The 53,791-nt window shown below is 66.6% G+C and carries 66 protein-coding genes (2 of these 66 cut by a window edge); 7 read left to right on the top strand and 59 right to left on the bottom strand.

Features of this window, described 5'->3' with window-relative positions; translation table 11 throughout:
* The 4 genes from ACFVU2_RS19835 to ACFVU2_RS19820 all read left to right on the top strand — a co-directional run.
* Positions 1-1,740 carry the 3' end of a hypothetical protein gene (locus ACFVU2_RS19835; RefSeq protein WP_387878107.1) on the top strand. It extends 3,813 nt beyond the left edge of the window, so 1,740 of the gene's 5,553 nt are visible here — the last part of the coding sequence; its start codon lies off the left edge, out of view; its stop codon occupies positions 1,738-1,740.
* Positions 1,741-1,918: 178 nt separating this feature from the next.
* Positions 1,919-4,057 (top strand): hypothetical protein, encoded by a 2,139-nt coding sequence (locus ACFVU2_RS19830; RefSeq protein ID WP_387878104.1) that lies wholly within the window; start codon positions 1,919-1,921, stop codon positions 4,055-4,057.
* 88 nt (positions 4,058-4,145) lie between these two features.
* Positions 4,146-4,472: a hypothetical protein gene (locus tag ACFVU2_RS19825; RefSeq protein WP_387878101.1), complete on the top strand. Its 327-nt coding sequence runs from the start codon at positions 4,146-4,148 to the stop codon at positions 4,470-4,472.
* 123 nt (positions 4,473-4,595) lie between these two features.
* On the top strand, positions 4,596-4,976 hold the full coding sequence (locus ACFVU2_RS19820; RefSeq protein ID WP_387878099.1) for an HU family DNA-binding protein: 381 nt from the start codon (positions 4,596-4,598) through the stop codon (positions 4,974-4,976).
* Positions 4,977-5,045: 69 nt separating this feature from the next.
* Here the strand turns inward: ACFVU2_RS19820 and ACFVU2_RS19815 are convergent, their stop codons facing one another.
* The 31 genes from ACFVU2_RS19815 to ACFVU2_RS19665 form a co-directional block, all read right to left on the bottom strand.
* The gene (locus tag ACFVU2_RS19815) at positions 5,046-5,360 is read right to left on the bottom strand and encodes a hypothetical protein (RefSeq protein WP_387878096.1); all 315 of its coding nucleotides are present in this window, start codon (positions 5,358-5,360) and stop codon (positions 5,046-5,048) included.
* A gap of 19 nt (positions 5,361-5,379) precedes the next feature.
* On the bottom strand, positions 5,380-5,859 hold the full coding sequence (locus tag ACFVU2_RS19810; protein WP_387878095.1) for a hypothetical protein: 480 nt from the start codon (positions 5,857-5,859) through the stop codon (positions 5,380-5,382).
* A gap of 3 nt (positions 5,860-5,862) precedes the next feature.
* Positions 5,863-6,072, bottom strand: a complete 210-nt coding sequence (locus ACFVU2_RS19805) for a hypothetical protein (RefSeq protein ID WP_387878092.1) — start codon at positions 6,070-6,072, stop codon at positions 5,863-5,865.
* Entirely contained in the window at positions 6,069-6,404 is a 336-nt protein-coding gene (locus ACFVU2_RS19800) for a hypothetical protein (protein WP_387878091.1), read from the bottom strand. The genes ACFVU2_RS19805 and ACFVU2_RS19800 overlap by 4 nt, the downstream gene beginning before the upstream one ends.
* Positions 6,405-6,406: 2 nt before the next feature.
* Positions 6,407-6,712, bottom strand: coding sequence for a hypothetical protein (locus ACFVU2_RS19795; protein ID WP_387878088.1), 306 nt, complete (start codon positions 6,710-6,712; stop codon positions 6,407-6,409).
* A 16-nt stretch (positions 6,713-6,728) separates the two neighbouring features.
* A complete protein-coding gene (locus tag ACFVU2_RS19790; RefSeq protein ID WP_387878086.1) occupies positions 6,729-7,061 on the bottom strand; it encodes a hypothetical protein in 333 nt (110 codons plus the stop codon).
* A complete protein-coding gene (locus ACFVU2_RS19785; protein WP_387878085.1) occupies positions 7,058-7,765 on the bottom strand; it encodes a hypothetical protein in 708 nt (235 codons plus the stop codon). Before ACFVU2_RS19785 ends, ACFVU2_RS19790 begins: the two co-directional genes overlap by 4 nt.
* Before the next feature lie 3 nt (positions 7,766-7,768).
* Positions 7,769-8,203, bottom strand: coding sequence for a hypothetical protein (locus ACFVU2_RS19780; RefSeq protein WP_387878082.1), 435 nt, complete (start codon positions 8,201-8,203; stop codon positions 7,769-7,771).
* A 21-nt stretch (positions 8,204-8,224) separates the two neighbouring features.
* The gene (locus ACFVU2_RS19775) at positions 8,225-8,662 is read right to left on the bottom strand and encodes a hypothetical protein (RefSeq protein WP_387878080.1); all 438 of its coding nucleotides are present in this window, start codon (positions 8,660-8,662) and stop codon (positions 8,225-8,227) included.
* 92 nt (positions 8,663-8,754) lie between these two features.
* Entirely contained in the window at positions 8,755-9,558 is an 804-nt protein-coding gene (locus tag ACFVU2_RS19770; RefSeq protein WP_387878078.1) for a hypothetical protein, read from the bottom strand.
* Complete coding sequence (locus ACFVU2_RS19765; RefSeq protein ID WP_387878076.1) at positions 9,555-10,415, bottom strand: hypothetical protein; 861 nt, start codon at positions 10,413-10,415, stop codon at positions 9,555-9,557. The genes ACFVU2_RS19770 and ACFVU2_RS19765 overlap by 4 nt, the downstream gene beginning before the upstream one ends.
* A gap of 75 nt (positions 10,416-10,490) precedes the next feature.
* A complete protein-coding gene (locus ACFVU2_RS19760) occupies positions 10,491-11,102 on the bottom strand; it encodes a hypothetical protein (protein WP_387878073.1) in 612 nt (203 codons plus the stop codon).
* A 3-nt stretch (positions 11,103-11,105) separates the two neighbouring features.
* On the bottom strand, positions 11,106-12,233 hold the full coding sequence (locus tag ACFVU2_RS19755; RefSeq protein ID WP_387878071.1) for a hypothetical protein: 1,128 nt from the start codon (positions 12,231-12,233) through the stop codon (positions 11,106-11,108).
* 113 nt (positions 12,234-12,346) lie between these two features.
* On the bottom strand, positions 12,347-12,703 hold the full coding sequence (locus ACFVU2_RS19750) for a hypothetical protein (RefSeq protein WP_387878069.1): 357 nt from the start codon (positions 12,701-12,703) through the stop codon (positions 12,347-12,349).
* A gap of 16 nt (positions 12,704-12,719) precedes the next feature.
* Positions 12,720-13,724 carry an AAA family ATPase gene (locus tag ACFVU2_RS19745; protein ID WP_387878067.1) on the bottom strand — a complete coding sequence of 335 codons (1,005 nt, stop codon included), beginning with the start codon at positions 13,722-13,724 and terminating at the stop codon, positions 12,720-12,722.
* 275 nt (positions 13,725-13,999) lie between these two features.
* Entirely contained in the window at positions 14,000-14,164 is a 165-nt protein-coding gene (locus tag ACFVU2_RS19740; RefSeq protein WP_387878065.1) for a hypothetical protein, read from the bottom strand.
* Positions 14,165-14,188: 24 nt separating this feature from the next.
* Complete coding sequence (locus ACFVU2_RS19735; protein WP_387878062.1) at positions 14,189-14,971, bottom strand: N-6 DNA methylase; 783 nt, start codon at positions 14,969-14,971, stop codon at positions 14,189-14,191.
* Positions 14,968-15,564, bottom strand: coding sequence for a hypothetical protein (locus tag ACFVU2_RS19730; RefSeq protein ID WP_387878061.1), 597 nt, complete (start codon positions 15,562-15,564; stop codon positions 14,968-14,970). Before ACFVU2_RS19730 ends, ACFVU2_RS19735 begins: the two co-directional genes overlap by 4 nt.
* Before the next feature lie 55 nt (positions 15,565-15,619).
* Complete coding sequence (locus ACFVU2_RS19725; RefSeq protein WP_387878058.1) at positions 15,620-16,279, bottom strand: type II toxin-antitoxin system PemK/MazF family toxin; 660 nt, start codon at positions 16,277-16,279, stop codon at positions 15,620-15,622.
* Positions 16,276-16,578, bottom strand: coding sequence for a hypothetical protein (locus tag ACFVU2_RS19720; RefSeq protein ID WP_387878056.1), 303 nt, complete (start codon positions 16,576-16,578; stop codon positions 16,276-16,278). Before ACFVU2_RS19720 ends, ACFVU2_RS19725 begins: the two co-directional genes overlap by 4 nt.
* Before the next feature lie 17 nt (positions 16,579-16,595).
* Positions 16,596-17,174 carry a hypothetical protein gene (locus ACFVU2_RS19715; RefSeq protein WP_387878055.1) on the bottom strand — a complete coding sequence of 193 codons (579 nt, stop codon included), beginning with the start codon at positions 17,172-17,174 and terminating at the stop codon, positions 16,596-16,598.
* A gap of 107 nt (positions 17,175-17,281) precedes the next feature.
* Positions 17,282-17,614 (bottom strand): hypothetical protein, encoded by a 333-nt coding sequence (locus tag ACFVU2_RS19710; RefSeq protein WP_387878053.1) that lies wholly within the window; start codon positions 17,612-17,614, stop codon positions 17,282-17,284.
* 136 nt (positions 17,615-17,750) lie between these two features.
* A complete protein-coding gene (locus tag ACFVU2_RS19705; protein WP_387878051.1) occupies positions 17,751-20,744 on the bottom strand; it encodes a UvrD-helicase domain-containing protein in 2,994 nt (997 codons plus the stop codon).
* Positions 20,745-20,898: 154 nt separating this feature from the next.
* The gene (locus ACFVU2_RS19700) at positions 20,899-22,842 is read right to left on the bottom strand and encodes an AAA family ATPase (protein ID WP_387878049.1); all 1,944 of its coding nucleotides are present in this window, start codon (positions 22,840-22,842) and stop codon (positions 20,899-20,901) included.
* A gap of 123 nt (positions 22,843-22,965) precedes the next feature.
* The gene (locus ACFVU2_RS19695; protein ID WP_387878047.1) at positions 22,966-24,654 is read right to left on the bottom strand and encodes a hypothetical protein; all 1,689 of its coding nucleotides are present in this window, start codon (positions 24,652-24,654) and stop codon (positions 22,966-22,968) included.
* A 108-nt stretch (positions 24,655-24,762) separates the two neighbouring features.
* Positions 24,763-26,001 (bottom strand): AAA family ATPase, encoded by a 1,239-nt coding sequence (locus tag ACFVU2_RS19690; RefSeq protein WP_387878046.1) that lies wholly within the window; start codon positions 25,999-26,001, stop codon positions 24,763-24,765.
* A 62-nt stretch (positions 26,002-26,063) separates the two neighbouring features.
* Positions 26,064-26,441: a hypothetical protein gene (locus ACFVU2_RS19685; protein ID WP_387878044.1), complete on the bottom strand. Its 378-nt coding sequence runs from the start codon at positions 26,439-26,441 to the stop codon at positions 26,064-26,066.
* 188 nt (positions 26,442-26,629) lie between these two features.
* Positions 26,630-27,103: a hypothetical protein gene (locus tag ACFVU2_RS19680; protein WP_387878042.1), complete on the bottom strand. Its 474-nt coding sequence runs from the start codon at positions 27,101-27,103 to the stop codon at positions 26,630-26,632.
* Between the two features lie 289 nt (positions 27,104-27,392).
* Positions 27,393-28,355, bottom strand: a complete 963-nt coding sequence (locus ACFVU2_RS19675; protein ID WP_387878039.1) for a hypothetical protein — start codon at positions 28,353-28,355, stop codon at positions 27,393-27,395.
* Positions 28,356-28,381: 26 nt separating this feature from the next.
* Complete coding sequence (locus ACFVU2_RS19670; protein ID WP_387878037.1) at positions 28,382-28,621, bottom strand: hypothetical protein; 240 nt, start codon at positions 28,619-28,621, stop codon at positions 28,382-28,384.
* 84 nt (positions 28,622-28,705) lie between these two features.
* Positions 28,706-29,710, bottom strand: a complete 1,005-nt coding sequence (locus ACFVU2_RS19665) for a hypothetical protein (protein WP_387878035.1) — start codon at positions 29,708-29,710, stop codon at positions 28,706-28,708.
* A 168-nt stretch (positions 29,711-29,878) separates the two neighbouring features.
* Between ACFVU2_RS19665 and ACFVU2_RS19660 the strand changes: the two genes are divergently transcribed.
* Complete coding sequence (locus ACFVU2_RS19660) at positions 29,879-30,355, top strand: LysM peptidoglycan-binding domain-containing protein (RefSeq protein ID WP_387878033.1); 477 nt, start codon at positions 29,879-29,881, stop codon at positions 30,353-30,355.
* Between the two features lie 56 nt (positions 30,356-30,411).
* Here ACFVU2_RS19660 and ACFVU2_RS19655 read toward each other — a convergent pair whose 3' ends face one another.
* The 23 genes from ACFVU2_RS19655 to ACFVU2_RS19545 form a co-directional block, all read right to left on the bottom strand.
* Positions 30,412-30,612: a hypothetical protein gene (locus ACFVU2_RS19655; RefSeq protein WP_387878030.1), complete on the bottom strand. Its 201-nt coding sequence runs from the start codon at positions 30,610-30,612 to the stop codon at positions 30,412-30,414.
* 5 nt (positions 30,613-30,617) lie between these two features.
* Complete coding sequence (locus ACFVU2_RS19650) at positions 30,618-32,108, bottom strand: SNF2-related protein (RefSeq protein WP_387878028.1); 1,491 nt, start codon at positions 32,106-32,108, stop codon at positions 30,618-30,620.
* A gap of 52 nt (positions 32,109-32,160) precedes the next feature.
* On the bottom strand, positions 32,161-32,577 hold the full coding sequence (locus ACFVU2_RS19645) for a hypothetical protein (RefSeq protein ID WP_387878026.1): 417 nt from the start codon (positions 32,575-32,577) through the stop codon (positions 32,161-32,163).
* A gap of 312 nt (positions 32,578-32,889) precedes the next feature.
* Positions 32,890-33,039, bottom strand: coding sequence for a hypothetical protein (locus tag ACFVU2_RS19640; RefSeq protein WP_387878023.1), 150 nt, complete (start codon positions 33,037-33,039; stop codon positions 32,890-32,892).
* Positions 33,039-33,350, bottom strand: coding sequence for a VRR-NUC domain-containing protein (locus tag ACFVU2_RS19635; protein ID WP_387878020.1), 312 nt, complete (start codon positions 33,348-33,350; stop codon positions 33,039-33,041). The genes ACFVU2_RS19640 and ACFVU2_RS19635 overlap by 1 nt, the downstream gene beginning before the upstream one ends.
* Positions 33,351-33,363: 13 nt before the next feature.
* Positions 33,364-33,648: a hypothetical protein gene (locus ACFVU2_RS19630; RefSeq protein WP_387878017.1), complete on the bottom strand. Its 285-nt coding sequence runs from the start codon at positions 33,646-33,648 to the stop codon at positions 33,364-33,366.
* A gap of 13 nt (positions 33,649-33,661) precedes the next feature.
* Positions 33,662-34,042 (bottom strand): hypothetical protein, encoded by a 381-nt coding sequence (locus tag ACFVU2_RS19625; protein WP_387878015.1) that lies wholly within the window; start codon positions 34,040-34,042, stop codon positions 33,662-33,664.
* Positions 34,039-34,509, bottom strand: coding sequence for a hypothetical protein (locus tag ACFVU2_RS19620; RefSeq protein WP_387878013.1), 471 nt, complete (start codon positions 34,507-34,509; stop codon positions 34,039-34,041). The genes ACFVU2_RS19625 and ACFVU2_RS19620 overlap by 4 nt, the downstream gene beginning before the upstream one ends.
* A 78-nt stretch (positions 34,510-34,587) precedes the next feature.
* The gene (locus tag ACFVU2_RS19615; protein WP_387878010.1) at positions 34,588-35,472 is read right to left on the bottom strand and encodes a hypothetical protein; all 885 of its coding nucleotides are present in this window, start codon (positions 35,470-35,472) and stop codon (positions 34,588-34,590) included.
* Positions 35,469-36,113 carry a hypothetical protein gene (locus ACFVU2_RS19610; RefSeq protein WP_387878007.1) on the bottom strand — a complete coding sequence of 215 codons (645 nt, stop codon included), beginning with the start codon at positions 36,111-36,113 and terminating at the stop codon, positions 35,469-35,471. The genes ACFVU2_RS19615 and ACFVU2_RS19610 overlap by 4 nt, the downstream gene beginning before the upstream one ends.
* Positions 36,114-36,208: 95 nt before the next feature.
* A complete protein-coding gene (locus tag ACFVU2_RS19605; RefSeq protein WP_387878005.1) occupies positions 36,209-36,550 on the bottom strand; it encodes a hypothetical protein in 342 nt (113 codons plus the stop codon).
* 3 nt (positions 36,551-36,553) lie between these two features.
* On the bottom strand, positions 36,554-36,862 hold the full coding sequence (locus ACFVU2_RS19600; RefSeq protein ID WP_387878002.1) for a hypothetical protein: 309 nt from the start codon (positions 36,860-36,862) through the stop codon (positions 36,554-36,556).
* Positions 36,863-36,865: 3 nt separating this feature from the next.
* A complete protein-coding gene (locus ACFVU2_RS19595) occupies positions 36,866-37,240 on the bottom strand; it encodes a hypothetical protein (RefSeq protein ID WP_387878000.1) in 375 nt (124 codons plus the stop codon).
* Positions 37,241-37,342: 102 nt separating this feature from the next.
* Positions 37,343-40,573: a hypothetical protein gene (locus ACFVU2_RS19590; RefSeq protein WP_387877998.1), complete on the bottom strand. Its 3,231-nt coding sequence runs from the start codon at positions 40,571-40,573 to the stop codon at positions 37,343-37,345.
* A 62-nt stretch (positions 40,574-40,635) separates the two neighbouring features.
* On the bottom strand, positions 40,636-41,175 hold the full coding sequence (locus ACFVU2_RS19585; protein WP_387877997.1) for a hypothetical protein: 540 nt from the start codon (positions 41,173-41,175) through the stop codon (positions 40,636-40,638).
* A complete protein-coding gene (locus ACFVU2_RS19580; protein WP_387877994.1) occupies positions 41,168-41,701 on the bottom strand; it encodes a hypothetical protein in 534 nt (177 codons plus the stop codon). Before ACFVU2_RS19580 ends, ACFVU2_RS19585 begins: the two co-directional genes overlap by 8 nt.
* 81 nt (positions 41,702-41,782) lie before the next feature.
* Positions 41,783-43,441, bottom strand: coding sequence for a phage/plasmid primase, P4 family (locus tag ACFVU2_RS19575; RefSeq protein ID WP_387877993.1), 1,659 nt, complete (start codon positions 43,439-43,441; stop codon positions 41,783-41,785).
* A gap of 184 nt (positions 43,442-43,625) precedes the next feature.
* On the bottom strand, positions 43,626-44,141 hold the full coding sequence (locus ACFVU2_RS19570; protein WP_387877991.1) for a hypothetical protein: 516 nt from the start codon (positions 44,139-44,141) through the stop codon (positions 43,626-43,628).
* A 120-nt stretch (positions 44,142-44,261) separates the two neighbouring features.
* Positions 44,262-45,020 (bottom strand): hypothetical protein, encoded by a 759-nt coding sequence (locus ACFVU2_RS19565; protein WP_387877988.1) that lies wholly within the window; start codon positions 45,018-45,020, stop codon positions 44,262-44,264.
* Positions 45,021-45,077: 57 nt separating this feature from the next.
* Complete coding sequence (locus tag ACFVU2_RS19560; protein ID WP_387877986.1) at positions 45,078-45,419, bottom strand: hypothetical protein; 342 nt, start codon at positions 45,417-45,419, stop codon at positions 45,078-45,080.
* Between the two features lie 156 nt (positions 45,420-45,575).
* Entirely contained in the window at positions 45,576-46,487 is a 912-nt protein-coding gene (locus ACFVU2_RS19555) for a hypothetical protein (RefSeq protein WP_387877983.1), read from the bottom strand.
* A gap of 5 nt (positions 46,488-46,492) precedes the next feature.
* Positions 46,493-47,662 (bottom strand): site-specific integrase, encoded by a 1,170-nt coding sequence (locus ACFVU2_RS19550; protein WP_387877981.1) that lies wholly within the window; start codon positions 47,660-47,662, stop codon positions 46,493-46,495.
* A gap of 45 nt (positions 47,663-47,707) precedes the next feature.
* Positions 47,708-48,265, bottom strand: coding sequence for a hypothetical protein (locus tag ACFVU2_RS19545; RefSeq protein WP_387877978.1), 558 nt, complete (start codon positions 48,263-48,265; stop codon positions 47,708-47,710).
* Positions 48,266-48,492: 227 nt separating this feature from the next.
* Between ACFVU2_RS19545 and ACFVU2_RS19540 the strand changes: the two genes are divergently transcribed.
* A complete protein-coding gene (locus ACFVU2_RS19540; RefSeq protein WP_387877975.1) occupies positions 48,493-48,801 on the top strand; it encodes a hypothetical protein in 309 nt (102 codons plus the stop codon).
* 82 nt (positions 48,802-48,883) lie between these two features.
* Positions 48,884-49,450 carry a hypothetical protein gene (locus ACFVU2_RS19535; protein ID WP_387877972.1) on the top strand — a complete coding sequence of 189 codons (567 nt, stop codon included), beginning with the start codon at positions 48,884-48,886 and terminating at the stop codon, positions 49,448-49,450.
* 11 nt (positions 49,451-49,461) lie between these two features.
* Here the strand turns inward: ACFVU2_RS19535 and ACFVU2_RS19530 are convergent, their stop codons facing one another.
* From ACFVU2_RS19530 to ACFVU2_RS19510, 5 genes are all read right to left on the bottom strand, one after another.
* On the bottom strand, positions 49,462-49,929 hold the full coding sequence (locus ACFVU2_RS19530) for a DUF6611 family protein (protein ID WP_387878187.1): 468 nt from the start codon (positions 49,927-49,929) through the stop codon (positions 49,462-49,464).
* A 61-nt stretch (positions 49,930-49,990) separates the two neighbouring features.
* Complete coding sequence (locus tag ACFVU2_RS19525; RefSeq protein ID WP_387877969.1) at positions 49,991-51,223, bottom strand: ATP-binding protein; 1,233 nt, start codon at positions 51,221-51,223, stop codon at positions 49,991-49,993.
* Between the two features lie 97 nt (positions 51,224-51,320).
* On the bottom strand, positions 51,321-51,896 hold the full coding sequence (locus tag ACFVU2_RS19520; RefSeq protein ID WP_387877966.1) for an HAD domain-containing protein: 576 nt from the start codon (positions 51,894-51,896) through the stop codon (positions 51,321-51,323).
* Between the two features lie 76 nt (positions 51,897-51,972).
* Entirely contained in the window at positions 51,973-52,587 is a 615-nt protein-coding gene (locus ACFVU2_RS19515; protein ID WP_387877964.1) for a primase-like DNA-binding domain-containing protein, read from the bottom strand.
* A 711-nt stretch (positions 52,588-53,298) separates the two neighbouring features.
* Positions 53,299-53,791 carry the 3' portion of a hypothetical protein gene (locus ACFVU2_RS19510; protein WP_387877961.1) on the bottom strand. 437 nt of this gene lie beyond the right edge of the window, so 493 of the gene's 930 nt are visible here — the last part of the coding sequence; its start codon lies beyond the right edge, outside the window; its stop codon occupies positions 53,299-53,301.

Here is a 53,791-nt window from a genome sequence, read left to right as displayed (position 1 = left end):
AAGCGTCGCAGCGACCTGGAGGACATCAAGGCCGAGGCTCCGCGCCGTGCGCAGGCCGCGTTCGACACGATCACCGAGGACCTCAAGCAGAAGCGGTTCTCGGGCAAGCGGAACATCTTCAAGGAGGGTCTGATGTCCTCGCGGCTGCCGAACTCGGCGACCGCGGTTTGGACCTCTGACCCCCGCCTGGACATCGACCAGATGGCGATGGGTCCGGCGATGGCCGAGGCGCTCGGGGTCCGGGACGACGACTACGTCCTGGTCTGGCGCGACCCGGTGCTCCGGGACGCCGGCGTCCGCTACATGCGGGTGAAGCTGGACGAGCGTCTGACCGGCGTGGCGATCAGCCCGGTGATGGACAAGTCCTTCGACGGCGACTTCGACGGCGACTCGGTCGCCGTCGTGCGCCTGACCAGCGAGGCTGCGAGGCAGCAGGCGCTGGAGAAGCTCACCATCGAGGCGAACCTGCTGGACCTCGGCCAGTTCGGCGAGGACTCGCTGCACCCGCTGGCGATGCAGGACTCGCTGGATGTGAAGGTGTCGCAGTCGGTCGCCCCGGGCCTGGCGGAGAAGTTCTCCGAGCTGAAGATGCGCGCGAACGAGATCCAGAGCGACCTGGAGGAAGGCGCTCTCACCGACTACGACGCCTGGGAGCAGCGCCACGAGCTCGTCGGCAGCCTGTCGGACTACTACCGCGAGGCGATGGAGAGCCAGTACGGCGACGCCGTGCTCCGATTCGGCGACGCCGGCGACCACGTCAAGAGCGTGGTCGAGGCCTGCATCGAGACCGGAGCGAAGGGCTCCATGGCCAAGATCGGCGACTACTGCCGCCACCTCGGCGTGGACCCGGTGACGATGGAGGACCTCGGCGACACCCGGCACACCCGCGTGGAGGACCAGGGCGTCATGATGGCCACTGCCGTCAAGTCGCACGGCACCGGCATCGCTGGTGCGTTCTCCCAGCGCGGCGTGAAGGCCCTCCGCAACGGCGAACTGAAGGCGGTGCTCGAGCTCACCTACCCGGTGACCCAGTCCGTGCTGCAGGCCAAGCACGACCCGGAGGAGGCCCGTCAGAAGTACAACATGCTGATGGGCCCGGCGCGCGCGCTCTGGAAGGGCCGCAAGCTCGAGGCGCTTCCCAGCGAGGACGGCGGCCGCGAGTGGCAGGTCGTGCGCGACTCCAACGGCAAGGAGGTGCAGGCGGACGTCGAGACCTGGAAGTCGCAGTTCATCGATCTCTACACCGCCAAGGACGGGCTGAACGTCTCGGTGAACACCGCGAACGTCGAAAAGGTCGCCGCCGCCCTCACCGGCAGCAACGGCCTGATCGTCGACATCGAGGACCCGGAAGCCGGCGAGCTGCAGGGCACCGGTTCCACCATGGACCGGCTGGCGTACGGCGGATCGTTCGAGGACGTCCTGGCGGCGGCCGCCGCTCGCGAGAACGTCTTCGCCGGTTCCGAGAACGCGCACTTCGCCCCGTACGCAGTGCGCAGCAACCAGCGTCTCATCGCCGAGTGGGAGCGCGAGGTCGAGGCCGGTCTGGAGGTCGAGGCGCCCGAGGTGAAGGTGCTCGCGAACCGCGATGTGCTCGCCGAGCACGACACCCGTTCCCGGGTGCGCGGGGCCGGACGCGTATCGCCGGTGGCGACGACGGTCCGCGCGCCGCGGCCGCGGCCGCGTCCGGAGTTCGTCATCGCGGAAGCCGCCGGCCAGGAGGTCGACGACTACCAGCTGTAGGACACAGCGAAAAGAGAACCCCACCCCGGAAACGGGGTGGGGTTCTTCGCGTTTCATGGTCGTTTTATTCGCTGGTTTACGAGCATTCTGGATAGAATCATCCGTATACGAGGAAACTCGGGCCGACACTGGGGCGCAACGCGTCGGCTCTGTTCCGTGACCGGCAGAGGACCATGACATGGCAGACAAGCAGCGCAACCTCAACATCCCGATCTACAACATCGGGGTGGTCCCGGAGGGAACCGTGCTGGAGGACATGATCGAGGCCGAGGTGATCGAAGACGAGCCGACGCTGGGGGAGCGGGTTCGCGCCCGCGCGCGTCGCAGCGCCGAGTCCGTCGCGGATGCCGCCCGGAACTCCCGGACCCACGGCGCCCGCGACACCTTCTTCACCCGCCCCGCCGACAACGCCAGGGCGGCCGCAGGCGATGCCGATGAGCGTGTTCGCGCACGGCAAGAGGGTCGAGCCCGCCGGGAGGAGCAGACCCGGATGCGCGGAGCCCAGGCCGCCGACGCGAAATCGAGCCGAGCCGCTCGCGCCAACCTGGAACGTGAGGCCCAGCTGGATCCGCTGGCGAAGCTGAAGCTCGACACCGTGCGTGCTGGCGAACAGTACATGGACAGCCTCCGCCGGTCTGGCATCCTCGCCACGGGCCAGACCCAGGCGACGCAGCGCAAGCAGCTCAGCGACATGCATCAGGTCTACGCCTCGATGATGGTCCTCCAGTGCGTCGAACCCCTGCAGCAGGGCCTCAGCGCCCAGAACATCGTGTCCGCGCTCGGCATGGGCGCCTCGATGTGGCTGCTCTCCCCGAACTTCCGTGTTCAGGTGGGCAACTTCGCCGGGCAGGTGGGCGACGTGATCCGGGAGAAGATCCAGGATCGCGAATCGAAGAAGGACGCCAAGGCCCAGTCCCGGTTCGAGAAGCTCGCCAGCCGCGGCAAGGGCGACCAGCTGGCGGGCAAATGGCAGCGCCGTCTCGACCGGATCGAGCACGCCGAACGTGGCCACCGCCTCCCCTTCACCGCACAGAGCGCCGCGATGACCGAGGTCGCGCTTGCCGAGGCGGCCTACGCAGACATGCGCCGGCCCGGCGCCGATCGCGCGGCGATCCAGGAGCGCTACCAGTCCGCCCTCTCCACGCTGTACGGATATGTCGACGACGACGGGATCGCGCGCGAGGACGTCTCTCGCTCGATGCGGGTCATCGTGGGACAGCGCCTCGAGCACGACCCGTCGCTCGCCAGCGTGTTCAGCGAACTCGGCCACGGCCGGTACACCAAGAGCGAGCCGCGCGAGGTCTACATCAACGGCACCACCGACACCGCCACGGTGTGGACCGGGGATTTCGTGGACTCCTACGAAGGGCGCACCATCGTCTCCGGCTCATTCCGGCTGCGACCGGTGATGGGCGTCGATGAGCACCGCGTGCTTTCGTCCGAGACCATCGCCGCCGACTTGGTATCGGCGAAGACCCCGCAGGAGATGAACGACACCCTGTCCCAGTACCTCGTCGCTACGTCCGTGGGTGAGTACCCCGACGTGGTGGACGAGCTGGAGAACCCGGCGGCCCGAGCCCGATTCGGCAAGGTGCGATCGATGTTCGCGACGATGCAGGCTGACGGCTTGACCGCAGACCAGCAGCATTTCGCGTACGGGTCTGCGTATGTCGACGCCGTCGAGATCGCCCACCGGCTCAAGCCTGAGCTCAGCGCCGCCTGGGTCGCCCAGTACGGCGAGAACTGGCGAGAGCGGGTCGCGGAGGACATCGGGCGCTACAAGGACATGGGCGCTGCAGCCGAGCGCGAGAAGCGCGGCCCTGCAAAGCCGACCGCAGGTCAGCGGTTCACCGCCCGCAGCGACGCCCGGTATCAGAAGCCGCAGCATCCGGCCGAGGCACCCTCGAACGCGGAGGACATCGTCGATGCGGAGGTCGTCCACGAGACGCACCTGGTTCCGGAGCCTCGTGAGGAGGCGGCGGGGCACAAGGGCCTGCGCCTGGAGGAGCGCATCCACGAGGGTGAGCTCGTCGACGACACGCTCGGCGCGGTCGACGCGGAGGCGATTGACGGGGAAGTCATAGAGACTCCGGCGATCGGCAGCACGAGTGCTCGGGCCGCGATCCTTGCTGGCGCAACGAGCACCGCGATTGAGGCGGAGGACGAGCAGGACCACACCGGATCCGGCCGCACCTCGGCCAAAGTGCAGCGCGCACGCGTGAACCAGCACTACAACGAGATCGAAACGGGCGAGGTCACCGGCTTCGGGAGCGATAGCGCAACTCCTCTGCAAGACGTGGACTTTGAACTGGGATGAACAGGCTCCGGCACGATAGACTTGCTCGTAAACGAGCGTATTCTTCGAATAATCGACGATCAACGAGAGTAGAGACAAGGGGTTTGAAATGGGCATGATGGGCTTCCCCAACGAGCAAGAGGTGGCGTCGATGTTGGGCTATGTGACCGACGAGGATCGGAAGCGTTGGCAAGAGATGAAGGCCACTTCGGACGCGAACCTCGAGAACGCCCGGAACGGACTCACGGCGCGAGGACTCGCATCTCAGGCGGCATCGCCGGCCATCAGCTTGGCCGAGAAATCGGTCAACGCACAGATGACGTCTGCGGCCATGGAAGAACGTCGGAAAACGCAGGTAAAGCAGACGAAACGTACGGTTACGACCTTCGAGACGGAAGAGCCAGTAAAGTCAGACGGACACGGCCTGGGCTATTGAGTACGCCAGGTCGCTGCACGAAATTTGACTGAAACGCCCCGGTCCGGTGCCCGACTCTTATCGGCCGGGGTACTGCCGGATACGCTCGTTTACGAGCAAGACACACCTTTGGATGGTGAACCAATGAGCAAGATCGAACGCGAACCCCTTCGCGTGAGCAAGCGCGAGTTCACGGCACGCTTCGCCCGCCGGGCTGGAGTGCCTGTTCGCGTGGCGACCCAAGTGTACGACGCGATGATCGATGAACTTCTCGAGATTGTGGGCATGGGCGACACCGTGACCCTGACCGGCTTTGGGAAGTTCTACCCGCAGAAGCACAAGGGCCACGCCGTGCGTTTCGCCGACGATCAGCCCGAGGTCGAGGACTACGCAGTCCTCAAGTTCTCGGCGACTCGGGCGGTGAACCGAAGCGTGAAGGTTCCCCCGGAGCGCAAGCCCGCCCCCAAGACCCGAACCGCGACCGGCACGGCAACCAAGACCAGGACCACGACCGGGTCCAAGTAGCGCGCACCGGCGTCGAAAAAGAGAAGCCCCGAGGGAATGATCCCTCGGGGCTTCTCTGGTTGGCCTCGGTCAGTCGTCGCCGTCGCAGTCGGACGGGATGCGGCGGAGACGCTCGAACTCTTCGTTCGCGCGCTCGGTGTCGTCCCCCTCGTCGTCGACCTGGGGGAGGCCCTCGCTGACGAAGTCGAGCTGCCACTCCTCCTTGGCCTCGACCTCTTCGTCCTTGAGCCGGCCGTTGTCGCACATCCACTGGTCGAAGTCCATTGTGGGCTCACCGTCAGGCGTGAAGTACAGCGGGTTGGCGAGGACCTCGTCGGGGACTTCGGCGGTGAACGTCTGGTGGACGCGGGCGTCGAAGTGACGGGTGTGGGTGATGGCGGTCATGCCTCAGGTCTCCTTGGTGTCATGAGTGGGAGAGTGCCTCCAGCCTGGTGAGGACTCGGCAGCAGTGGTCGATCTGATCGGGTGTTGCGGCCTGCTTGATCTCCCAGATGGTCGAATACGTCGGATACTCGCCCGACTCCGCCGCGAGCCCCAAGGGTCCTAGCCACGTCTCGATGTGGTGCTCGGCAGTCCACCACTCGAGCCTGGTCTCATGGTCTCGGCGGAAAGCCGCCAGGATCGGGTCGTGGTTGTCGTACTCGGGGCGGGGCGCCCAGGTGCATCCTGGAACCGGGAAGCCGGAGCGAACGCGCCGACCGGTCGCGTTGTCGATGTTCGGCGACGGGTCTCGGTGGGTCCTGCCGCTGGTGTAGCCGCGGAACGCGCCGAGGTCCTTACCGCAGTTCGTGCAGTAGGACGCGATCGGCACCTCGAGCTTGCAGGTGGAACACCAGCGTGTGCCGTCATCAGCCGCGAGCGGCAGTTCGTTCTCTTCGGTCATGGGTCAGTCCTCTCCGTTGGCGTCTCGGACGCCTGCGGTGAATCCGCGTGAGTAGGCGGCGCGATCCAGAGCGTCCAGCGTTCCCAGTTCGATCGGGTGGCCCGGATCGATGAGATGCGTCCGCACGGCCTGGAGGGCGGCTGCCCGGGTCCGCGCGGTGCTCAGCGCCGAGCGGGCGTTGATGTTCGCCCGCTCGGCGTCGCTCTTCTTCATTTGGTCGGCGCCGTCGGATCGATCTCGTGCTCGAAATCGCAGGAGATTGGGTCGGAGCCGTTCTCGCTGCCGCCCCGGCGGACGCACAGCACGTGCTTGCCGTCCGGGAGGGCGACCCACTCGCCGATGTAGCCGTGGCCGTAGGGGTCGTTCGTGGCGCCGTAGGGGTTCGCTGGAGACCCGGGCGGAGCCGGCGTGCTCTTGGTTCCCGCGGCCGCCGAGTCCGCCCCTCCTCGCATGACGTCGACGAGCGCGGTGCAGCCGGAGGTGAGTGTGACGGCCGAGGCGGCAATCGCCACTGCGGCGAGAGTGCGAACGATCGTGGTAGGCACCCTCACGCCTCCTCGCTGCCGACAGGCGCGACGCCCTGGACGGCGACGTCGAGCACGAACGGCCCCTCGTAACCGCCCCAGACGGGCCCCTCGGCGTCCCCGGCGTGATACGCCGCGACCTCCTCCAGGGTGGCGCCGTAGTCGCTCAGGAACGGGTGCTCGCGGGTGATGAGGTACTGACGAAACAGCTCGAGCATCTCCTCGGCGGCAGCCGTGGTGCTTTGTCCCTCTTTCGGGGCTACCGTCAGGGTGACGAGGGCCTGGACGGTGCTCGTTGCGACGGGGGCAAGGGTGTCGTTCTTGGTCACGCGGTGACCTCCGTTTCTAAGCTCGGTAGTGCTCGTGGTGGTGGTGGAAGTCGCACTCAGGGCAGGCCTGTCCGGCGCGGGTGCGCGCGGACAGTTGCTCTCCGAGTTCGGCGTGAACGTCGTCCGGGTCGTCGTCTCCGACCGCGTGCTCGTGCAGCACGAACGTGGCGGCCGGCCCGCGACCGGCCAACCTGAGGACGGCGACGATGGACTCGATCTCGCCGCAGTTGAGCTTGCAGTACACGTCGCCCGTGTCGACCCGGTGGAGGGCGGTCGCCATCTCGCCGAGAGCCTCGGCGAGTTGATCGAGCTGCGCCTGGGCGCTCGTCTCGGCTGTGCTGGTGGTCATGGACGTGTCCTGTTCTCTCGTCCCCTGCTCCACTGCTCGTGAAGCGGGTGCATCTCGCGAAGGTGTTCGGGCGCTGTGCGGTACATGTCGCGATGGGTGAGCATCGTGTGCCCGATCACTTCTGCCGGCGTCGTGCCGGGGCGGTAGACGCCACGCGGCGACAGCCGGTCGAGCCGACCGATCTCGAACGTGCGGTTCGGGCTGTGCGGCCACTGGTTCTCGTAGGCCTCCCACAGCTCGCGGTAGAACGGCAGGAGCTCGTGCAGCATCCCCTCGTCGGGCGAGACGACCCAAGCGAACGGTGTGGCCCGCAGGGCCCTGGCGTTCTTGGGTGAGTCGGCCGGTTCGTAGATGCACGGGAACCCGTCCGGGAGAGTGATCGCCTGGTGCTGATCAGCGCGGAGCACCGCGGCGCGAATGCGGTCCTCCCAATGCGGAGAGAGCGAGAGCAGAAGCGTCTGCAGAGTCGGCAGTTTCGACGTGGCCGCGTGCTCCAGAACGTCATCTCCGACGAAGGGGGCGAGCGCATTGACGTCGGCCACGTTGTAGGTGTGGGTGTCGACGAGGGCAGAGGGGGGCGTGTACGTCAGCGGCAGATCTTCGAGCGCGCCAGCCGCTTTGACGGCCAGCCGATACTCATCGAGCGCAGCGAGAGCTGCTGCCTCGGCCGCAGCAAGCCGAGTCGCGGGTGTGGTGTAGTTCATGGGTCAGGCCTCCTGTCCGACGAGCGCCATGCTCTCGGTGTGGTCGTGGGCGTGCTGCTCGACGAGCATCCGCGCTGCGGTCTTGATGATGCAGATGAGGGTCGCGCGCGAGACGAGTTCGCCCGCGGCCGCGGCGGCCGCCCGATCGAAGGGGATCGCGGCAGTGAAGCGGCCGGAGCTGCGTAGGCCAATCCACGGCCGATCGACGTCGAGTTCGTGGATCGCCAGTCGGTCCCAGCGGGTGATGGGGATCGAGTTGAGGTGCCGGTCCTGAGCGAGTGCGTCCCGCAGCGTGTCGACGCTGAAGGCGTTGTGCACATGGCGAAGGGTCGCCTCGGTGACGAACTGCGCGTAGTAGTCGTGGTGCGAGATCGTCTTCTCGCGGACGTATTCGTTGCGGGTGCGAATCGTCTTCGCGGCCTCGGTCTCGGTCGACACGGGTGCTCCTCTCCAGTGGTGCTAGCGGCGCTGGCCGGTCTGCAGGTAGGTGATGATCCAGCCGATGGCGGCGGAGCGGCGGGCACTCGACATGGCGGCGAGCTGACGACGGATCGGTTCGAGAGCTTCCCGCATCGGGTCGTTGCCTGCGGCGACGATGCGCTTGGAATCAGCAGCCTGGGCGTGCAGCGCGACGTCGGCCTCCTGTTCAGCCGACCACTGAAGCAACTGCGCAGCGTCGGAGGAGTGACCGACCGCGACCGGGCCCAACGGGCCGCTGGTGTAGTACCCGTCTTCGTCATGGACTCGGATGATGGTGCCGACCTTGAGGCCTGTCGCCAGCGGCTTCTTGAAGCCGCGGAGCTTGCCTTCGTTCGGGTCGAGGTAGAAGTAGGCGAGGGTGCCGCGGGTCGTCAGACGGCGGCCGGCGTAGGTGAGCTGGACCTCGGTGGTGGCCATGTGCGGCTCCGTTCGTATCTGGGGGGGACGACGAAGGGCGGCGACGAACCCCGTGAAGGAGTGCGTCGCCGCCCGTCGTGCGGTGCGGCCGGCTATCCGGCGCGCTGGATGCGGAGTTCCTCGTCTCGGAGGGCATCCGCGACGGCGCCCTCCTCGAAGGTGGTGAGCTCGGGCTTGTCGATGTAGTACATCGGTGCTTCGTTCTCGTCGAGGAAGTAGAGGTGGAACGCCTCGGCGGCGGCGCGTGCGCCGCGTTCGAAGTCGGACATGCCGGTCGGCGCTTTGGTGTGCTGGGGGAGCGTGAGGATCGCGCCGAGGTCGGGTGCGGCGTAGTCCGCTCCCTTCACTGCCTTGCCGCCGTCGTCGACTCCGTGCTTCGACATGTTGGCGCGGTGCACCTCGTCGAAGAACGGTTGCGGGTCGACTCCAGAGACGAGCAGCGTGTAGAGCGCGCTCGTGGTGATGGTGTCGAGGATCTCGACGGCCCGGTCGATGATCCCGCGGCGCAGGGCCGACTCCAGGATGTTCAGGTACATCTCGTTTGAGATGACGAGCGCCTCGGCCGTGTCCATGAGCACATCGACGTTCAGCTCGCCACGGCGGCGGTCGAAGCTGACGAGGTCGCCTGCGAGCTGTCCCATCTCGACGAAGGTGCCCAGCGTCACGTAGACCGTGTCGATGAGGGCGTCGATGATCAGGACGGGGTCCTTCTTCCGAATGGCGTCCCGGAGCTCGGCGACGCCCTCCTCGCGGATCAACCTCAGCCGGAGGTCGATGCGGTCCGCGGGCAGGGCTCCGGGGGAGCCGATGAGGTTCGGCATCCCGAAGGCGTCGTGGAAGGCGGCGACGTCACGCTGCATCGGCAGTGTGTACGTCACCGGTGGGGCGGTGGTCATGCGTTCTCGCTTTCGGTGGGCTCGGTGGGCGCCGTGGCGGCAGCCGCATACTCCGGCGGCTCAGCGACCAGGTAGGGCCGCATCGGGAAGGTCTCGACGGTGACGAAGCGCGGGCCCCTCAGGCTCTCGACCTCCGGTGGCGCGAAGGACGCGATCGGGTGGGGCTCGTCGCAGTGCTTGCTGGAGCACCACCTGCCGGCCGGGGTGTCCTCGGATGAGACGGCCAGAGGGTCGGTGCCCAGCGGGTAGAGGCGCGCTTCCGTGAGCACGCCGGTGAAGGTTGTGCGACCGTAGCCGGCGAAGGTCGGTGGGGAGGGGTTGCGGATCACGAGCCGCGCGGTGCTGCTGGCGCTGTGCTCGACGTCGGTAGCGGTCTCGTGGCGGGCAAGGATGGTGACTTCCTCCCATCCGCTGCCAGAGCGTGACTCGCAATCCGCGCCCAGGAGCACTGCGAGGAGGTTGCTCTCCTGCGGGTACTCGTCGAACGTCCTGACGCGGATGAGCTGGGAGCCACGGCCGCGTGCGACGGTGTACTCCTCGTGGACGTTCGTGGCGTAGAGGCTCGTGTACTCCGACCTGTATTCCGCGAGGTGGACCGCCTCGAGTTCGGCGATGGCGGCGAGCATCCGCTCCGTGGGCTTGAACGCCTCGGCCTGCTCGCGCGTGACCCACCGGTTCGCCGACGTGTCGTCGAACACGTCGCGTTCGAGCTTCTGACGCACGCACGCGACCTGGTGGAGGCGACGTGCGTCGGAGCTCACCGCTGACAAGCCTGCCAGCGGGTAGGTGATCGGCCCATCGTTCATCGGCCGAATCGGGATGGCTCCGGGCCCGGCTGTGGTCTTCTGCTTGGTCATGCTGTACTCCGTTCGTGGCCGTCTCGGCCTGGGTGTTGTTCCGCAGGCCGAGACGGCTTCACAGCGGGGGAGGTGTCACGCAGCCGATGCGCGGAGCGCGGTGAGGCCGGCGTTCGCGTTGTCGAAGCGGGCCTTCATGGTGGCGAGCTCCTCCGCCGTGTAGTGGTGACGGTGATCGACGGCGCCAAGCTCGCGGGCGATGCCGCGCTCGGCGAACTCGATCACCGCGGCGAGCTGCTCCGGAGTCGGCCGGGGCGTGGCAAGGATGCCGAGTTCCGGGTAGGCCAGCTCGGGCTCGTAGCGGTGGACGGCGTCCTCGCGGCGGACGAGGCGGAACTCTCCGCCTTCCACGTACTCGTCGCGAACCGTGACGGTGGCACCGGGCGCCGCGAAGTCGAGCAGGCCGGTGAGGTCGTCCGACGTGGAGTTGGCGATGTCGTCCAGGCCGCGCGACCACTTGAAGGTGACGTCTCCGGTCTCGGTGACGGTGATCGTGGGGTCCTCGTCGGAGGCGCCGGCCTCCTCAGCGATCGTGTCCAGGATCTGCGAGACGGTGTCGGTGTCGCTGATCTCCAGTCGGTCCTCGCGGTCGATGAGGTAGTCGCGGCCGTAGCGCTCGATGATGCCCGGCAGCGACGCGGCCGGGAAGGTGACGTTCTCGAAGACGAAGCCTCGGAAGGTGCTCATGGTCTACTCCTTGGTGTTGGTGTTCAGGCGCTGGGCCTCGAGGGCGTCGATCTTCTCGACGAACTCCGGGGCGGCCTCGGCGCGGACAACGGCCGCGATGTGCGTGAGGGTGGCCTCGTATTCGACGCGGGCCTGCGGGTGATCGTTGATGCGCTCGTACAGGTCCACGAACTCGTCCGCGATCTCCTTGATCTCGTCATCGCTTTCGAGGAGGTCGAGGTCGAACACAGGCAGCGCCGGGTTGTTCTGGACCAGTCCGCCGTCGACGATGATGTAGCTGTCGCCGGGGTTGCGGTGGGCCGCGGCCGCGGGCGTCTGCTCGTACTCGCGCCAGAGCTTCACAGTGAGGTCGATGGCGTAGCAGGCGAAAAGGAAGTGCACATCCCAGTCGCGGAGGCTGGCCTCCCACCAGTCCGAGCCGAAGACTTCCTGGTGGTTGGAGAGGAACTCGCTCGCCTCGTGCTCGGTGTCGGAGTGCCGCCGCGCGTCCTCAAGTACTTCGGCTCGGCGCTCGGCCGGCGACTGCTCGGGGATCTCCAAGCCGTAGTAAATCTGCTGGAGATCATCGTCGCCATCGATCTCCATCAGGCGGCGCCGGCTGTCGTCGGCAGTGCGCAGGTGCTCGATGTGCTGGCTGAAGTCGACACCGTTTCGAGCGCACACCCGACGGGTGGCTTCGACGATGTTGTTGTACTCCTCCTGCGCCTCGTCGCCCAGCTCGTCGTGCTCGGCGAGCACGCTCTCGACGTGACGCAGGAACTTCTGCTCGGAGTACTCGCGGAGCCCGTTCTTCGCCGGGCCGATGACCTTCTCCGCCCAGTATCGGAAGTCGATGCTGGGGGCGCCGTCCGAGTAGTAGGCACGGTGGTCGCGGCGGTCGAAGAAGTCGATCATGTCGGCGTCGCGGGTGAACATGAAGCCATCCGCGACGTCGCCGTAGGTGGCCAGGTAGCCGGGCCAGGTGATGACGTTCCAGGACCAGATGCTCGTGCCAGGCTCTCCGACGCGAGCGCGGCGGTTGAGACCGTCGTCGGTCATGACGGTGAGGACGTGGTTCTTGGTCTGCTCAAGGAAGTTGGCGTAGGTGCTCGCGTACGGGTTCTCGGGCTTGCGGTTCGGGTCGTAGACCATGGTGATTTTCGCTTTCTCGCGGGTGTTTGCGGGCGCAACAGCTTCGCCCCCGTCCTGCTCGGGTATCCGGGCGAGACAGGGGCGTGCGGCTGGGTTGTCGGTGAGGGTGGCCTTCAGACCGTGGGTGGGACCGGCGGCCGATCCGGGGCGCGCCAGAGCGTGTCCATGATGGTGACAGCGCCGTCGATAGGCGACGTCAGGCTGATCGTCGTCTGCAGCACCCACCCGTCGACCGCGGCCGACTGCAGCTCACGGTTCCGATCGGCGAGCAGGGTTTCGAGGTTCTGGTATTGCCAGCTGGGCTCAGGTCGGAACGATGGGTCCCAGACTTCCTCGTACGGGGGAAGGTGGGTCGCCAGGCTTCGCACCAACGGCAAGTGGGGGAGCAGCGTCGGCTCGACGACGGAGTTCGACGGCTGCACCGATGCCTCCGTCACCTTCGGGGCGAGCAGCGGGGTGACGGAGGACATCGGTGGTTCCTCTGCCTCAGTACGTCTCGTAGGCGTAGCTGGCCTGCCCGACGAGCGTGAGGGTCACGCTCAGGGGCATCTCGTCGAAGTACTCCTCGTCCTCGTCGCAGGGCATGAGCTTGTCGACGGGGATGCGGATCTCACCGTCGTCCGAGTAGCGCAGGTCCTTCGGGATGAACGAGAAGTAGAAGGCTCGGTTGGCGTTCCGCAGTTCGATGATGCGGTGATCGTCGGCGCGCTCGAAGAGGTTGAGAGCGACCTCGTCGGAGAGAACCACTCCGTTGTCGAAGGTGGCTTCGACGCGGTAGTGACTCGGCTCGACGGCCTTGATGTTCATGTCCTCGATGATCTCGGCGAACTTGGCGTTGGAGTCGTTCAGCTCGAAGGCGATCGCCCGCAGGTGGTCGTAGTTCAGGTTGACCCGGCGGGAGAACAGCGCGGCGTTCTCGACCTCTTCGGCCGCAGCCGAGGGTGCCTGATCGCTGAGATACTTGCGGACCTCGTCGGGCCCGGGGTAGTCGAAGCGCATGTGGTAGTGGAACCGACCTGGGCGGTTGACGATGTATGCGCTGACGTCGTCGACGTCGTTCACCGTCACGCAGTAGATGCGCCTGGTCGAGGACATGCCGTCGAACAGCGTCAGGAACTGGTTCTGCCGATTGCTGCGGTCGTTCTCGTCACGTCCTCGGCGGCCGGCCGGAAAGACCTTCTCGAACTCGTCGAAGACGATGATGCACTCGTCGAGCGTGTCGAGGAAGTCGGCGATGCCTTCGGCGTCCTCGGTGACGAGGATCACGGGGATCTCGAGCTCCAGCGCCTTGGTGGCGACCATACGCAGGAAGAGAGACTTGCCCTGACCCTTGTCGCCAGAGAGCATCACGCCGAGGCTGCGGCCGCTGCGAGCGTAGCTGCTGAAGATCTTCTCGACCTTGCGCTCGCGTTCGCCGTAGACCGTTTCGTTGCCGACGGCGAGGTTCTCGAGGCGGAGGAGGCTGAAGCCTTCCTTCGGGTCAAACAGCACACGGTATGTGCCGAGGGGGAGCGCGGAGTGTGCGCGAACTGCTGAGTCGTATACCCGGATCCGGGAGCCTGTTTCGATGTAGGTGCTGGTCAACGTTCTTCTTCCTAGTTCTCCCTCATACCTATCGGTATGGTCCGGGCTAATGAAAGGGTTTTCACCCGAACTGGGGGTGCGCCCCGAGCTATGGGTGTGAAAACGCGCAGAACTCTCCTATACGAGCAGTTCCGGCGGGCGCGGCTTGAGTCCCGAGAGCCGGCCCGACACCTGCGCGGGGACTAGGACCAGAGCCGCTCAAGAAGCCGTTGGAGGCTCCCGTGGGCGATCAACACGGCCCAGTAGATGGCGACCAACGGGAGAAGGGAGAGCGCGACGGCGGCCCGCGCGAGGCGGTTCTTGATCGGGGTGTATTCGTACGCGAACGGGTTCCAGCGTTCCCTCATCACCTCTCCTCTCTGAAGGCCCGGCTAAGCGGCATCCGCGGTCTCCGCTGCCTGGGGGCACGGCCAGGGGCCGTCGCAGGTGCAGTAGTCCTCGGCACCCATGCCGCGCTGCGCGTGGCCAGGAACCGTTTGCGGCGTCGTCTCAGCGTGTCGCAGCTGTAGCCGTTCGGCCCATCCGCCGATGACGTGGGCGGGGGTGGGCCAGGTGTCGAGTTCTTCCATCGTCAGCGTGTTGCCGTGGACCACCACGGCGGCGACGTTGATCAGCGTGAGCTGGATGTAGGTCATGTGGACGGCGGTGATGTCGAGGTCCCGGGCGGTGACGTGCATGCTCTGCTGGTAGTTCACGCCCTCCTCGCGAAGCGCATCCGCCAGGGCGATGATCATGCCGCCGCTGCCGACTGCCGGCTCTTGGACCGTGACGAACTCCTTCTCGGCCAGTTGGCCGAGGATGTTCCCGACGTTCATCTTGGCGATCACGAGACCCACGTCGTAGGGCGTGAAGAACTGCCCGATCGATTCGTTGCCCAGGTCCAGGCTCATGTAGAGGTGGCCGAGGGCGTCGGAGAATCCCTCCTCGAGTTGAAGCGCGAGGTGGGCGAGAGCCTCGGCGAACCGGCTGGCCTCCTCGGACGTGTATCCCCGGGCGATCGAGAGGTACCGCTCCTCGCGCTCGGTTTGGCCGTGCGGGTCCACGGAGTTGCGGATGGCGAGGGCGGCGAGTTCGCAGAAGTCGCGGAAGACCTGCGAGACGCGGCGCTGGCCGTGGCCGGCGTTGGCCTCCAGCAGTTTCTTCATGTTGGTCATGCGGAGTTCACCTTCCTGATTTCTGATTGGTCGAAGGCCTCGAGCTTCATGTCCTGGCGGTTGCGGAGGACGGTTCGTTCGCTGATCCGGAGGGCGCGCCCGATCCGCATGTCGCTCCACCGGCGCGCGTGAAGGCGTTTGATCGCCTCCTGACGCTCGGGATGGGTGAGCTTCACCCTCTCGCCGCGCATCGCGCGCTCGACGGCGATCTCGTCGACGTATCCCTTCCCGGCCTTGCGTTCTGCGGTCACGCCCCGGAGATTCGGGCGCCCTTTGGGGTCGTCGATGTCGTCCCAGGCCAGCGGGCTGACCCAGCCGTTGGCCTGGGCAATAGCGCGCGGGCGGTCGCCCTCGCGGCCCTCGACCGGATGGGTCCACAGCTCGCTGTAGAGCTTGGCGACGGCCCAGTGGGTCTGGACCGACACGTGCTCGTGCCGCGCGTGGATCAGGATCGAGACGAACGGCGGTTTCACCCCGAGGCGGGAGGCGAGGGTGGTCTGTGGGTGGCCGATGGCGACGAGCGCCTGCAGCCGACGGACGGCCCCCGTGGCATCGACAAGGCCGGCTCTGACTCTGGTGCGTTTCGTGCTCACGGGGACCCCCATTCGATGCCTGGCCGAGCGACACGCGGACAGAGGTCGGCGACGCTCAGGTCGGCTTCGTGCCGAGAGCGCTCGCCACCGCCTCGAGGGCGTCTTCCCGGGCGGGCTGCGCCTCGTAGAGGTTGCGGTAAGCGTCCAGCTCGGTGGCGACCAGCATCAGGGCTCTGCTGAGCGCGTCCACTCTCTGGTCGGCCGTCTGCCCGGACAGGGCGTCGATCTCCTTGGCGATGTCGATCCCGTGGAGCTTGATGTGCTCCTCCCACTTGCGGAACGCTCCGTAGGTGTTCGGGTTGCGCCCAACGCTCAGGGAGAGCGCCAGGGCGGCGTCGAGGTCGCGGATGCGGTCCTCGGGGACGATCGACATCTTGCGGCGGAGCCGGGAGGAGTCGACGCTGTGGACCTGCTCGCAGAGTGCGATCGCGGTCCCGTGGCCATCCGGAGCCGGGAGCTCCACATGGGTCGGGCCGGAGAGCTTGCGAGTGGCCGTGGAGAGGTACACGATCTGGGCGATGCCGGAACGGGCGTTGAGGACGTTGTTGGAGACGACGATTGCGGGCCGGTTGCTCCAGATCTCGTTGCCCACCGCTGGTGCCGCGGGATCCGCTGCGACCATCCAGATGTCGCCTCGGCGGTATCGCGCCTTTGGCTCAGGGCAGGCGCCGGGCGCGAGCGTACGGGGGATGCTGGCTGGCGTCGGGCGCGTCATGGGTTGCTCCAGCCTGCGTGTTCGTCCTTTTCGGCGGGCGCTTCGAGGTCGTCGAGGTGGACATCGATGCCGTTCTCGGACAGCAGTTCACGCAGGAGAGCGAAGTACTCTTCGGGGTCGGCCGGAGGTTCCTCGCCGTCGAGCCCGTCTTCGATGACCTCGGAAATGTAGCCGTCTCCGATCTCGTCGCCCTCGACGATCGCGATCAGGCGCAGGGCCCGATCGTGTTCGGTCAGGTGCAGGCTGTTCTCGACGTTCTCACCGTCTTCGACGATCATCATGTGCTTGTAGACGGTCATGGTCTCTCCTTGATGGTTCAGTGGGCGAAGGACTCGTAGGCCTCTCCGGCCGCATGTCGTTCGGCGTCGAGCAGGAAGATCCGACCCCCACCTGGCGCGAGGGCCCCTTCGATGACCTTCTTGCAGGTCTCCTCGTCCGCGTTCTGGAAGAACTCGCTCGGGTAGCCGATGGCGACGTTCAGGGCGCGCTGGCGCAGCTGGAGCAGGCGGTCGTCGCGGGAGCCGTAGTGCTCCACGTAGGTCGACCCGTCGCCGTAGTCGGTGAAGGTCGTGTACAGCACTGCGGGGCCGACGTCGCGCTGGTGCTCCGCGAGGTGCACGTCGACGGGGACGCCGGCCTCATTCAGAAGCGCGAGGACCTCACCGAGGGCCGCGTCGGCGTTCGCTCCGCCGAGCGGTGCGAGGATCTCCTCGACCTCATCGGTGGTGATTTCGTCGTGGTTGGCGAGGATGGTCTCGATCAGGGCGTCGCGGCGTGCGGATGCGGTGTCGAAGCTCTCGTCGAGCACGACCTGGGCGTCGTCGATCATGACGGCGTTGAAGGCGGGGGCGTAAGCCCGCGCTGGGGCCGGGGGCTCCGGGGTATCGATGTTCACGGTGACTCCTTGCAATTTCGGGTCGGGCAAGGCCCGAGCTGTTCGTGGGTCGAGTCGGAGCGGACGCTCAGAGACGACGATTTCGATGAGGACGCGCTTGCCCGCGTCTAATGCGCCTTGGCGTCAGTGATGTTCGGGAAGTCGGAGAAGAATCCGTTGCGCCATCCGACCGTCTTGAAGGTGTAGGTCCTGCCGGGCTGGATGGAGGAGTAGACGTCCGCCGAGTTGAACCGGCCCTGGAACGTGTCGTCCGCGACGGTGAGCACGCCGCAGTCCGTCGTGTAGATGCGGACGATGGAGCTGTTGTCGCTCTTCGTGGTGCGGTCCTTCGAGTCCACCTTGCAGGTCATGGTGGTGTGCGTGTTCTCCCACGCGACGGTCCAGGACAGTGCGGCCACGACGATGGCGAGGACTGCGACGATGAGTGCGATTACCTTCATGTTGGTCTCCTTGCTGGGTGCGATCAGCGACTTGCGTGCTCGCAGGATGTGGGTGCGAGGCAGAGAGGGGGGACCCGGATGGATCCCCCCTCTCTGCCTGATGCGAGCGCTGATGCGGCCGACAGGACCGATCGCGTCAGACGGTGGCGGCGGTGAAAGCCGAGCCGTCGTCGACGGTGTCGTCAGCGTTGCCGCCGGCGAGAACCGCGTCCGCCTCGTCAGCGTCCAGACGCGCGAGCGCGTCGGTGAAGCCGCTCATGGCGGTGTCCAGGTCCTCGGCCGGCTCAACCGAGCTCGCGCCTGCAGCCTCGGCTGCGGCCAGGAGCACGGCCAGAGCCGCTTCGACCTCGTCGTCCGACATGGTGTCGGTGTCGACACCCTGCTGGCGCAGGGCTTCGAGGGCGTCGCGCTTCTCCAGGGCAGCCACGAGCATCTCGTAGTCAGCCTCGATGCGCGGCTTCTTGGCCGAGCCGTAGGAGAGGACGTACATGTTCTTCATCGCCCGGGTGAAGGCGACGTAGTACATGCGCTTGTCCTCCTCCTTCATCTGGGCGTCGAACTTGTGCACCACCAGGACGTTGTCGAACTCGAGGCCCTTCGCACCGTGGATGGTGCTCACGACCAGCTTCGCCTGCGCGTTGAGGTTCTTCTCCTTGCGCTCCCGGTTCTTCTGGTTCATCAGCGACTGCTTGATCCCGTTGTGGCGGATCTCGTAGGCGAGGACGTTCTCCCGCAGGCGGTCGAAGAACTCGTCACGGCTCAGCTGCCCGTTCTGGAACAGGCCCACCCAGCCGTTGATGTCGGCCCCGCTGGCGATCCACCAATCCGAGGTCATCTTGGCGACAGCGCCGACCGCCTTGGCGGCGTTCTGCTTGTTCGTCAGGTGCTCGAGATTGTCGTTGATGCCCTTGTGGATCACGAAGGCCGCGTCCGCCGGGTTGACCTGGCACACGTCGTTCCAGAACAGCTTGATGTACTGCGAGAACACCGTGGTGGGGTAGGTCCGGCTGCTGACGAGGTTCGCCACGTGCTGCTGCGGGAACATCTCCTGCAGCTTCTGCTCGATGATCAGGATGTCCTGGCGCGTGTGCGCGAGGAACGCGACCTGCTCACCGCGCGCGATGGCGGCCTCGATCCAGCGACGGGCGTCGACGGCGATGTACCGGGCGAGGTCGTCGCGGAACTTCGTGAGGTGCTGATAGTGCTTGTAGTCCACCGTCACCTTCTCCTGGAAGGAGGCGGCGGTAGGCACGGCGAGCGAGTTGGCCTGCAGTCGCAGCTGGGCTGCGGCGTTGGCCTCGATGTCCGCCAGGTGCACGTTCGCGAAGTCTAGGATCTCCTGGTTGCTGCGGTAGTTCGTCGTCAGCTGGTAGGTCGCGAAGACACCCGACTCCTCCAGCGCGTTCAGCGCCTTGGGGTTGGACGCGCGGAACTCGTACAGCGTCTGCGAGGCGTCGCCGACGATGAACATGTTCTCGCGGTGCTTCGCGACGTACTTGAGCAGGTAGATGAACTCGAAGATCGAGTTGTCCTGCACCTCGTCGATGATGAGGTACTTGGACTGCACGTTGGCCGGCTCGACCATCGTGTCGATCTTCTGGTAGGCGATCACGATCTCCAGCTCGAGGCAGGTCTGCCCGATCCGGTCCAGCATCTCGATGACCTGCTCCATGTACTTCTCCACGAAGGCGTTCAGCAGCGTCGTCGCGCCCGGGGCGAGCTTGTCGACCTCGGTCATCACGCGCCGGAAGGAGCGTGCGACGTCGCTGTTCGGGTAGAAGATGTCGATGCTGTTGAGGATCGTGTCGATCGACGACAGCTCGTGCGTGGGGTGGTTCAGCGAGTAGATGTCGTGAATCATGCGCGCGATGGTCATCGAGCGCACCTCCGGGTTCCGCTCGATGATGTTGTCCGCCGCGGCGTTCGTGAACGAGAGGACCGCGATCTCCTTGCCGTCGACACCGCAGGACTCGAGGTGCTGGATGCGCCCGAGGATGACGGTGGACTTGCCGGTGCCCGCGCCCGCCTGCACCAGCGTCAGCGGCTCCGAGGTGGAGATCGCCGCGCGCTGCTGCGCCGAGAAGTGAGCGGGCATGACCCAGTTGCTGGGCTGGGCGGCCGGCGGCGCCGACAGCTGGCCCTTCATCGAGTTCAGGCCGGCCAGCGTGTGCGACATGAGCAGGTTGAGGTTCTGCTTGCTCAGGTTGTTGGCGACGTCGGGCGGGCACACGCCGTTGATGGTGGCGTGGATCGACCGGTACGCGGCCAGCGAGACGTTGTAGGTCTCCAGGTAGCGCAGCTGCATCGCGAGGTGGTGAAGGGTCGGGTCGTCGGGCTGCCCGTTGGCGAACAGCTCTTCGATGTGGGTGCAGAGGACGTCGGCGATGCCGTCGCCGGACCAGGCGTCGGCCAGGCGGCACATGCGCTCGTAGACGTCGAAGTCGGCCATCCACTCCGCGAGTTCATCGACGTCGATGGAGACGCCGAAGCCGTGACGGGCGGAGATCTGGTGAGTCGCGTCCTTGATGAAGGTCTCGACGTCGTCCAGCGGCGCGTAGCTGAAGCGCACCATGGCGAACTCGTCGGCGACAGCGAATGCACCCTTCGGACGCCCGGGCGCGATCTTCACCAGTCGCACTCGCTCGGAGGTCGACCCCTTGGCGAGGACGGAGATCTCCATCCGGTAGACGATCTGGAGGTCCTTCTGGATCTTGTCGCCGCTCTCGTCCTTGGTGAGCACGACACCCTGGGGCGTCATGTCGAGGAAGACGTCGAAGTCGTACTTCGTGAGGTTCGCGGTCACATCGAACCGGTCGTTCGAGAACGGCACGGGGAGGGTGATGCCCTTGTCGAGGTTGTGCTCGACCGAGTACTGCACGAGAAGGCCCATGGGGATCTTGAACGTGGTGACGTTGCTGCCGGAGCTCTTGATCTTGGCCTGGACATCGCGGGTCGACATGGTCGACGCGTTCTGGCCGAGGAAGTACCGCCCGGGGCGGACGGTGTTGTTCAGGAGGCCGACCGCGTTGCGCCCGTTGCCGGTGAGCTCGCTGCTGAAGAACTTGGGGGTGAGGGCCTTGGCGACGGACGCCGTGGCGAGGGTGGTGAGGTCATCGAGCTGGATCGGCATCGTCTGGCTTCTTCCTGGTAATTTTCGCCCGAGGGCGGGATGGCTTTGCGGTTGTGGTGGTGCGGGGGTTCGTCAGCGCCGGTGGAGCGGAGGCACGCCGAAGAGCGAGGGGAGGAGGCGAACCCCCTCCCCTCTGGACGCACTGCCGCTGCCGCTAGGCGTCGACCAGTGCTTCGTCTTCTTCCAGCTCGTCATCCGTCTGGGCGACAGCGACGGACACGGTGGCCAGCGCCGGCGCGAAGCGTGCCGCGATGACCGTGTCCTCGATGAGCTGACGTGCCGCCTGCTCGGCCGGCCGAGCGCCCTGGTCGACCAGGTACGTCTCCTGCACGGTCTGTGCCAGGAGGTCGTCGTCGATCGGAACCGGGATGAGCGCAGCGGTGGCCGGGTCGGACAGGAGGATCCGTTCGCGCTCCCTCTCGTAGCTCGCCACGAGGATCTCCCCGTAGGTCTCGCGCGTGAGTGGCGCGAAGGCGATGAGCTTGGAGAATCGGCCCAGCAGCTCAGGCTCGAAGTGCTCCTGAAGCGCCTTGGTGAGCTCCTGGCGGGTGACGCGGTGCGGTGCGGCGGTCGCCGAGAACCCGACCGGGTTCTTGTTGACCGATTCGCGGGCGGCGTTCGTCGTGGCGATGATGATCGTCTTCGAGAAGTCGATCACCTTGCCGCTGGCCATTCGCATCCAGCCCTCGTCGAGGGCGGTCAGGAACAGCCGCTGAATGTCGCGGTGCGCCTTCTCGAACTCGTCGAGCATGATCACGCGGTACGGGTTCGACTCGAGGGTGTCGAACGGCAGCTCCTTGTCGGAGTTGGACCCGATGTAGCCGGGGCCGGCGCCCACGATGCGGGAGCCGTCCCACTGGGTGCTGTACTCGCCCATGTTGAGCATGATCGGGGGCTGATAGGTCAGCGCGTCCGAGATGATCTTCGCGACCTCGCTCTTGCCGACGCCGGAGGCACCGGCGAACATCCAGGCCAGCGGCTTCTTGCGGGGGAACACCGCGAGGTCGTCACGGCGGAGCGCGTCGAGCAGTTCCTCAACGATCTCCTCCTGGCCCTTGATCCGCCCCAGTTCGCGCAGCACTCGTGCTTCGTCGAACGGCTCCTTGGTGGCCAGGCCGGTCATCAGCCGGATGGCGACCGAGCGGAGCTTGGCCTCGCCGAGGGAGACGTTCGGGACACTCTGGATCGCCTGCGCAGCGGCCGTGTTGCCCGCAGCGATCGCCTTGGCGAGCGTGGTGCTGCGCTGGACGACGGCATCGGCCATCGCACGGTCGAGCAATGTCAGGGCGTTGTCCGGTCGGTGCGAGGACGCACGCGAGTTCTCATCGGCGATGACGGCGAGCTTGGTGAGCACGTCGTCCGAGATGGAGACCTGGTTCCGGTAGTGGGCGATGTAGCTGGGCCGCGCGGCGAACAGGACCGATACGGTCTGCTCGCGCGTGAGCTCGTCGACCACCAGTCGGGAGAAGCGGCGCTGGAAGGCGGGGTCGTCGTCGAAGGACTTGGCCTCGTTCATCGTCGTCGCGCCGATCAGGCGCATGTCGCCGCGCGCGAGGGCGGGCTTCAGGATCTGGGAGACCTTCTTGTAGACCGGGTCGTGGCTGTCCTGGAGCAGGTGGATCTCGTCGATGAAGAGGATGGCGTCGTTGTCCTTGGCGGTCGCGAAGTCGACCAGCATCGCCAGTCGCTCCTCGAGCGCTCCGACGACGCCGGCTCCGGCGACGAGGTTGCTCAGGGGCAGCTCGTAGATGGTGGACTTGGCCAGGCGCGGCGGGATCAGCGGGCTCTGGTTGGCGATCGAGCGGGCGATCTCTTCCACGATGCGGGTCTTGCCGACGCCGGCGGGGCCGACCAGCAGCGGGTTCGGCTTGTTCTTGCCGATCAGGACCGAGATGGTCTGGGCGATCAAGGGGTCGCGGAAGAGCGCCGGGTCGGCGTTCTTGAAGCGCTCGTTGTAGTTGATGAGCATGTCCTCGACGCCGGACAGGCTGCCGGTGATGTTCGACATCGGAGGCAGACCCGGGATCGTCGGGCCGCCGGGGCCGTTGCCGGAGGTGTCGTCGTCGTCGTTAGAGTTCGTGAAGTTGCTGAGTCCCATGGCGGGCAATTTCCTCTCGTGAGTGAGACTGCAAACGGCCCCGACCGCGGCTCTTCCCCAGGAATGGAGAGGGAGCGCGCGGCGGGGCCGTTTGCTGGTCGTTGCCTTCTCAGGCGAGCCGGGTCAGGCGACCAGACCGATGAGCTTCTGCGCGATCGCAGGCTCGATGTGACGCATCGACTTCGTGAAGCGCTCGGCCCACCGGACGATGCGATCCCAGTCCATGCTTGAGCACGGCGCGTAGTAGAGGTTGGCGGGATGCTGCTCCCGCTGCGTCGACGGCGCCCACTCGAAGTCGGTGACGACGAGGGAGAGCCGGCGCTTGCGCGCCTCCTTGGCGTTGATGTAGTCCCAGATCTGCTTGTAGTCGGTGCCGCCGGTGACCTTGGGGATCCTCCGGAACTCCTGCCAGATCTGCCCGACCGACTTGTCCTTGGTTCGGAGAAGGTTCTCCTGGGACATGATGTGCGAGAACGAGTTCACGTACAGATCCACGTTCATCCGCTTGGCGAGCTTGATCAGCATCAGCACCGCCTGCTGGTAGTTCACCTCCGAGATGGACCCGGAGGTGTCGATGTAGATGTGCAGGTCGGGCCGGTAGTGCGTGGAGGTGATCTTGCCCGGACGGTTGTAGTCCATCGGGTCACGACGATTCGCCTTCGCGAAGCTCGTCTTGGTCATCTTCAGCACGTTCTGCGAGCGGTTGACCTCCTTCATGCGCTTGAGCACGCGGAGGAGGCCCTTCTCGATGTCGACCTTGGTGGGCGCCTGCTTCTTGAAGGCGATCTTCGCGGACCGCCCGCTCTGGGCGGTCTTGTTGCTCTGGGCGTTGGCCGCGCGGGCCGCCGCCTTCGCCATGGCGCGGGGGAGCGCGGTGAGCTTGCTCAGCGCCTTGTTCGAGATCACCTTGATCGGCGACTTCAACGAGATGTTGATCAGCTTCCACTCGTTGTCGACCTTCTTCGGCGTCGAGCGCGCGTGCGCCTCGACGTTGACGAGGATGATCGTGCGCGGCAGGAACAGCTCCGAGACGACGAACGGCATCGTGCCCATCTGCGGCGCGTTGCCCCAGACCTTCGCGTTCTGCTGCTGGTACTGCATCAGCATGTGGACGATGACTCGGGCGAAGGAGTACTCCTCGTTCGCGTCGGTGTCGTCCTTGCGGAGGACGTAGCCCTCGGCCAGGCCGTTGAGGTCGGTCTGGGAGAACTTGTTCAGCAGGTTCGTGGTGTCGCCGGGCAGTACCGCGGCCAGAGTCGCGGTCTGCTGGGTGAGCCACGCCTTGAAGGCGTCGAAGTCGGATGCGCTCTGGAACCAGAACCCAAGAGCCTCGGGGGAGTACGTGTAGGCGACGCTGGCGAAGAATTCGCCGTCGTCCTTCGCGTTGCCGGCGAGGAGGTTCTTCGCCGAAGGGATGACGTCGTGGGCGGCCGTGTAGATCGTCTTCGGCCCCGGGTGCGGAAGCCGGTAGGCGTGGGCGGCCTGGACGACGAAGAGCTCATTGACCAGGAGCGGGTTGTTCTGGTCGTAGTGGACGAGGCCCTGCTGCAGCAGAGACTTCATCTCCTGCTCGGCCTGGCCGTTCACGGTAGGGCCGACGGCGCTCAGAAGCAGGTCGGTGACCTCGCTCTTCGACAGCGAGTGGCCCTTCGGGGTGGTCACGCTGACGGTGCCGGACTTGGCCAGCGGCTTGAACAGCGGCTTGACGATCGCCTTGCGGATGGCTGGCACCGGGTCGTAGACCCCGTTGATGGGGAGCGTGTGCACCGGGTTGATGATGGCGGGCTTCTGCCCGCTGAGCGTGAGAGACACGGATCCTCCTGGGGTCGGTTGGCGTCGATGGGACGACGGAGAGGCGAGTAAAGAGGGTCCCGTTCCGCGCGAGGCAGAACGGGACCCTCTTCATCGGTGCCCGTGGGCTCAGGCCATGAAGGCGCTGAGGACGAGCTTGGTGCTGTCGGCGACCGGAGTCGACGTGCCGAAGAGCGCCTGGACGTTCTGGTCGTCCAGCTGCGAGCCGGACGCCAGGAGCACCAGGAGGCGGTTGTGGTCGCCCTCCAGCGCGGCGGTCTGCTGCGCGAGCTGCTCGATGATGACCTTGTTGTCGGCGCGCTCGAAGATCGCGTAGAGCAGCGATCCGGACTTCTCGTGGTCGGTCAGGCCACTGATGATGTTCTCCAGGTCGGTGACGGTCTTGGCGTCCTTGAGGCTGGCGAAGCAGTTGGGCTTCGGCGCCGAGAGCGTCTGGACCTGAGCGGCCGCGCCGGAGGTGATGCCGTTGGCGATCTCGGACACGAGCTGGGTCGCGAACTCCGTGTGACCGATGTGCGCCTCGATGATCTCGTCCAGCAGGGTGATGTCCCGGCCGTCCTTGCTCACCGGGGTCTGCAGGTACTCGTTCAGCTTGGTCTGCGGCACAGCGTTCAGCCAGCGGCTGATGCTGTCGATCGTGCGCGGGGTGGTCAGCTGGAGCATTTCCTCACCGCTGTCGAGGATGTCGGCGTAGGTCGCCGTCAGGTCCTCGTCGTCGTCCGTGCCGTCGACCATGATCGAGCTGGAGGCCCCCTTCTGGAAGACCAGGCCCGGGAAGCGGGTGAGGACCGCGTGGACGTGCGGGTTGAGGTTCGCGCCGAGGATCGCGATGAGGGTCTGGGCGTCGGGCTCGACGTGGTAGATCGAGAAGCGCGAGATGGACGCCTCGTCGAGCATGGTGACGTTGCCCTTGTCGTTGCCGGCCACCATGATGCGCAGGTTCTCGGGCAGCTTCGCCGATCCGATCTGACGCAGCGTCGGCAGCGAGAGCGCAGCCGAGGTGACGTCCGAGGTGGACCGGTTGATCTCGTCCAGGAACAGGATCGGCCACTCGCGCGGGTTCGCGTCGGCGTAGTCGATCGCGTCCTGGATGACCTGGTGCGGGTAGAACATCTGCTTGTACTTGGTCTCGCCGTTGTGCTCGTAGGGCACCAGGCGTGCACCGGTGAGGTCGGCCTTGTCGGCGAGCTGGTTGCAGGCGACGGTGAAGGCCTTGGTGTCCATGGACTTCGCCAGGTCCTCGACGAAGGAGGACTTGCCGATGCCGGGCTCGCCCATCAGGGCGGGGACGGCGCCGACCTCCAGGTCGGCCTTGACGATTTCGGTGAGGGTGTCGGTGAACTTCATGGCGAGGATTCCTTGTCTGTTCGGCGGGAGCCGGTGAGGGACGGGTGTTCGCTGAGCGGGGCTCAGGCGGAGAGGTCTGGTAGTTCTGCGATGAGCAGGTCGGATTTCCCGTTCGCCGCGAGGGCGCGAGCTTGCAGCGCGGCGGTGTTGTCCGCGAGCGGGTCGAGGACGATGACGATCAGGTCGGGCGGCGCCGGCCAGGCAGCGACGGACGTGACGGGGTATCCGTACAGCGCGCCGAAACTGGCGATGGGGTCCGAGTCGTCGGAGCCCGCGGTGAGAAGCTGGTCGCCTGATCGGATGATCTCGTTGAGCACGGTGGCGATCTGGGCCTCGTGGTATGGACGAAGAGTGTCGGGCACGCAGACGAAGACGCGGCGAGGCCCGCTGCGTTGCGATGCGGGGCCGAGCCAGGCGGCCATTACGGTTCTGCTGGTCACAAAGAAACCCCCTCGGGTCAGGTGGTGGTTCATCGATCCGAAGGGGCGGGTCCCGGGGAAGGCCGGAGTGCCTTCCGTTCAGCGACGCCGGGCAGGGCCTCCGCCCTTGCTCCGGTGGTCGCAACCTCCCCCGGCTGCGCCATTGCGCAGCAACTCTGGCCACCCGGCCAGAGACCCTTACGCGATGCTCACGCAGTGCCGGACACCACGCCCCCTGTGGTGTCCGATTCAGCCGCACCCACCGTTCCCGCGGTGGCGATGCCGTCGTGGTCGGAGCGGCGGATCTCGATCACTTCGTAGTTGGTGTGGCTGTAGCCCGGCGCCCAGTTCTCGAATGGTGTCGGGACGAACTCGTCAGGGACGATCACGTCTTTCTTGTCCAGCCCGTTGGCGCGCAGGAGTGCCGCCTCCCGGTTCGCCGTCACAGCGGACGCGATCTTCGCATCGCGTTCGCGTTTCGCCCGGGCCATTGCCACGTCGTAGAGCGCGCGGTGCTGGGCGTTGAGCTGATCGCAGCGCACGCCGGCCGACGCAGCGTCGGCAAACCAGCCCTCGTCCTCGAGGATCTTCTCCTCGGTCGTCGGGTAGTTGTCGGCGTCGCGGTAGTGGTAGGCGCTCTGGATGACGTGCACGAGCGCGGGGCTCTGGTTGCTTGCCCCCATGGTGCTTTCCCTCTCTGTGTCGTGTCTCTCGGCAGCGAGTGCCGTGATGCGTTTACTGGCAGGACTCGCACTGGAGGTCGTCCATCGGATCGACCGGGACGAAGTAGTCCTCGACCTTTTCCTTGTCTGCCATCTGGTCTCCTGTCGTGTTGATGCGGAGGTGTCCGCGGTGGGTCGCCGATCGGCCGATCGGACGCTGATGAGGGCGAACTGCGCGCTGCGCTTGCGGCCGCCGCGGGAACGCACAGCGTTCCCTTGCCCTCGAGTCGTGTGGTGCTTCGTGGGGCGGCTACGCGCGGGAGTCGGCGGCTGCCTTGTCGCCGAGACGGCGGGCGACGAGCGAGTAGGCGGCGTTCAGCAGCAGGGGCATCCCGTTGCGGATCTCGTCGTGCTTGTCGCGGTAGGGGAGGAGTCGGGTGGCCGCTTCGTAGATGAGCCATGACTTCGCGGATGCGTCGAAGTCGGCGTCAGGGACGGCGTCTGCGATCGCAATGAGGATCGGCCCGAGCCGGTTGTACAGCACGCCGAGTGTGGAGAACTCGTATCGCGAGAAGTCGCCGCGGAAGTCGTCGAGGGTCTTCTCCAGCCCCCGCCTGGTCATCAGGTCGAGGATCGTGTCGATGCGCGGGATGTCCGGCCGCTCGGCGGTGAAGTCGAGATCAGCGACCGGCGCCTCGACCGCGTCCTTGGCGAGCTCGGCGTAGAGGTTCTCCCAGGCCCCCGGCTCGTAGTCGATGACGGGGAGTCTGCCGGCCGGGATCGGGGAGCGGGTGAAGGTCACCCAGTGGTCGAGGAGGATCTCGTAGTAGCCGTTCGCCTCCTTCAGCACCTTCTTGCCGGTGGCGATCGGGAAGTCCCAGAAGTTCGCCGGAAGCGGGAGCACGAGGTGGTAGCCCTTGCCGCTCATCGACAGCTCCCCATAGAGAGACGGGATCGAGAGCATCCTGCGAGCGATCTCTGGCGGGCAGGTTTTCTCTATGTCGAGAACGAGGAAGCCGTCAGTCTGGGCTCGCAGGTAGAAGGCGTTGTTCGCGGCTGTCGGGAGGAACCCGGTGAGCTCGTCGAGCGTGACGAGGCACTCGTCGCTGATCGCGTGGGCACCCCAGAGGCGGCCGGTGGTCATCAGCTCGCGGGTGTTGATGGGCATCTTGTCGCTGTCGGACACCGTCCAACGCGGGATGTCGGCGATGGCGTTGACGATGGGGTTGTCGTAGAACTCCGGGAAGGCGGAGCGCGGGTCGGTGTGACTCACGGGGGTCCTCTCTGAACCGTGTGGTTCTACTGGTCAGGTGCGGGTGCCGAGGTCAGGCGGGTGAGTACCTGGCGCGCGTGGTCGAGTTCGTCTGTCGTGTAGCCCTCGGCGTCCTCAAGCGCTTCGATGAGCGACAGCGCTTCTTGCCGGAAGTCCTCGCCGGTGCGCCCCTCGAGGAAGAGCCGGAAGTAGACGAGCACCCGGTTCGTGGGGTTCGTTCGCGGGCTGCCGGGCGTGACCTGGTCTCGGCTGCTGAATTGCGCCATACGCGCCTCCTTCGTCGGGATGGGAACGAAGAAAGGCCCGGGCAGAAGCACCGGGCCTTTCTTCGTTACTGGTGGGAGGCTGGCTCAGCCCTGGTAGGTGGCCGGAGCGCCGCCCTGGACGTCCCACGGGCTGGCCTGGCCGGCCGGGGTCGCGACGGGCACGGCGTCGAACGCCGACGCGCCGCCGGTGCCCGCGGCCGCGGCCTGGGCCTCGGCGAGCTGCTGCTGCAGCTGCGCGATCTGCGCGTCCTGGCTCAGCGCCGGAGCGGCGGCCGGGGCCGGGGCAGCGACAGGAGCCGCGGCCGGAGCCTGCGCGGCGACCGGGGCGACCGGCGCGCTCAGCGGGAACTGCTGCTGAGCGACGACGGGGGCGGTGCCGAGGGCGCCCGGGGTCGGAACGGGGTAGCCGTTCGCGTCCGCGCCGGTGTTGGCCGGGACGTCGAAGCCCGCGCGCTCCGCCTCGGAGGCGAAAGCGGCGGCCGCGGCGGCCGAGTTGACCGGCGCCTCGGCGGCGGCGACGGACTTGATCGGTCCGTTCACCACGATGCCGCGGGCGGCCAGGGCCGAGGTGTCGAGACCGGCCGAGGCGTAGTAGCGCACCGGCTCGTTCAGGACGACCTGCTGGAGGCCGACGCCACCCTTCGCGTAGCCCTTCTTGGACTTGAAGGTCTGGAGGACCAGGGTGACGTCGATGCCGCTCGCGAGGTCGCGCTCGAGGACGAGCTGACGGTACTGGCCGGCGTTCTCCGGGTCCATCTCCAGGATGGTCGGCAGGAACGTCGACTTGTTGTCGATGCCGTAGCCCTGCTTGCCGGCGTTCTCGCCGGTCTTGACCGCGTAGACCTTCTCCGCGACGAACTGCTCCTCGAGGGAGGGGTTCTGCGCGTCGGCGTAGAGGACGACCGCGTCGACGAGGTTGACCGTCGTGTGCGGCACGTCGGTCGGGTACAGCGAGCCGCGCTTGCGGGCCTGCTCGATGCTCCGGGCGAGGGCCTCGCCCTCGATCAGCGCCGCGAGGCGCGAGAAGGAGATCTTGCCGCGGACGAGGATCTGGTGACCCTCGCGGAGACGCTCTGCGGGAATGCTCATTTGATCTGCTTTCGTTCGGTTTCTGATGTGGTTTCGTGCGTGGCTTTGCGATTGGTTATGCTGGCTCGCACGGGGAGCCTGATGTGTGTATTAGACTCGTTAACGAGCATTTTTGACACTTTTGACGGGGCGGCGGCGCTCCTTCCTTCAGACATCGAGAGGCCCGGAATGACCGAGGAGCAGAGCACCGAGGAACGACCCGACAGCCGGGCACGAAGCAGCGCTCAGCGCGGCTTCGGAATGCTGCCCGTGATCGTCGGCGGTGCGCTGGCCGCGGTCTTGGCCTCAGTCCTGGTGTGCGGCGGCATCGGGGCCGCAGGCGCTATGACGGCAACACCTGTCGCTGCGAGCTCGCACGCGACGAAGGCTCTGCCGACTCCGACTCCCGGTGTGCCAACACCGGGTTCGGATGTTCCTGCATCACCCCCGGATCGCGCCAGCGATCAGACCGCAGCTCCCCAGCCGGACAAGATCTATCTGATCCAGGACGGGGATACCCTCACGTCGATCTCGGCGAGGCTGGGTATGAGCGTCGACTCGATCGCCGCGTACAACGCGATCCGGAACGTCAATGTGATCGACGCCGGTGCAGTCCTCCGGGTGCCCTTCATCTACGTGCCGCCGGCGGCGGGCACGTCCAAGTAGCCTGACCCCCCACTCGACCCCGGCGGCCTCTTCGGAGGAGCCGGGGTCGAGTGCGTTCAGAGCGGGCTGAGGTCGAGGTCTCCGAGGAGGTCCTCGACCTCGAGCTCGGCCTCGTCGCCCTGCGCCTGCGCTTCCACGAAGGCGTCGCGGAGCTCGTCAGCTGTGAGGCTGGCGAGATCGACCGTGGCCAGGTCGATGATGACAGCCCCGGGGAGGATCTCCACCGCCGCGCTGTCATCGCCCAGGCTCCTGTGCACGGCACTCATACCGGACTCAGATCGAGGTCGCCGAGCAGCTCGCGGATGTCCTCATCCGGGTCGTAGACCTCGACAGCCACGGCGCTGAGAAGACCGTCCTGCACCATCTGCTTGCGCAGGAGCATGCCCGGCATCTTGGCGTCGCGGGTGCCCTGTGCGATGAGGCACCAGATCTGGACCGGATACCGCTGGCCCATGCGGGCAAGGCGCGCGTTGGTCTGCTGGAAGTGCTCCAGGGAATCCGGGAGCGTGTACCAGATCAGCGTGTGGCCGCCGTCCTGGAGGTTCAGGCCGTGGCCGGCGCTGGCCGGCTGGAGCAGCATCACGGGGATCTGCCCGGCGTTCCACCGGTCGATCATGCCGCGGCTGCCGTCGAAGCCTTCGGCGACGTGGCCGGCCTTGTCGAGGTATCGCAGGAGCTGCTGGCGGTCCGACTTGTACTTGTAGGCGATCATCACCGGGGAGCCGCCGTTGTTCCGGATGAGGTAGTCGGCCATAGCCAGCTTTTCCTCGTGGATCACCGCGAAGTTCTTCTGCTCGTCGGTGTACATCGTTCCGGACGCGAACTGCAGCTGCTTGCCGTAGAGGATCGCCGCGTTGTCGGCGGTGATCGTGACGGTCCCTGGGTTCAGCGGGTCAGGGCTTGCAAGGTCGAGTACCAGCTCCTTGGTGAAGTCCTTGTAGGCCTCCATCGTGTCCTTGTCGAGCACGACGGGGACGTCGTCGATCGAGACCGGGGGCTTCGGGATGTTCGCGTTCTGGGCGCTCATCACCTTGTGCTTGATGCGGGCGTAGATCTCTTCTTCGGCGCCCGGTCGCGGCTCCCACCGGGTCGGCCGCCCGTTGACGTAGAGCGACGGGGTGAAGTACTTCTCGCGGTACGCGGTCAGGGTCGTGCCGAGTGCCAGGCCGCCGTCGAGCAGGAACATCTGGCTCCAGAGGTCCATCAGCCCGTTGGGCGTCGGAGTCCCGGTGAGCTCGATGAACCGGAGCGTGGCCGGTGCGACCTTCTTCAGCGCCCGGAAGCGGACACCGTCGGGCTTCTTCAGCGTCTGCGACTCGTCGATGATGACCGTCTGGAATGGCCACATGATGGTCCTCTTGCCGCCGATCCGCTGAGTCGGCATGTTCTTCACCAGGTCGTCGACGAGGTCGACGTTGATGAAGTACATCGAGGGGTAGTCGCTGAAGATCTCCTTGTAGCGCTGAAGCCGGTCGGCCCGCTCGAGCTTCTTGTCCTTCTCGTCGACGATGAGGCTGCGGGTGCGCAGCGGGAAGCCCCACTTCTCGACCTCTGCGATCCAGGTGGACCGGGCGATGTTGATCGGCGCGACGACCAGAATGTGCCCGGTCGGCCGGATCCTGGCGAGGGCCGTGAGGGTGGCAAGGGACTTGCCACCGCCCATGGTGAGGAAGATGCCGCACTTGGGGATTCTGGCGATCCAATCGGCGACGACCTCCTGATGGGGCAGCAGGGTGGGCATGGTGAAGGGCATGCAGTGACTCCTCCTGGTTGGTGACGGGGAGGAGTCACCTGCGGCCCGACGGCTAGGTGCTCCTGTCGGGCGGTCGGGACGGCGCCATGGACTCGAACTCGACGACGCCGAGCGGATACTGATGCCGCCACTCGAAGACGAGGGGGCACGGGATCGATGCGGGGTCATCGGCCGGCTGGCGGACGTTGTAGAACTGGCGCGCGGTCCAATCGACCGCCATCTCACGCTCCGAACCGGTTTCGCGGATGACGGCGAACCAGTGCTGTCCCTCAGCGTCGGAGTCCGCGCGGATGAGGTGTCCGGCGAAGCCGCGGGTGCGAGCCAGCTCGAGGAACCGGACACTCATGACGTCGCAGTCGGGCGACTCCCACTCGGACTCGTCCGGGAAGAGGAATGCCCAGCCGCGCGCATCTGCGTCGGAGTCCAGGAACGCGAGCAGGAGCTCGTCGGTCGCTGTCAGCACAGGCACTCGCCGCTCAGAGAAGCGGCGGTGTGGCAGGTGCTGCACACGGCGCCGGTCGGCTTCTCATCGGGGCACTCAGCGTGAGTCCAGCCCCCTGGGGCGTGGACGATCAGCTCGCCTTCGGTGAACCCCTCCTCGCACGCAACGCAGAGACCGGAGTGGGCTGCCGCGAATGGTCTCGGGGCCGCGCGGAACGGAGACGGTTCAGACGGCTCGACCGAGCCGGGTGCGTAGGTCTCGCGCCAATTGGTGGCTGTGTCGTTCGTCATGGATTCGGCTCCGTTTCGGTCAGTCGTCTCCCGGACGAGGAGGCACGGATCATCGCGTGCCTTCGATGTAGGTGGGTTCCCCGCAGTCGTCGCACGGGATGGTTTCGCCGCTCGGGTCGTGGTCGACACGGGTCGCGCCGCCGCATGCGTCGCAGTCGAACTCCCAGAAGGTGTAGGCGGAGGCGGTTTGGGTCTCCATCAGCTGTCCTCCCGGGGGTTGTGTGCTGTCGGGTCGGCGAGCATCTCGGCGACGAAGACATCGACCTGCTCGCGCGTGTCGATGACGCGTACGTCGCCGCCGGCGGCGCGGATCTCGGAGTGACGGACCTCTTGCAGACGGCGCGCCGTCTCGCCGGGTGCTTTGGTCTCGACGAACACCGTGCGGCCGGCGAGGACGACGATCCGATCGGGGACTCCGGTGATGCCGGAGATGAACTTCATGCACATCCCGCGGTGGGCCTTGACGCGCTTGTAGAGGTAGCCCTCGACGTAGTTCTCGGCCTTACCCATGGCTACGCCCCCCTCACGCGGTTGGCCCGATGAAGGGCTCGTACATCCCGAGGATCGGCGTGTAGGCGTTGGGCCGCCTCTCACCGCGGTGGTCGGTCCACCCGCCGTCGGCGTCGAGGACCCACCGCTCGCCTTCCTCGTCGAGATATTCGCCGGGCACGGTCGGGATCGTGTGCAGCCGCTCGCGCAGGTGCGCGTCGACGCGATCCCGACCGGCCTCGTCGACCTCGGCGGGGTAGGCGTCCTCTGGCAGAAGGCGCGCCGCGGGCTCGCGGCGCTTCCTCTTCATGAGGCTCATGTCCCTCCTCGGCTCAGACGGTGATCGGGGTCGGGAGGAGAAGCGAGCGCAGGTAGGCGACCTCCTGGTCGTCCAGGGCGTGTCCGGTCTGGAGCCAGTCGACGGCGTCCGCCGTGCCATCGAGGTCCGCGACAGTTCGCGCGACGCGGGTGCCGGGCTCGAGGTATCCCTCGCCCACCCACACACGCTCACCGTTGCGCTCCAGGGCGACCATGCCGCCGGCGAGGGGGTCGAACTTGATCACGGTGGTCTCCTCCTCCTCGCGGGACGGGACGACCTGGAGCGCGATGATCGCGCAGCTCTCATCGTTGTCGAACTCCACCCAGCCGGACTGGTCCGTGTAGATGTGGGGCTCGTGCACCTCGCCGGTGTCGAAGACGGTCAGCTGAGTCATGATGTGGCCTTTCGTGGGGAGTGGTTGCCGAGCAGGCGCGCGGTGGCGGCCTGGTCGCGGAAGTGGCCGCCGGCGGGATCGGCGACGTGCTGTGCGTGCTTGGCCTCGGCGCTGTCGCGGAGCATGGCTCCGAATGAGGACTCGCCGCAGGAGCAGAGGACGGTGAAGAGGGCGGAGTGCGTAGGACTCGGGATGAACGTCGCGGTGTGCAGGACCTCGAAAGTCCCCACGAGGGCCGCAACATCTGTGTCGTCGAGGACGGAGTATTCGACCCCACGGGAGAGCACTGCCTCATCAGTGCCCAGGCTCTCGCCGTGCTCCTCCTCGAAGGCTTCGAGGAACGAATCCGCTGCCGTCGCGGGGTCGATGAGTTGCTCGCGCCAGTTGCTCGGCAGTTTCGACTCGTTGACCGAGAGCTTGAAGCGCTCGGTCGTGGTGGTGGTCCAGGTGATCTCGACCTTGGCCATGGCGGCCACCTCCTTCTGGGGTCAGGGAGGCCGCCGTGCGGGTGCACGACGGCCTCGGAGCCGCCCGGGAGGGGTCAGCTATGGTTTGGGTGCCGCTCGGGGGAACTCGACCCCGGTGGCGGGGTCGACGAGGATCGCGGTCTTCTGGTCGAGCGTGACGAGCGATGCCGGATGCAACGCGCCGTCGGTGCCGAGGATCGTGCCAGTCGCGCAGCTGTTGGCACCGCCCGGACAGGAGTCCGGGTCGGGGACGCGATCAGTGAAAAGAGACGGCTGAGCGGCAGTGCCGGCGCCGTTGAGGTGCGGGAGATCGCCGTGCGTGCCCCAGCCGGCGGCATCCACGATGCCGGGCAGCCCGTACATCCGGGAGATGTCTCGCCCGAGGTGCGGGCTGGAGAGTTGCAGGGTGACGAATGCTGGCTGCTTCGTCGAGAGGGCTTTGAGCGGCTGTCCGTCGCTCACCGAGACGAGCACGGGGATGCCGTTCGGATAGGCGAGCTGCACCTGCTGGATTCGACCCGGGAGTAGCACGGTGGCCTGGTAGCAGTCGCCGGCGATCGAGGCGACGCACGCGACAGGCTCGCCCTCCCCGAAGGCCACGCTGCCGCTCTGGACGCCGTAGGTGGAGGCCGCCCAGCGATCAACGCTCTGGGTCCAGCCGGGCAACTTGCTCGGTTCGCGAGGTGCCATCCCCACTGCGACGATCCCAGCGACGAGGAGTGTTACGAGCGTTGCGAAGCAAATGATCCCGAGGGGCAACTCGCGTAGTCGGTAGACCTTGCCGTTCTTTCGCTTCTCGTACCGGTGGCTGAACCAGCCGACGATGCCGAACGCAATGAGCGCGGTGATCGCGGCGGACCCCCCGCCGATGATGAAGAGCATCGCGCCTTCGTTGTCGACGGGGCGCGCTCCCGGGGCGGCAGCCGCGAGAGGCAGGTGCGTTAAGGGAAGGTGTGCGATCACGCGTCGTCCTCCTCATCGGGGCCGTCGTGAGCGACGCCGAGCTGGTCGGCGATCTTCCGCCAATGGGCGAGGTCGTTGGCGGACTGGCCGCCGATCGCCTTGTCGTCGATGCGGCTCCAGTGCTCGGCGATCAACTCGAGCATCTCGCTGCCGGGCCATTCCGCGTTCGAGCCGAGGAGCGCCGCGGTGAACTTGCCGAAACGGGCGTACCGACTGGTCAGGACGAGGTTCTCGATCGAACCCACGTTCACCCGGTACTTCTCCAGCTGATCGCGGGCGGCCACGAGCTCGGTGGCGACCTCGTCGAGGGCTTCGATCTCCTCCGACCAGTCGTTGCTCTTGTCCTCGGCCATCAGACCGATGACCTGGTCGAGCGACGCGTCCGCGGCGGGTGCGGGGACCGCCGCAGCCTCGGCCGAGGCCCGGCGGCTCTCCTCCAGCAAGACGTCGCTGAGCGCGCCTGCGCGGTAGGCCTCCATGTCGGTGTCGGTGATGCGCCGCATGTCCCAGCCGTCACCGCCGCCGGCGGGCTCGACGCGGGCCTCGATCGTGAGATGCGAGTCTTCGTTGCGGAAGTAGGTGTCGAGGGCCTTCAGGCCCATACGGGCTCCGCGCTCGAACTCGGTGATGGTGGCGGGCATCGCTCGCTCCTGTCTGGTCGGATTTCTGAAGTGGGGGGTGCGCGAAAGGGGCCCTGGCTTGGATGCCAGAGCCCCTTCGTTGCAGCAGGGAAGTGCTACGGCGTCTGCTTCGCGTTCAGACGGTCGGCCACCTGCTGGGCCGACTCGCGGCTGCTGTAGCGGATGACGATGTTGCCGGCGCTGCGTCGTTTCCGGGCACCTCGGCGGAGGAAGAAGTGCTTGTCGTAGGCGTTGTCCGTGTCGACCTCCCAGATGTCGACCTCTGCCGGGTCCGTCGGGTCGTCGCCGAGGCTGTACTCGGTGAGCAGGTTGTCGAGCGCCTCGCGGGGGGTGTCACCGAAGACGCGAAGCGTCTCGTCGCCGTATTCGACCTGAGCGGTCCACGGGCGATCGCCGTTGGCGGTTCCGCGGTCGAGGTCGTCGATGGTGATCTTCATATGTCAGTCCTCCTCGTCCTCGTCTTCGTCGTCGGCGTATGGGTCGCGGTACTCGATGTCGAAGTAGCCGGCGACCTCGACGAGCGCGTCGTGCTCAGCGTCGTTGGACTCGCTCTCCAGCGCTCCCTGAACCTCGCTACCGACGATCTCGATGAAGTGCTTGCGCGCGGCGGACTCGGCCTGCTTTGCGATCGCGGTGACGATCTCGCCCCGGCTCTTCTGGTACTCGGTCAGCGTGACGCCGGATGCGAGGACGAGAAGTCGCACGTTGTCCTCGATCGCTTCGGCGATCGCTTCGGTGGGGGTGGCCATGGGTCAGTCCTCCTGGGTGATGGTGACGACGAAGGGGAAGTCCCAGGTCGAGTAGGTGAGTCTGGTCTCCGTGCGGATGCCGGGCGCGTCGCGGAGGGCCCAGAAGTTGGCGTCCCAGATCTTGAGCGAGACGCTGTCGGTCTCGGCAGCGGCGAGCACGATGCCCTCGTATTCCTCGACGCCACCGGCCGGGAAGGTCCAGTTCCGGTGCTTCTCGTCCTGCGCCTTCCAGGCGTCGCAGAGCTGCGCGGCGTCTTCCTGGCTGAGCGCGGCGACGATTGCATGGCTCAGGTCGTCGTGCTCGTACACCACGGCCGTGGTCGTGGTGATCGAGGGGCCGGAGCCGTCGTGGCCGACGGAGATGGTGGTGGTTGTCATGGGACTCTCCTCGGAGATGGTCGGTCGGGGACGCGTGGTGGTGCACGAAGGGGCCCTGGCTGGAATGCCAGAGCCCCTTCGTTTGCGGTGCGGTGCGGACGACTACTCGTCGGAGTCGGCGTCCCCCGAACCCGGGAGGGCGTCCTCAGCGCTGTTCATCCAGTTCTTCTCGTAGGTGCTGGCGAGCATCTCGAGGTAGACGCCCAGATCCAGGCAGCCCAGGAGGTCGCGCAGCGCGCTCTCCTCCATGCAGAGCAGGTCGCCGTTCTCGATGAGGATGTTCCAGGACGGATCGATGCCGGAGATCTTCCGCACAGCGATGTCCTGGTCCTCGGGGAGCAGGTCCCTGTTCGTCTGCGACGCCTCCATTCGGGTGCGTGCGAAGCCGTTGGACTGGAGGATCCCGAGAGCGACCCGTTCGGTCACAACCGGGGCCATCCCGTCGCGTTTGCGACGCAGCTTCGAGGCCGGGTTGACGACCCAGGCCCCCGCGGCCCGAAGGGACACCGCACCCGGCTTCCCCGGGTGGACGATGAACATCCGGTTGTAGTGCTGCAGCGTCCGCGGGTTCACGACGGCTTCCGGGTCCGGATCGATGGGGTCGATCGGGTCGGAGGCGAACGGGATCGTGATCTTGCCGTTGCTGGCCGCAATCACGTTCTGGAACAGGCGTGCTGCCCGGACCGGGTTGTTGTCGCGCACCGCTTCGAGCAGGATCTGCTTGCCGAGGCGACGGTCCATCGGCTCGGCCAGGCTGATCGGCGTCGTCCGCCAGGAGGGGATGAAGCAGCCGGCTGCGTAGCGCAGGTAGCGCAGCAGCGCCCAGTCGAGCACCGCCGGGTGGGCGAGGCTCTTCGTGGGTTGCGGCTCCTCGTGGCAGGCGAGCGTGCCGCCGGAGGCGGAGACGATCTTCGCTTCCCAGAGCGGAGTGTCCGGGTTCTCCGGGACCTCCAGCTCCAGGCGGTTGTTCGAGTCCTTGCTCACGATGATCAGGGGCTCGGGCTCGATCTCGACGTTGATCAGTGCCTGCTGCTCAGCGAGCACACGGTTGTTGGTCTCCTCGTCCAGGACGGAGTAGAGGCCATCGGTGTTCGTCGAGACAATGCGGGCGCCGGCCAGCGTCTGAGCCTGGCCGATTCGCCAGGAGAACAGCTGCCCGATGATCCGCATCGAGATGATGGCGTTGTTCACTCGGATCGGCGTGAAGTGAGTGGTGTCACCGGCGCCGGATGCCGAGTTCAGCATGAGCTTGGTTCCGTTGCGGAGCACGCCGAGGCGCGTCTTCTCCTCAGCGGTCAGGCCCGGGTCCTTCATCATCTTCCCGTAGCGGTCCTTGTCCGCCAGGAGCTTCGCGTACCGGTCCTCCCCGAGCTCGGCGTTGTAGAACGCGCTCATGTTGCGGAGCATGTTCGGGTAGTAGCTCGTGAAGTCCTCGTGGATGGCGGTGGCCATCGAGGTGAAGGTGTACTTCGGGTTCAACTTCGTCGATCCGTCAGCGTTCGCCTTGAAGAGCTCCGGCTTCGCGATCCCCGGCTTGTAGCCGATCCCCGTGAAACCCTTCGCGACCTCCCAGTACCGCTCTCCGTCAAACTGGTCGGCCGGGACAGTCGCCCACCCCGGGTAGGCCGCCTCGAGAGCTTCGGACATCGCTGTGAGGGCTTTGATCGTCGACTTCGAGGTCAGGACCTCGGAGTGCTGAACGACACGCCCATCGGACAGGGTGACCCCGCCCTTGGCAGTGCGCACCGCGAGCGGGTCACGGTACTCGCGCTTGACGGCGTCCAGCAGTTCCTGCTTCGGACGCCAGGTCCTGAGGTCCTGCTCATACCGAGCCATGTCCGCCTCGGCGCCATGGATGCCGCCGGTGGAGAACGTGGCGAAGCACGTCGACGGGGATCCGTCCGCGTTGAAGTACGGCAGGTTGTTCGGCGTCTTCGGGATCTCCGAGAGGATGTGCACCGGACCACTGAGCGGGTACCGGTTCGCGTACTCCTCGGAGGCGTTGAAGTTCTTGCCCTCGATCGACTTGTAGTAGCCGTAGACCTCGTCGAACTGGGCGCGAGCGTCCGGGTCTGCGATGTGCTCGTGGAAGAACTTGCGGCACTCCTCCAGCACGTTGACCCGCGGGATGCCGCGTTCGCGCGCGACCATCTCGGAGGGGTACATGAAGCTGACCCCCTCGAGGTCGTCCAGGTTGCCGTACGGGCTCAGGATCAAGCCAACGAGCTTGGCCGAGGAGGTGTCCGGGGTGAGCCGGCTGCGCCGGACCGCCTTGGGGTGCTGGTTCGGCATCCCGGTGATCTTCGACTTCTCGTAGATCGTCTCCGGGTACTGGTCGAGCAGCCCCTTCTTGAGGTCGAAGTTCGAGGAGTACGCCGGGTGGGTGAAGAGCTTCGCCAGCCCTACGACGTCGGAGACGTTGTAGGCGAAGAGCTCGAGGAGCTCCGTGACTGTCCGCACGGTCGCGTTGTGGGCGCCGAGCTGGTCGCTCTCCATGATCTGGCGGCCGAGACCCCCGAGGACCCGTTTGAGGCCGACGAGCTTCTGGGCTTCGTTGAGCCGGGCGATGTCGATGTGGCGGCCGGAGCTCATCATGGCGGTGCGGATCTTGTTCGGAACGCTGGCCCACTTCTTGCCGCCGGCCACGCGGCCGTCCGTGAGGTAGCGCGGCATGTAGCTCTTGTAGGGCTCCTGGAACAGCTCGTTGTTGTACGAGCGCAGCCGGCTCGCCTCCGGCGCGGTGAACCCGAAGCTGGCGTTGAGCCCCTCGGCCAGCGCCTTCTCCAGGTGAGCGAACGCCTCCATGAAGTAGATCGCCAGCATGGTCGTGTCGTAGTTGAACGAGTTGTAGCCGGCGAAGTACGGGTGCTTCTCGAACGGGTCGTACCCGGGGTCGGTGTCGCACACCGGACGGAGGTGCGCCGAGTAGGTGGAGACCGAGTCGGGGTCGTTGACCGAGTCCGCGTCGCTGAGCCCGAACATCTGGGCCAGCGCGAGACTTCCAAGCCAGGTGGAGAGATCGTGAAAGCGGATGGTTCGCGTGCGACCGTTCTCGACCTGGAACGCCGGGTTGGCGGCGAAGATCGCTTCGGCCGCCGCCGTCGTGTCGAGCGGCGCTGCGGCCAGCTCGTCGGCAAGGGGACCCGTGGGATCGACCAGGTAGAACACCTCGACCGTGTTCGTGCGGGGCGAGTAGGCACAGAGCGTGAAGACGTTGTTCAGTGACTCGATGTCATAGAAGGTGAAGGACGCAGTCTTGGCCGTCACCGGCCGGGTGGCCTGGGTGATGGTCTGGGTATTGGGCTGGTTGGGCGCCAGGGTTGCTTGTGACACGCGGCGACTCCTTCCTGGTGGGTCTGGTGATGGGTCAGTGGTGGAGCAGATGGCGACGTAGGTCAGTCGATTGCTGCACGGTCGAGCGCGGCGGCGATGTAGGCGCCGGCGGTCGCGAGGTTCTCCTCGCGCTCCGGGCTGGGGCGCCACGCGCTCTCTGCCCAAGGCCAACCACCGGGCGGCGCGTAGCTGCCGTCGGGGTTATGCCAGCCGTCCGCGCCGGACTGTGCGACCAAAAGGAAGCATTCGGCCGCAGCCATCAGTTCGCGTCGCGAGTTGTTGATGTCGTATTCGCCCCGTCGGATCGACCGTTCGCGCTCGGCGGCGAGGCGGAAGACGCCGGGGGAGAGCAGCCCTGAATCGGCGTTGCGAGCCAGGAGCGCCGCTATCGCTTCTCGCAGCGCCTTGGCCATGCGATGCCGGGTGGTGTCGGCGAGGGGCACGAGCTCGCCTCGCCGGGTGCCGTCAGCGTAGAACGCGCAGGCGTCGAGTTCGGAGATGAGCGACTTGAAGTCCTCCCGGTCCGCGGGGGTTGCCGGGACTGAAGCCGTGGGGTCGCCACGCCGCCGCGCGACGAGCGCTTCGTAGATGGGCTCACTCATGGGTGCTCCTTGGGTCGTCGGTGCTGGTGTCGGACGTGTGACGCGCGGCGCGCACCAGGAGGGTGGCGAGCCAGGGCGCCCCGGGCACGTCCAGCTTCTGAATGGGGTCGATGCCGTGGTCCCGGAGCACCTGTTCCACGGCGTCTTCCGCGCGAAGGCGGGCGTTCGTTGCGCTCGACAGGTCGGCGCGGGGCGGTGTCACTGCGCTCGGTCGGTCGGCGTCGGCCGTCGGCGGCGCGAAGGCGACCTGGATCGCACCTCGGCCCCCGCAGCTCGTGCACGTGACAACGTTGAGTCGCTCGACCTCGAAGTCCTCGAGGTAGTGGGTCTCGGTCTCGCTGTGGTCGTCGTGCTGAACGGAACAGTCGAGCACCACGGACCGCCCGAATCGTTCGGAGTGGTCCGTGTTGAGCGCGACACCCTCGTGGCGGGTCTTGTAGACGGAACGCGCCTCGGGCGTGCCGAATCCGACGTAGCCCTCGTAGGTGGAGAGGCGGATCTGGTCGCCAACGCGGATGTCGCTCATGGCTGCTCCTCAGCTGTCGACCGCCGAGGCGGTGGAATGATGCGGTGCCGGGTGCGCTGTTGTGCAGCGCACCCGGTTGGGTCAATCGACCGTTTCCTCGTCCTCGTCGGAGACTCCGGCGACGGTGGCCGCCAAGACGCTCTGGCGTTGGAGGCCGCGGTATCCCGGGGCGAGGGGGCTGACAAGGCTCTTCTTCAGCGGATCGGTCCCGGTGTAGCTCTGGTTCATCCAGTCCTTCAGATCGAATCGCGCGATCAGAGGCTCGGGCTTGGCCATCCGCGAGGCCGGCCGGGTCTTGGCCGTCTTGTCGGCGCAGTACCAGAGGGTCGACTTCTGCACGATGCCGACGAGGTCGTTCACGAAGACGTTGCGGCCGGTTGGTGACCCGGACGGGTTGGTCTTCGCGAACCAGGCCTTGTAGAGGTCGTACAGGAACGGGAAGGGCAGCAGGTCCCAGACGAACGCTTCCTCGAACTCGTCCCAGAAGGCGCGCACCGGGTCGTTGAAGCCCTTGTACTCCTCCAGGACCAGACGGGTCGCCTCCGGCTCCGACAGGACGTAGTAGTCCATGTGGACCACGCGCTTGAGCACGTACTTCAGCACCTCGTCGCGGGCGACGTAGTCGTCCTTGATGTAGCGCTTCTCGGCGCCGGTGAAGCTCTTCGAGAACGGCACGAACAGCTGCCGCCGATAGAAGCTCTCGGACTTGTCCTTGATCCGGGGGAACTCATTCAGGCACTGCACCATAAAGCCCCAGAACTGGTAGGCGATCGGCGTCTTGTACTTCCGGTTGATCGAGATGACGTCGTTGGTGATGATCGCCTTCAGGTTCGCGGCGCGGTCGATGAAGGTGCCGACGTCGTTCTCGTCGACGAGGATCGCGCTGGCGCGCGTGAGCGGCTCGAGCAGGAAGTCCTTGCCGAAGTCGCTGATCGGGATCGAGGCGTAGCTGGCCGTGCCGACGAGGTTGCGCATCAGCTCGACCAACGTGCCCTTGCCGTTGTTGCCCTGGACGGAGTAGAACCAGGCGCTCTTGTTCCAGCGGACGTGCGGCCGGACGATCGCGCCGAGGATCTGCCAGAGCAGGTCGACGATTTCAGGGTCGTCGCTGAGCGTCTTCATCCACTCCTCGACCTCCCAGGTGTCGCCGTCTGGCGTCTGGATGCCGGGGGAGAGGGCGTTGGCGTCGTAGTCGACGCGCGCCTTGGAGAGGAACACCTTGTTCGGGTCGAAGGGCTTCAGCTCCTTGGTGCGGTAGTCGAAGATGCCGTTGTTGACGGCGATGAGATCTCGGTCGGAGCACCGGTTCAGGCGCGGGGCCTCTTCGCGCAGGACCGTCATGACCTCGCGGGAGTCGTTGATCGTGAGCTCCCGGTTGTAGAGCCGGGCGATGCTGCGGATGTGGTCCTCGCTGGTGGCGTAGATGCCCTCGTCCTCGCCCTCGTCGACGTAGATCGCCAGGAGGTCGAGGTCCCGGTCAGTGTTCCGGCCGGAGGGGGCGATGCGCGCGACGCGGTGGAGCGTGATCAGGATCTGTGCGACCTGCGAGAACGTCAGGCGCTTGAGCAGGTTGATCTTGTGGCTGCCCTGGCGGCCGGTGTTCTCGACGTTGAACTCCTTGTTGGTCGCTGCGATGAGGCTTTCCTCGATCGTGGCGGGGGTGGGGAGGCTCTTCGGGTCGAGCGAAGCGAGGTAAGTGGTGGTCACCTGCTTGGTGATCTCGTTCTGCGTTGTCGCCATCGTGCCTGCCTTTCAGGGAGTCGGTGCGGAGTCGCCGACGGGCCGGTTCGCGCGTGGTTCGTGCAGTATCGGTTCGTCTACGCGGGGTGTCCGCGGTCTGACCTCTGGCTGGGCGCCTTCCGTGGGGCGCGACGAAGCAAGGCCGCACCCCTGTCGGGGTACGGCCTTGCCGAGAATGGGTGAGCTAGATGCCGTCCAGCTGCTCGCGGAACTTCGTGATGAGCTGGTCGATGGGGCTCTGCGGAGAGGCGTTCAGTGTGGCGTGACGCTGAAGGTGCAGCGTGGCGGCCTCCAGCTGGGCGCGGCGCGTCTCCTGGTCGATCTCGGTCGGGTTCACCGCCGAGAGCGTGAACAGCGCCTCCATGGCCTGCCAGAGGTGCGGCTCGGCGGGGAAAGCGCGATCGAGGATGCCCCAGACGTTCTCGCGGTGGAGCTCGGCGCAGTTGCACCCGGATGCGTGGCCGTCGACCGGCATGGCCGGCGCTGCGTCCTGGGCGTTGGTGACTCCGAGGGCGGATGCGAGCATCGTGCGCAGCACGGGAGGCATCTCTTCGTCCTCGAGCATCTGGATGAGCCCGTCGCGAAGCTCCGGCGGCAGGTCGTCGGCCGCCGTGAAGGTGCCGAAGGGGGTCTTGACGATGAACGCCATGGTCGGCTCGTCGGTGCTGTCCTCGTTCTGGTTGTCGGCAGGCGTGGTCATGGTGTCTCTTTCCGCCGTGATCGGCAACGTATGGAGGGGGCGAGGGGTTGGCCTCGCGCTCAACGCAGAACGCCGGGAGGGTCAGCGTGGACCCGTCCCGGCGTTCGTTGTCTTGGAGCGTTACTCGGCGGCTGCCAGCGGTACGTCAGGCGCGGCCTGCGCGGCATGGCTGCGCGGACCGACGATCAGCGTCTGGGTGTCCAGGAAGCGGACCTCCCACTCCGGAGCGAAGCTGTCGATCCGAGGACGCAGCTCGTCGACGTTGCTGACCAGCGTGAGCGCCTGCGGCGGCAGCGGGCTGATGCCGAAGGTGCCAGGCTCCGCGCCGTAGAACAGCGACCCGGGGAGCAGTTCCCCGCCGAGAGCGGAGCCCAGCCGGACGGCCAGCTGCTCAGCGGCGATGTACTCCTGCTTGATGGCGTTCGCACTGATCACGCCGATCACGATGGCGGAGGCGGCGCCGGCGATCGCGGCGAATGCCGAGAGGAACGGTGTCAGGATCAGGAAGATGGCCGGGAGCGCGAATGCGATCCGTCGACCCCAGCTCCCGTACCGGAGGTAGCCGAAGACCGCCCCGGTGGCGACGGGGACCGTCACCAGGGACGGGGCCGTGATCTTGGCGGCGGCCATGGTGAGGAAGTACAGGAAGAACACCGAGAGGATCAGCGAGATCCATCCCCAGGTGCGGTAGCCGGCGGCGCCGGTCGTGACCGAGTCCGATGCGCCGATACCCGGGATGCCGATCGAGAAGACGATGAGCCAGCCGGGCAGGAAGATGACGCAGAGCCAGTTCCAGATGCGGCCGAATCCGACGTTGGCGGCCGCAGTGACCGCGGCACCGCCGACGGCACCACCGATGAACGATTTGGTGAAGGACATGTGTTCAGATTCTCCAGTTTTGTTGATGTACGAGTAGAAAACTATCGGCGCCCACCGTCAGAGATGACTCAGGAATTGTGCCCAATGCGGGGGCGGCGGGGGCGGCAGCGCGATGTATGCGCCGACCAGCATGACCAGCAGGGCGACAGCGCCCAGGACGATCGCCCCGTAGGCGATGACGAGCGCGGCGATCGCGAGACCGCGACCGCGAGCTTCCTGGCCGCGGCATCGGCCGGCGCGCAGGCGCAGCAGCGCGACGTGCGCGAGCACCGGTCCGACGAGGAAGCCAATGACGTTGAGGAAGCCGGAGACGGCGACAATCAGAGCCACGACGGCCAGGGCGTTCACACGCGGCCGCGTAGGCCTGGAGATGGTGTTTTCGTGCAGGAACAGGCTCATGGTCCGATCCCTCTCTTGAATTCGTGGTCAGCGGCGACCGCTGGCCACCGGGGCGCAGAGGGCAGTGCAGGACGCAGGTGTTCCTGAACGTCACACCATGTCCCGGTGCGCGCTGCGCGCGCGCCAAACCCGATCTGAGGGCGGGGGATACCCGACCTACAGATCGAAGCTCTTGAGGTGGGAGAGCAGGTCGTCGGTCTCACCGACGATCTCGTTCAATCGCAGCAACAGCGCTGCTGCCCGCTGGTCGACATCGTCGTAGGCATCAGCGAGTTCATTCATCGTGGCGTTCGCGAACCGCCCAGTCACCACTGTGGGTGCCCGCCGGGAGATCTCGGCAACCGCGCCGAGGCCCTGCCGGTACGCCATCGTCGAGCTGATGGCCCGCGTGCTCATGGGGTCCCCAGCGACCCAGCCGTGCCGGTCGATGGCCGGCAGCAAGGTCGAGGCTGATCGCCAGGCGCCGTCGAGACCGACGAGGCAGTCGTGCAGGGCCTCGTCCACGCCCTCGGGGCTGACCAACTCCTTGATCTCGTTCCACCAGCCGAACGACGCCGCGCCCGCGACCCGCAGCCAGCGCGTGACGGCGCAGGCGGGGCACTCTGCAGCCGGGTCTGTCTTCGGGATCGGGATGCCCTTGATGGCGAGCTGCGGGAAGAGCACGACGTCTTGCTGCACGATCTCCCGCGCCTGGTGGCGGCTCAGGCCGACGACGCCGGTGAGAACCAGGAGCCAGCCGTCCCGGCGCGCGCGCAGGGCGGTCTGGAAGTTCTTCCGGTGCTGGAACGTCGGCAGCTGGGCCAGCGCGCGCGGTAAGGGCGCCCATCGAGCACCCTCGCGCATCACGCTGGGCCGCTGGCTCGTTGGGAGCGCGAGAGGCGCCCCAGCGCGCTCGTGCGCCTTCCTGATGGCTCTCACGCGCCGACCTTGCGCGTCGATCGGAGCGGGGAAGGCCTCCAGGAAGCCGGAGACGGTCGTTGTGGACGCCGGGATCGGGTCAGCGTCCGTCGACGCACACCAGTCGACGAAGAGGCTCCAGTCGCGGGATTCCTGAGCGGTCGAGACCATCGCGCCTAGAGCCCGATCCGGGTGACGGCGTTCTGGCGCAGCGGGTCGTGCTCGCGCCGGTAGATCTCGACCGTCGCCGGGTTCTTGTGGTCGGTCTGCCGCATGACCTCTTGCGGCGTCGCGCCGGCCCGCAGCGCCTGCGTGACGAAGCCCGCGCGAAGCGAGTGCCCTCCGAAGCGACGGGGGTTCAGGCCCGCTGCTGACAGGCGACGCTTGACGACGTCGTTCACGACCTCACCGCTGATCGCACTGGGACGGATGCGGCCGCTTCGGTGCACAGGACGGAAGAGGCTCGCCTTGGGGTCGAGCCGGTCGAGCTCGGGCGTCGGGCCGTGGCAGATGTGGAGGTCGGTGTTCGACTCGCGCAGGAGTCGCATCATCGTGCTCCGGGACGCGTTCTGCGCCGCGTCCAGGACACGCACCCAGCGCAGGAACGCACACGGAGGGCACGTCAGCGGGTTGTCGCCGTAGGGGAGACCTTTGACCGAACCACGGCCTTCCTGGTCGGTCTTCGAGGTCAGCAGGCGCACGTGCAGCCCGTCCTCGGGGTGGATCGCGACGTCGCCGATCACTCGGGATGCGAGCTCGGAACGGCGGAACGCTCCGGCGAAGCCCATGAGAAGGATCGCGGAGTCGCGGTGGCCGATAATGCCAGCCGGGTAGGAGTGCAGGTCGATCGCCGTGAGGACCTTCTTCAAGTCGGCCAGCAGCAGTGGTGCCATGCGGCGCGTGGGTCGCGCGTAGCGGCGCCGGATGCCCGAGAGCGTGTCCTTCACCTCGCGCCGATCGCCGGGGGAAGGGTGGCCGGCCCGCTGGTGGCGCACGTTGATGGAGGTGACCCAGCGGCTGATGGTGCTGGGAGCGTAGGCCGGCTCACCCGAGGCATCGACGAGGGCCGCGCGGTCGGTGATGTACGCGGCGACCGTCGAGCCGGAGGCGGGGAGAGCGACCTGGCCGCACTCATCGCACCACCGCTCGAAGGCTGACCAATCGCTGTCGTACGCGCGCCTGGTGTTCTTGGCGCTGGCGTCAGCCTGGTTCTGGGCGATTCCAGCTACGAGCTCGGGCGCGAGCGGAGCGCTCGAGCGAGCGGGGACGGCAGTGCCGGCGTCGACTACGACGACACTGCGATTCTGCTGCTCCTGCTCGTAAACCAGAGAATCCTGCGCATCCATGCACGGCATTATGCGCCCGACCACCGTCACCGGCAGTAACGGCGGTCAGCTGATGCTCGGGTGCCCCTTGACGAAGGGGACGATCTTGCTGAGCAGGATCGCCGTCGCGCGTCTGTGCTGCTGAGACGAGATCGCGGGCTTGTCGCGCGCGTTGAAGTAGCCCAGCAGGAACTCGTAGTCGACCGATCCGTGCCCGCGGTTGTACTCGTCGCCGGGGAAGGCACCATCGTCGTAGAGCCGCTTGAGCAGCGCTCGTGTGAAGAACTCGCTGTCGACAGCGATACGCCTGCGGTCGAGGATCGCGCGCCGCAGCTTGGCCAAGTCCTCCAGGACCTTGACCTCGTCGTCGAGCTCGCGGCGGCCGAAGTGATTGATGCAGGTGCTCCCGATCGGGTACAGCTCGCGGTCGGTGAGCGGGTTGCGGATCGTGAAGAGCTTCTGGAGGTTCGGCTGGCCGCAGATGCAGTTCGATGACCCGCTCGTGTCCTCTTCGAGGCCGACCACTTCCCACTCGCGCACGGCGTAGAGCCAGTTCCGGGCTCGGGAGGCGGCAGTCACCTCAGACTTCAGCTGCTGGAAGTTCGGCGTCGGCGCAGGCGTCATGCCGCGATTCTGGCCGAAAATCCTCGGAAACGCGGAAAAATGGGGCTGCGCGCCGCTGGTCGGGATACTTGGTCTTATCGCGGGCAGGAAACCAGACCCTTGAAGTGAGATGTGGCTGAGCGTTTTCCGCCTGCTGATGAACAGATCGTGTCGGCGAAACGGCCGACAGGGCGTGCGCTCTGTGGCGTGGTACCTGTGGAGAGGTCCACCGATTTCAGAGAGGGACTATGACCACCATCGAGAACGCAGCAGGCCATCTTTCGCGAGTCACTCGCCCGTACGCGCCGGCGGAACGCCGCGCTGTCGGAGCGCGGGCCCGGTCTCACCGGGAGCCGCTGCTCCAGGTGGTCGAAGCGCCGAAGGACACGCGGACGATCCCGCGGTTGCCGCTGGAGGTGGAGCTCCGTCTACGCCGTGGCGGCGCCGACCCGTGGCTGCCGGTGATCGCCGAGCAGAACCCCGGTTTCAAGATCGTGGCAGCCCGGTACGCGAAGGATGGCGACGCCGCCGTCTACACGCTCGTCCCCGAGGACTGAGCCGGCCGACGTCGGCAATTCCAGCTCGGCGAGCAGGCCGATGTGCTTCACTGAGCGGCAGGCTCAGCGCAGGAAGGGCATCGTGGAGGATCTGACAGAGGTCATCGGATACGAGCACATCCTTGACCTGCGCTTCAGCAGTAGTCCCGGGCAGTTTGCGACCGAATACTGGGACGCGACATTGAAGCGAGAGCACTACACCGCGGAGAACGTCAACTCCGGTGGCACCGAGATCGTGCTGGCGACGGCGCAGCTCGCGCGGGTGAACCTCAGCGGGGCGTGGCTCGACTCGCTGGATGCCACCAGCGAGACTCTTGCAGCCGTCGGTGCGGCGTTCGTGGAGCGTGATCGGATCATCAAACTTGACGAGGACGCAATGTTCGCGCGAAGCCTGGTGATCATCGACCACATCGAGGTCCTCCCCGAGTATCGTGGCGCCCGCATCAGCCACAACTTCGTCCGCGGCATCGGCCGGGTCTTCCACGGCGAGCTGCTCGCGCTCATGCCCGCCGGCGAGATGGAGGATGACTCCGATGCGCCAGTGGAGGACATCCTGAAGTTCGACGGTCTGCGTCGCCATTGGGAGCGCGCCGGATTCGTTCGGGTACCGGACACGAACGTGATGATGCTGCCGCTCGGGAGTCGATGAGCAGGTGCTCGTCAGGGAGTCAGCTGGTTGAAGATCCGGCCCCACTCGAGTTCGTATGAGACCGGGTCCCGATCGCGTCTTTGATCCAGGTCGTCGAGCGCCGAGGCGATGGCGGAAAATCGCTCATCCCCAAGGCTGGACTGAGGGGTGAATCGCGCGCGGACGACTCGGCTGCGTCGGCGGACGCTATCGGTGGTCACCGCAGCAACCGTCCACACGGCCAGGAGCATGAGAGCCACGCAGATCCCGCCCGGCCACAGCCCGAATGCAGCTGACGCGGTCAGGAAGAGCAAGGTCGCGGTGATCCATCCGATCCACTGCGTTCCGGCCCCGTGGACTGCGAGAGCACGCGACTCAGCCTTCGTTGTCCCGGGTGGGTAGATCGTGATCACGGCGTCGAGTGATCGGCGCGCACGCGCAATCTGGAGGGGGGTGACGTCGAGTCGACCCCACCGGCGATGTGCGCTGACACCGTCCACGATGTAGCGCGCGAGAGGCAAAGTCCTCAAGAGCGTTCCTTTCGAAGCGAAGGTGTGGCGATCAGAGCTTCGGCCAGTCGCTGGAGAGGTAGGCCTCCACGGCGCGGTGCCGGAAGGTGTACGGCCGTCCGCGGTCGATGATCCCGCGGGTGGTGTCGAGTCGCTGACTCGTCGGCCCGGCGGCCGTGGCGTTCGCGAGGCCCATCTGTTGCGCGATGCGCGTCAGATTGCGCTCGACGGGAGGAAGTGCCGCCATCGTCTCGACGAACTGGCGCTCTCGGGACGGCAGCCGCTCGAGGATGCGCTCGACGTGCGCGGTGGCTTCTCGCTGCGCGCCGCGCCAGCCGTTTCGGACCTCTGCCGCGGTGATCGTCTCGCCCTCACCGGCGTACCAGGCCTGCTCGCCGGCCAGCTGGAACAGGAACGGCTCGCCGCGGCAGAGGTCGACAATGAGGGCGGCCGCCTCCGGGTCCATGCGGATCCTCGCGGTGCTCCCGGCGCCGTCCGGGACCTTCCAGCCTTCGAGGACGAACTCCTGCAGGGCCTCGGCCAGGTCCAGGTCGTCGATCGCTGTCAGTGTGGTCGTCTTGAAGCGGCGCGCGAACGTGGCGCCCTTGCGGGCTCCGGCCATGTCCTCGAAGTCGGGCAGGCCGGTGAGGTAGACGGCGATCGGCAGCGAGCGGGTGACCTGGGCGCCGCCGGGCACGGTGACCTCGACCTCGTGGGTGAGCGCGTCGCCGAGCGCGATGAGCAGCTGCGAGAGCGCCTTCTCGTTGTCGATGTTCTGGATCTCGTCGATGTGGATCAGAGCCAGGACGTGACCGTGGCTGATCGCGGCGATGCCGACCTCGATCAGCAGCTCAGTGAGCGCCGCGTACGGCTCAGGTCCGTCTGCTTTGCGAATCGTGAGCGAGATGCCGGCGGCGGCTACCGTCTGAACGCGGGCGATGGCCTCACCGATCCGCTTCTCGCGCGAGGCTGCGAGACCGGCCTGCTCCGCGAGCTTGAGTACGGCGCCGGCGACGAGCTTCAGAGGGTCCGCGCCAGAGGGAATGCGCAGCTGCGGGGTGACCCAGTCACCGGCGGCGCGGGCTTCCTCCGCGATGCGGCGCACGAGTGTGGATTTGCCGAGGCCCGGCTCGCCGAGGACGGTCCGGCCCCGCTCTGGGAGCCCCGAGAGGCGGCGTGGGCGGACGATGTCGCGCCAGTCGCTCAGCTGTTCGGTGCGGCCCGCCCAGACTGCCGGGACTGTGTCGGAGCCGGGGCTGAACGGGTTGTCGAGAGCGTCGCGCATGTTGATAAGTTTATCAGAGTGTTGAGGTCTTGATAAACTTATCGAGATTTCTACCTTAGGTGCGGTAGCCGAGAAATCGAGGCGCAGCCATCACAAGTTAGCCCCCGTGCCCGGCGAAGAACACATCGAGCTCCGCGAGCTGCTTCTCAGTGACCGTAGTCGCCTCATCGACGTGCATCGGCAGTCCCGGCGCAAGCGCCGTGAGTTCCGTGAGCCGACGCGGGTCGTACTGGAGCGCGCTGGCGATTTCCTCGTCGTCGATCCATGCCCATGGGGTGGGGAAGGCCTGGAGGTGGCCTCGGAGGCCGTAGAACTTCCAGTCGCGCGGGCGAGCCCCGTAGGGACCCCTCCGCGGCGGACGGGCGAGGATGAAGCCGCCGGCCAGCAGGCCGTCGAAAGCCTGCTCGATCGCCGTGTCAACAGCCTCGCCCCAGGAGCTGAGCCAGCCGATGTTCACGCCGTGGGTGCGCACGATCCGATCGAGCTCAGCGATCCTGTCAGGGAAGAAGTCGACGACCGTCTTGCTGTCGTCGCGAGCATCGACCACCGTCACCGTCTCCGGGCCATGCCCGGATGCTCCGCCGACGAAACGGTTGAGGGGGCCGTCGAAGTCGAGCGCGAGCAGCGGGCGGGCCGGGTCGAGCTCAGCGAAGCGCCGGAGGGTCGCGGTCATGAGTTCGCCCCCGTTCTCTCGTTCGTCACGATGCAGTCAGTCGAGGCGAGCGTTCTCTGTCAGAAGCCGTTCGGCTTCATGCGGCGGCGCGTCCCGCCGAGCGCAGGTTAGCGCGGCCCGATGACACATGGACGGTGTTGCTGCGGCGCAGGCCCCGCATGGCGGCGTCGGAGCCGCAGTGGCTCCAGCGCGGCAGGAGCTCGGTCAACGGCTCTGGGGCGTCCATCAGCGAGCCGGGCCGGGAGCGGGTGTACACCCACTCGCCGGAGGCGGTCGCGATGCCTTTGAGCCGGCGCGTGAAGGTGTCCCGGGTCAGCTGCGACTGTTCGGGGAAGCGGGTGTCCATCCAGTGCTCGTAGAGGTCGTGGAGGAAGTCCGCGGGCAGGAAGTCCCAGGTGAAGTGCTCGCCGAAGGTGTCCCAGAATGAGCGCAGCTGGCCCTGGCACGGGTCGACGGCGGAGCCATAGGGGCGGCGCGGTGCCGGAGCGCCGACTGCGAAGGACATGGCCGACCAGATATGAGCGGCGCGCGGGTCGTCGCGCAGCTCGGCGACACAGGAGCGCATGAGGTCCTCGATGTGGTCGCGCGCGGTGCTCAGGGTGATGAGGTCGTCGAGGGAGGCCGGTTCGTTCGAGTTCAGGCTGCTCAGCTCGCGGATGACGCTGATGAGGGTGGTCTCGCTGGTGGGCATGGTCGTCTCCTTCGGGTGGACGGCAGATTTCGGGTGTTGCTCGTGGGGGATGGGGGTAGGCGTACCTTTTTTGATTTTCAACGGCGGTACATGCCTGTCTCGATGAAAACCCTGGTCAGCTCGGCAATACAGAGCTCGCAGGGGGTGATGGGCGTACCGTCGATTTCGGCCTGAAATTGATCGGCGGTACGGCCGTTTGGCTGGTTTTCCTTGATTTCTCAACACTTTTAGAGAGAAAAAGATCGAAATGTACCCGATGTACCGCGTGATCGTAGAAACCCCACACATGCGCGCCTGCGCACGCGCACACACAGCAGTTCTGCCGAGCTCGCGGTACATACGGTACTTCTGTGCGTTTCCCCTGGTCACAGTGGCTTTCCGAGCAGATCGCCGCGGTACGCAGTTACGGTACGCACCAAAATCCCGGAGGTCGGTTTTACCGCCTCATCAGGGGTTTTAATGGCGTCGAGCAGCCCTGCGGATGCACCGCCGATGGAAATCAGAAACGGTACGCACCCCATCGTTCGACCAGGATGGCCTGCTCGTGAACGAAGAAATCCCCCGAGGAGCGGATGCTCCCCGGGGGATTCAGTTGCGTGGCTCCGGCCGTGACCGGAAGCGTGTGCTGGGCGCGCCACCCGATGGTGACGTGGCCCGTTCCTCCTTCCACCGATGGTGGGCGAGGTGCGGGGTGAGCGTGCCACCCCCGGTCTAGCAGTTGGTGGTGCCGCCCATGCCGTTGGAGGTCTTGCACTGGTTTCCTTGGCCGGGCGTTCCGACGCCACCGCCTCCGATGGGGCCGCCGCCAGAGGGTGGGTGGTAACCCCCGCCTCCGCCACTGGAGCTGCTGGATCCACCACCTCCGGAGCTGGAGCCCCCGCTGTATCCGCCGCCTCCGGAGCTGGAGCCTCCGCTGTAGGAGTTCCGTGCAGCGGCTTGGCGAGCGGCCTCCTCGGCGGCTGCCTGTGCGGCGGCTTGAGCTGCAGCAGCAGCGGCGGCCGCGGCTGCGGCTTCCTCGGCGGCCTTCTTGGCTGCGGCGACCTCGGCGGCGACGCGAGCGTGCTCCTCGGTCTGGAAGGTGGTGAAGTCGGCGAGCAGGACCTTGGAGGTCGTAGCAAGCGCCGCGGTGTCCGCCGTGGCCGTCTTCGCCGCGGTCGCGATCCTCTTCGCCTGGGTGCGGTCTACGCACTTGGTGGCTGCCTTG

It is taken from the genome of Leifsonia sp. NPDC058194 (genome assembly GCF_042883605.1).
Lineage (GTDB): Bacteria > Actinomycetota > Actinomycetes > Actinomycetales > Microbacteriaceae > Leifsonia.
This window is presented reverse-complemented; position numbering and strand designations above follow the sequence as displayed.

What these genes read in the sequence shown, in the direction of transcription:
- ACFVU2_RS19830 (WP_387878104.1), top strand. Translation starts at nt 1,919, where the DNA reads ATGGCAGACAAGCAGCGCAACCTCAACATCCCGATCTACAACATCGGG.
- ACFVU2_RS19825 (WP_387878101.1), top strand. Translation starts at nt 4,146, where the DNA reads ATGGGCATGATGGGCTTCCCCAACGAGCAAGAGGTGGCGTCGATGTTG.
- ACFVU2_RS19820 (WP_387878099.1), top strand. Translation starts at nt 4,596, where the DNA reads ATGAGCAAGATCGAACGCGAACCCCTTCGCGTGAGCAAGCGCGAGTTC.
- ACFVU2_RS19815 (WP_387878096.1), bottom strand. Translation starts at nt 5,360, where the DNA reads ATGACCGCCATCACCCACACCCGTCACTTCGACGCCCGCGTCCACCAG.
- ACFVU2_RS19810 (WP_387878095.1), bottom strand. Translation starts at nt 5,859, where the DNA reads ATGACCGAAGAGAACGAACTGCCGCTCGCGGCTGATGACGGCACACGC.
- ACFVU2_RS19805 (WP_387878092.1), bottom strand. Translation starts at nt 6,072, where the DNA reads ATGAAGAAGAGCGACGCCGAGCGGGCGAACATCAACGCCCGCTCGGCG.
- ACFVU2_RS19790 (WP_387878086.1), bottom strand. Translation starts at nt 7,061, where the DNA reads ATGACCACCAGCACAGCCGAGACGAGCGCCCAGGCGCAGCTCGATCAA.
- ACFVU2_RS19785 (WP_387878085.1), bottom strand. Translation starts at nt 7,765, where the DNA reads ATGAACTACACCACACCCGCGACTCGGCTTGCTGCGGCCGAGGCAGCA.
- ACFVU2_RS19775 (WP_387878080.1), bottom strand. Translation starts at nt 8,662, where the DNA reads ATGGCCACCACCGAGGTCCAGCTCACCTACGCCGGCCGCCGTCTGACG.
- ACFVU2_RS19770 (WP_387878078.1), bottom strand. Translation starts at nt 9,558, where the DNA reads ATGACCACCGCCCCACCGGTGACGTACACACTGCCGATGCAGCGTGAC.
- ACFVU2_RS19765 (WP_387878076.1), bottom strand. Translation starts at nt 10,415, where the DNA reads ATGACCAAGCAGAAGACCACAGCCGGGCCCGGAGCCATCCCGATTCGG.
- ACFVU2_RS19760 (WP_387878073.1), bottom strand. Translation starts at nt 11,102, where the DNA reads ATGAGCACCTTCCGAGGCTTCGTCTTCGAGAACGTCACCTTCCCGGCC.
- ACFVU2_RS19755 (WP_387878071.1), bottom strand. Translation starts at nt 12,233, where the DNA reads ATGGTCTACGACCCGAACCGCAAGCCCGAGAACCCGTACGCGAGCACC.
- ACFVU2_RS19750 (WP_387878069.1), bottom strand. Translation starts at nt 12,703, where the DNA reads ATGTCCTCCGTCACCCCGCTGCTCGCCCCGAAGGTGACGGAGGCATCG.
- ACFVU2_RS19740 (WP_387878065.1), bottom strand. Translation starts at nt 14,164, where the DNA reads ATGAGGGAACGCTGGAACCCGTTCGCGTACGAATACACCCCGATCAAG.
- ACFVU2_RS19735 (WP_387878062.1), bottom strand. Translation starts at nt 14,971, where the DNA reads ATGACCAACATGAAGAAACTGCTGGAGGCCAACGCCGGCCACGGCCAG.
- ACFVU2_RS19725 (WP_387878058.1), bottom strand. Translation starts at nt 16,279, where the DNA reads ATGACGCGCCCGACGCCAGCCAGCATCCCCCGTACGCTCGCGCCCGGC.
- ACFVU2_RS19720 (WP_387878056.1), bottom strand. Translation starts at nt 16,578, where the DNA reads ATGACCGTCTACAAGCACATGATGATCGTCGAAGACGGTGAGAACGTC.
- ACFVU2_RS19710 (WP_387878053.1), bottom strand. Translation starts at nt 17,614, where the DNA reads ATGAAGGTAATCGCACTCATCGTCGCAGTCCTCGCCATCGTCGTGGCC.
- ACFVU2_RS19705 (WP_387878051.1), bottom strand. Translation starts at nt 20,744, where the DNA reads ATGCCGATCCAGCTCGATGACCTCACCACCCTCGCCACGGCGTCCGTC.
- ACFVU2_RS19700 (WP_387878049.1), bottom strand. Translation starts at nt 22,842, where the DNA reads ATGGGACTCAGCAACTTCACGAACTCTAACGACGACGACGACACCTCC.
- ACFVU2_RS19690 (WP_387878046.1), bottom strand. Translation starts at nt 26,001, where the DNA reads ATGAAGTTCACCGACACCCTCACCGAAATCGTCAAGGCCGACCTGGAG.
- ACFVU2_RS19680 (WP_387878042.1), bottom strand. Translation starts at nt 27,103, where the DNA reads ATGGGGGCAAGCAACCAGAGCCCCGCGCTCGTGCACGTCATCCAGAGC.
- ACFVU2_RS19670 (WP_387878037.1), bottom strand. Translation starts at nt 28,621, where the DNA reads ATGGCGCAATTCAGCAGCCGAGACCAGGTCACGCCCGGCAGCCCGCGA.
- ACFVU2_RS19665 (WP_387878035.1), bottom strand. Translation starts at nt 29,710, where the DNA reads ATGAGCATTCCCGCAGAGCGTCTCCGCGAGGGTCACCAGATCCTCGTC.
- ACFVU2_RS19660 (WP_387878033.1), top strand. Translation starts at nt 29,879, where the DNA reads ATGACCGAGGAGCAGAGCACCGAGGAACGACCCGACAGCCGGGCACGA.
- ACFVU2_RS19650 (WP_387878028.1), bottom strand. Translation starts at nt 32,108, where the DNA reads ATGCCCTTCACCATGCCCACCCTGCTGCCCCATCAGGAGGTCGTCGCC.
- ACFVU2_RS19640 (WP_387878023.1), bottom strand. Translation starts at nt 33,039, where the DNA reads ATGGAGACCCAAACCGCCTCCGCCTACACCTTCTGGGAGTTCGACTGC.
- ACFVU2_RS19635 (WP_387878020.1), bottom strand. Translation starts at nt 33,350, where the DNA reads ATGGGTAAGGCCGAGAACTACGTCGAGGGCTACCTCTACAAGCGCGTC.
- ACFVU2_RS19630 (WP_387878017.1), bottom strand. Translation starts at nt 33,648, where the DNA reads ATGAGCCTCATGAAGAGGAAGCGCCGCGAGCCCGCGGCGCGCCTTCTG.
- ACFVU2_RS19625 (WP_387878015.1), bottom strand. Translation starts at nt 34,042, where the DNA reads ATGACTCAGCTGACCGTCTTCGACACCGGCGAGGTGCACGAGCCCCAC.
- ACFVU2_RS19620 (WP_387878013.1), bottom strand. Translation starts at nt 34,509, where the DNA reads ATGGCCAAGGTCGAGATCACCTGGACCACCACCACGACCGAGCGCTTC.
- ACFVU2_RS19610 (WP_387878007.1), bottom strand. Translation starts at nt 36,113, where the DNA reads ATGCCCGCCACCATCACCGAGTTCGAGCGCGGAGCCCGTATGGGCCTG.
- ACFVU2_RS19605 (WP_387878005.1), bottom strand. Translation starts at nt 36,550, where the DNA reads ATGAAGATCACCATCGACGACCTCGACCGCGGAACCGCCAACGGCGAT.
- ACFVU2_RS19600 (WP_387878002.1), bottom strand. Translation starts at nt 36,862, where the DNA reads ATGGCCACCCCCACCGAAGCGATCGCCGAAGCGATCGAGGACAACGTG.
- ACFVU2_RS19595 (WP_387878000.1), bottom strand. Translation starts at nt 37,240, where the DNA reads ATGACAACCACCACCATCTCCGTCGGCCACGACGGCTCCGGCCCCTCG.
- ACFVU2_RS19585 (WP_387877997.1), bottom strand. Translation starts at nt 41,175, where the DNA reads ATGAGTGAGCCCATCTACGAAGCGCTCGTCGCGCGGCGGCGTGGCGAC.
- ACFVU2_RS19580 (WP_387877994.1), bottom strand. Translation starts at nt 41,701, where the DNA reads ATGAGCGACATCCGCGTTGGCGACCAGATCCGCCTCTCCACCTACGAG.
- ACFVU2_RS19575 (WP_387877993.1), bottom strand. Translation starts at nt 43,441, where the DNA reads ATGGCGACAACGCAGAACGAGATCACCAAGCAGGTGACCACCACTTAC.
- ACFVU2_RS19570 (WP_387877991.1), bottom strand. Translation starts at nt 44,141, where the DNA reads ATGACCACGCCTGCCGACAACCAGAACGAGGACAGCACCGACGAGCCG.
- ACFVU2_RS19565 (WP_387877988.1), bottom strand. Translation starts at nt 45,020, where the DNA reads ATGTCCTTCACCAAATCGTTCATCGGTGGTGCCGTCGGCGGTGCCGCG.
- ACFVU2_RS19560 (WP_387877986.1), bottom strand. Translation starts at nt 45,419, where the DNA reads ATGAGCCTGTTCCTGCACGAAAACACCATCTCCAGGCCTACGCGGCCG.
- ACFVU2_RS19555 (WP_387877983.1), bottom strand. Translation starts at nt 46,487, where the DNA reads ATGGTCTCGACCGCTCAGGAATCCCGCGACTGGAGCCTCTTCGTCGAC.
- ACFVU2_RS19550 (WP_387877981.1), bottom strand. Translation starts at nt 47,662, where the DNA reads ATGGATGCGCAGGATTCTCTGGTTTACGAGCAGGAGCAGCAGAATCGC.
- ACFVU2_RS19545 (WP_387877978.1), bottom strand. Translation starts at nt 48,265, where the DNA reads ATGACGCCTGCGCCGACGCCGAACTTCCAGCAGCTGAAGTCTGAGGTG.
- ACFVU2_RS19540 (WP_387877975.1), top strand. Translation starts at nt 48,493, where the DNA reads ATGACCACCATCGAGAACGCAGCAGGCCATCTTTCGCGAGTCACTCGC.
- ACFVU2_RS19525 (WP_387877969.1), bottom strand. Translation starts at nt 51,223, where the DNA reads ATGCGCGACGCTCTCGACAACCCGTTCAGCCCCGGCTCCGACACAGTC.
- ACFVU2_RS19520 (WP_387877966.1), bottom strand. Translation starts at nt 51,896, where the DNA reads ATGACCGCGACCCTCCGGCGCTTCGCTGAGCTCGACCCGGCCCGCCCG.
- ACFVU2_RS19515 (WP_387877964.1), bottom strand. Translation starts at nt 52,587, where the DNA reads ATGCCCACCAGCGAGACCACCCTCATCAGCGTCATCCGCGAGCTGAGC.